Source organism: Streptomyces cyaneus, from assembly GCF_004028635.1.
Lineage (GTDB): Bacteria > Actinomycetota > Actinomycetes > Streptomycetales > Streptomycetaceae > Streptomyces > Streptomyces cyaneus.
The window spans coordinates 340,582-396,431 of the sequence record NZ_RQJW01000005.1 but is presented as its reverse complement, the minus strand read 5'-3'; the positions used below and the strand labels follow the sequence as shown (position 1 = coordinate 396,431).

At 70.7% G+C, this 55,850-nt stretch carries 50 protein-coding genes (1 of these 50 running past the window's edge); 28 read left to right on the top strand and 22 right to left on the bottom strand.

The window, feature by feature from the left end:
• Positions 1–54: 54 nt before the first annotated feature.
• Positions 55–1,653, bottom strand: coding sequence for an MFS transporter (locus EHO50_RS20375; RefSeq protein ID WP_128431777.1), 1,599 nt, complete (start codon positions 1,651–1,653; stop codon positions 55–57).
• Between the two features lie 67 nt (positions 1,654–1,720).
• Here EHO50_RS20375 and EHO50_RS20370 point away from each other — a divergent pair, with 67 nt between their 5' ends.
• On the top strand, positions 1,721–2,149 hold the full coding sequence (locus EHO50_RS20370) for a MerR family transcriptional regulator (RefSeq protein ID WP_128431774.1): 429 nt from the start codon (positions 1,721–1,723) through the stop codon (positions 2,147–2,149).
• 16 nt (positions 2,150–2,165) lie between these two features.
• On the opposite strand, the gene EHO50_RS20365 is transcribed toward EHO50_RS20370, so the two are convergent.
• From EHO50_RS20365 to EHO50_RS20350, 4 genes are all read right to left on the bottom strand, one after another.
• On the bottom strand, positions 2,166–3,365 hold the full coding sequence (locus tag EHO50_RS20365) for a flavin-containing monooxygenase (protein ID WP_128431771.1): 1,200 nt from the start codon (positions 3,363–3,365) through the stop codon (positions 2,166–2,168).
• A 327-nt stretch (positions 3,366–3,692) separates the two neighbouring features.
• Entirely contained in the window at positions 3,693–4,511 is an 819-nt protein-coding gene (locus EHO50_RS20360; protein WP_128431768.1) for an ABC transporter permease, read from the bottom strand.
• Positions 4,508–5,473 carry an ATP-binding cassette domain-containing protein gene (locus tag EHO50_RS20355; RefSeq protein ID WP_128431765.1) on the bottom strand — a complete coding sequence of 322 codons (966 nt, stop codon included), beginning with the start codon at positions 5,471–5,473 and terminating at the stop codon, positions 4,508–4,510. Before EHO50_RS20355 ends, EHO50_RS20360 begins: the two co-directional genes overlap by 4 nt.
• A 32-nt stretch (positions 5,474–5,505) precedes the next feature.
• The gene (locus EHO50_RS20350) at positions 5,506–6,174 is read right to left on the bottom strand and encodes a DUF4097 family beta strand repeat-containing protein (RefSeq protein WP_128431762.1); all 669 of its coding nucleotides are present in this window, start codon (positions 6,172–6,174) and stop codon (positions 5,506–5,508) included.
• Positions 6,175–6,399: 225 nt separating this feature from the next.
• Between EHO50_RS20350 and EHO50_RS20345 the strand changes: the two genes are divergently transcribed.
• The gene (locus EHO50_RS20345) at positions 6,400–7,152 is read left to right on the top strand and encodes a GbsR/MarR family transcriptional regulator (RefSeq protein ID WP_128431759.1); all 753 of its coding nucleotides are present in this window, start codon (positions 6,400–6,402) and stop codon (positions 7,150–7,152) included.
• 118 nt (positions 7,153–7,270) lie between these two features.
• Here EHO50_RS20345 and EHO50_RS20340 read toward each other — a convergent pair whose 3' ends face one another.
• A complete protein-coding gene (locus EHO50_RS20340) occupies positions 7,271–8,935 on the bottom strand; it encodes a subtype B tannase (RefSeq protein ID WP_128432514.1) in 1,665 nt (554 codons plus the stop codon).
• 184 nt (positions 8,936–9,119) lie between these two features.
• On the opposite strand from EHO50_RS20340, the gene EHO50_RS20335 reads away from it, so the two are divergent.
• The 4 genes from EHO50_RS20335 (at position 9,120) to EHO50_RS20320 (ending at position 11,737) form a co-directional block, all read left to right on the top strand.
• On the top strand, positions 9,120–9,566 hold the full coding sequence (locus EHO50_RS20335) for a DoxX family protein (RefSeq protein WP_128431756.1): 447 nt from the start codon (positions 9,120–9,122) through the stop codon (positions 9,564–9,566).
• Positions 9,566–10,039, top strand: a complete 474-nt coding sequence (locus tag EHO50_RS20330; protein WP_128431754.1) for a Zn-ribbon domain-containing OB-fold protein — start codon at positions 9,566–9,568, stop codon at positions 10,037–10,039. Before EHO50_RS20335 ends, EHO50_RS20330 begins: the two co-directional genes overlap by 1 nt.
• A gap of 23 nt (positions 10,040–10,062) precedes the next feature.
• The gene (locus EHO50_RS20325) at positions 10,063–10,743 is read left to right on the top strand and encodes a GNAT family N-acetyltransferase (protein WP_128431751.1); all 681 of its coding nucleotides are present in this window, start codon (positions 10,063–10,065) and stop codon (positions 10,741–10,743) included.
• A gap of 121 nt (positions 10,744–10,864) precedes the next feature.
• A complete protein-coding gene (locus tag EHO50_RS20320) occupies positions 10,865–11,737 on the top strand; it encodes a GNAT family N-acetyltransferase (RefSeq protein ID WP_128431748.1) in 873 nt (290 codons plus the stop codon).
• A gap of 48 nt (positions 11,738–11,785) precedes the next feature.
• On the opposite strand, the gene EHO50_RS20315 is transcribed toward EHO50_RS20320, so the two are convergent.
• The 3 genes from EHO50_RS20315 to EHO50_RS20305 are packed head-to-tail and all read right to left on the bottom strand — an operon-like array spanning position 11,786 to position 14,100.
• Positions 11,786–12,442: a pyridoxine/pyridoxamine 5'-phosphate oxidase gene (locus EHO50_RS20315; RefSeq protein ID WP_128431745.1), complete on the bottom strand. Its 657-nt coding sequence runs from the start codon at positions 12,440–12,442 to the stop codon at positions 11,786–11,788.
• A 27-nt stretch (positions 12,443–12,469) separates the two neighbouring features.
• The gene (locus EHO50_RS20310) at positions 12,470–12,895 is read right to left on the bottom strand and encodes a pyridoxamine 5'-phosphate oxidase family protein (RefSeq protein ID WP_128431743.1); all 426 of its coding nucleotides are present in this window, start codon (positions 12,893–12,895) and stop codon (positions 12,470–12,472) included.
• Between the two features lie 32 nt (positions 12,896–12,927).
• The gene (locus EHO50_RS20305) at positions 12,928–14,100 is read right to left on the bottom strand and encodes a thiolase C-terminal domain-containing protein (RefSeq protein ID WP_128431741.1); all 1,173 of its coding nucleotides are present in this window, start codon (positions 14,098–14,100) and stop codon (positions 12,928–12,930) included.
• A gap of 105 nt (positions 14,101–14,205) precedes the next feature.
• Here EHO50_RS20305 and EHO50_RS20300 point away from each other — a divergent pair, with 105 nt between their 5' ends.
• Positions 14,206–15,468 (top strand): acyl-CoA dehydrogenase family protein, encoded by a 1,263-nt coding sequence (locus tag EHO50_RS20300; protein ID WP_128431738.1) that lies wholly within the window; start codon positions 14,206–14,208, stop codon positions 15,466–15,468.
• A complete protein-coding gene (locus EHO50_RS20295; RefSeq protein ID WP_128431735.1) occupies positions 15,465–15,938 on the top strand; it encodes a nitroreductase family deazaflavin-dependent oxidoreductase in 474 nt (157 codons plus the stop codon). Before EHO50_RS20300 ends, EHO50_RS20295 begins: the two co-directional genes overlap by 4 nt.
• 19 nt (positions 15,939–15,957) lie before the next feature.
• On the opposite strand, the gene EHO50_RS20290 is transcribed toward EHO50_RS20295, so the two are convergent.
• A complete protein-coding gene (locus EHO50_RS20290; RefSeq protein ID WP_128431732.1) occupies positions 15,958–16,581 on the bottom strand; it encodes a LysE family translocator in 624 nt (207 codons plus the stop codon).
• 82 nt (positions 16,582–16,663) lie between these two features.
• Between EHO50_RS20290 and EHO50_RS20285 the strand changes: the two genes are divergently transcribed.
• Complete coding sequence (locus EHO50_RS20285) at positions 16,664–17,116, top strand: Lrp/AsnC family transcriptional regulator (protein WP_128431729.1); 453 nt, start codon at positions 16,664–16,666, stop codon at positions 17,114–17,116.
• A 66-nt stretch (positions 17,117–17,182) separates the two neighbouring features.
• On the opposite strand, the gene EHO50_RS20280 is transcribed toward EHO50_RS20285, so the two are convergent.
• On the bottom strand, positions 17,183–17,830 hold the full coding sequence (locus EHO50_RS20280) for a TetR family transcriptional regulator (protein WP_128431726.1): 648 nt from the start codon (positions 17,828–17,830) through the stop codon (positions 17,183–17,185).
• Positions 17,831–17,952: 122 nt separating this feature from the next.
• Between EHO50_RS20280 and kbpA the strand changes: the two genes are divergently transcribed.
• From kbpA to EHO50_RS20265, 3 genes are all read left to right on the top strand, one after another.
• Entirely contained in the window at positions 17,953–18,708 is a 756-nt protein-coding gene (kbpA, locus tag EHO50_RS20275) for an AfsK-binding protein KbpA (protein ID WP_128431723.1), read from the top strand.
• Between the two features lie 248 nt (positions 18,709–18,956).
• Entirely contained in the window at positions 18,957–21,332 is a 2,376-nt protein-coding gene (afsK, locus tag EHO50_RS20270) for a protein serine/threonine kinase AfsK (protein ID WP_128431721.1), read from the top strand.
• A gap of 281 nt (positions 21,333–21,613) precedes the next feature.
• Complete coding sequence (locus EHO50_RS20265) at positions 21,614–22,129, top strand: hypothetical protein (RefSeq protein ID WP_128431718.1); 516 nt, start codon at positions 21,614–21,616, stop codon at positions 22,127–22,129.
• Positions 22,130–22,144: 15 nt separating this feature from the next.
• Here the strand turns inward: EHO50_RS20265 and EHO50_RS20260 are convergent, their stop codons facing one another.
• The 3 genes from EHO50_RS20260 to EHO50_RS20250 are packed head-to-tail and all read right to left on the bottom strand — an operon-like array spanning position 22,145 to position 24,483.
• Entirely contained in the window at positions 22,145–22,915 is a 771-nt protein-coding gene (locus EHO50_RS20260) for an enoyl-CoA hydratase/isomerase family protein (RefSeq protein ID WP_128431715.1), read from the bottom strand.
• Complete coding sequence (locus EHO50_RS20255) at positions 22,912–23,328, bottom strand: Zn-ribbon domain-containing OB-fold protein (protein ID WP_128431712.1); 417 nt, start codon at positions 23,326–23,328, stop codon at positions 22,912–22,914. The genes EHO50_RS20260 and EHO50_RS20255 overlap by 4 nt, the downstream gene beginning before the upstream one ends.
• A 6-nt stretch (positions 23,329–23,334) precedes the next feature.
• Positions 23,335–24,483: a lipid-transfer protein gene (locus EHO50_RS20250; RefSeq protein ID WP_128431709.1), complete on the bottom strand. Its 1,149-nt coding sequence runs from the start codon at positions 24,481–24,483 to the stop codon at positions 23,335–23,337.
• Between the two features lie 95 nt (positions 24,484–24,578).
• Between EHO50_RS20250 and EHO50_RS20245 the strand changes: the two genes are divergently transcribed.
• Positions 24,579–26,129 carry a FadD3 family acyl-CoA ligase gene (locus tag EHO50_RS20245; RefSeq protein WP_128431707.1) on the top strand — a complete coding sequence of 517 codons (1,551 nt, stop codon included), beginning with the start codon at positions 24,579–24,581 and terminating at the stop codon, positions 26,127–26,129.
• 230 nt (positions 26,130–26,359) lie between these two features.
• Here the strand turns inward: EHO50_RS20245 and EHO50_RS44070 are convergent, their stop codons facing one another.
• Both EHO50_RS44070 and afsR read right to left on the bottom strand, forming a co-directional pair.
• Positions 26,360–26,536 (bottom strand): hypothetical protein, encoded by a 177-nt coding sequence (locus EHO50_RS44070; RefSeq protein WP_164904892.1) that lies wholly within the window; start codon positions 26,534–26,536, stop codon positions 26,360–26,362.
• A gap of 204 nt (positions 26,537–26,740) precedes the next feature.
• On the bottom strand, positions 26,741–29,716 hold the full coding sequence (gene afsR, locus EHO50_RS20240) for an SARP-family global regulator AfsR (RefSeq protein WP_128431704.1): 2,976 nt from the start codon (positions 29,714–29,716) through the stop codon (positions 26,741–26,743).
• 385 nt (positions 29,717–30,101) lie between these two features.
• Here afsR and EHO50_RS20230 point away from each other — a divergent pair, with 385 nt between their 5' ends.
• The 3 genes from EHO50_RS20230 (at position 30,102) to galE (ending at position 34,081) form a co-directional block, all read left to right on the top strand.
• On the top strand, positions 30,102–31,340 hold the full coding sequence (locus EHO50_RS20230) for an amidohydrolase family protein (protein ID WP_181449660.1): 1,239 nt from the start codon (positions 30,102–30,104) through the stop codon (positions 31,338–31,340).
• A 117-nt stretch (positions 31,341–31,457) separates the two neighbouring features.
• The gene (locus EHO50_RS20225) at positions 31,458–33,050 is read left to right on the top strand and encodes a glycosyltransferase family 2 protein (protein WP_128431698.1); all 1,593 of its coding nucleotides are present in this window, start codon (positions 31,458–31,460) and stop codon (positions 33,048–33,050) included.
• A gap of 62 nt (positions 33,051–33,112) precedes the next feature.
• Positions 33,113–34,081, top strand: coding sequence for a UDP-glucose 4-epimerase GalE (galE, locus tag EHO50_RS20220; RefSeq protein ID WP_128431695.1), 969 nt, complete (start codon positions 33,113–33,115; stop codon positions 34,079–34,081).
• Between the two features lie 41 nt (positions 34,082–34,122).
• Here galE and EHO50_RS20215 read toward each other — a convergent pair whose 3' ends face one another.
• Complete coding sequence (locus tag EHO50_RS20215; RefSeq protein WP_128431692.1) at positions 34,123–35,244, bottom strand: glycosyltransferase; 1,122 nt, start codon at positions 35,242–35,244, stop codon at positions 34,123–34,125.
• Positions 35,241–38,084, bottom strand: a complete 2,844-nt coding sequence (locus EHO50_RS20210) for a bifunctional glycosyltransferase/CDP-glycerol:glycerophosphate glycerophosphotransferase (RefSeq protein ID WP_246101259.1) — start codon at positions 38,082–38,084, stop codon at positions 35,241–35,243. The genes EHO50_RS20215 and EHO50_RS20210 overlap by 4 nt, the downstream gene beginning before the upstream one ends.
• Before the next feature lie 221 nt (positions 38,085–38,305).
• Between EHO50_RS20210 and EHO50_RS20205 the strand changes: the two genes are divergently transcribed.
• Both EHO50_RS20205 and EHO50_RS20200 read left to right on the top strand, forming a co-directional pair.
• Positions 38,306–39,250, top strand: coding sequence for a TIGR03619 family F420-dependent LLM class oxidoreductase (locus tag EHO50_RS20205; protein WP_128431686.1), 945 nt, complete (start codon positions 38,306–38,308; stop codon positions 39,248–39,250).
• Positions 39,251–39,366: 116 nt separating this feature from the next.
• Positions 39,367–39,999, top strand: coding sequence for a response regulator transcription factor (locus EHO50_RS20200; RefSeq protein ID WP_128431683.1), 633 nt, complete (start codon positions 39,367–39,369; stop codon positions 39,997–39,999).
• 31 nt (positions 40,000–40,030) lie between these two features.
• Here EHO50_RS20200 and EHO50_RS20195 read toward each other — a convergent pair whose 3' ends face one another.
• Together EHO50_RS20195 and EHO50_RS20190 are read right to left on the bottom strand one after the other, a co-directional pair.
• Complete coding sequence (locus EHO50_RS20195) at positions 40,031–40,822, bottom strand: hypothetical protein (protein WP_128431680.1); 792 nt, start codon at positions 40,820–40,822, stop codon at positions 40,031–40,033.
• 50 nt (positions 40,823–40,872) lie between these two features.
• Positions 40,873–41,616, bottom strand: coding sequence for a hypothetical protein (locus EHO50_RS20190; RefSeq protein WP_181449659.1), 744 nt, complete (start codon positions 41,614–41,616; stop codon positions 40,873–40,875).
• Positions 41,617–41,783: 167 nt separating this feature from the next.
• Here EHO50_RS20190 and EHO50_RS20185 point away from each other — a divergent pair, with 167 nt between their 5' ends.
• The 5 genes from EHO50_RS20185 (at position 41,784) to EHO50_RS20165 (ending at position 47,984) form a co-directional block, all read left to right on the top strand.
• Positions 41,784–42,554, top strand: a complete 771-nt coding sequence (locus tag EHO50_RS20185) for an SDR family NAD(P)-dependent oxidoreductase (RefSeq protein ID WP_128431677.1) — start codon at positions 41,784–41,786, stop codon at positions 42,552–42,554.
• A gap of 116 nt (positions 42,555–42,670) precedes the next feature.
• The gene (locus tag EHO50_RS20180; RefSeq protein WP_128431675.1) at positions 42,671–43,789 is read left to right on the top strand and encodes an LLM class flavin-dependent oxidoreductase; all 1,119 of its coding nucleotides are present in this window, start codon (positions 42,671–42,673) and stop codon (positions 43,787–43,789) included.
• A 114-nt stretch (positions 43,790–43,903) separates the two neighbouring features.
• The gene (locus EHO50_RS20175; protein ID WP_128431672.1) at positions 43,904–45,634 is read left to right on the top strand and encodes an N-acyl-D-amino-acid deacylase family protein; all 1,731 of its coding nucleotides are present in this window, start codon (positions 43,904–43,906) and stop codon (positions 45,632–45,634) included.
• A gap of 26 nt (positions 45,635–45,660) precedes the next feature.
• Positions 45,661–47,145: an aldehyde dehydrogenase family protein gene (locus EHO50_RS20170; protein WP_128432508.1), complete on the top strand. Its 1,485-nt coding sequence runs from the start codon at positions 45,661–45,663 to the stop codon at positions 47,143–47,145.
• A gap of 53 nt (positions 47,146–47,198) precedes the next feature.
• Positions 47,199–47,984, top strand: coding sequence for an alpha/beta fold hydrolase (locus EHO50_RS20165; protein ID WP_128431669.1), 786 nt, complete (start codon positions 47,199–47,201; stop codon positions 47,982–47,984).
• 71 nt (positions 47,985–48,055) lie between these two features.
• Here the strand turns inward: EHO50_RS20165 and EHO50_RS20160 are convergent, their stop codons facing one another.
• Positions 48,056–48,505, bottom strand: a complete 450-nt coding sequence (locus EHO50_RS20160; protein WP_128431666.1) for a nitroreductase/quinone reductase family protein — start codon at positions 48,503–48,505, stop codon at positions 48,056–48,058.
• Positions 48,506–48,627: 122 nt separating this feature from the next.
• Here EHO50_RS20160 and EHO50_RS20155 point away from each other — a divergent pair, with 122 nt between their 5' ends.
• Together EHO50_RS20155 and EHO50_RS20150 are read left to right on the top strand one after the other, a co-directional pair.
• Positions 48,628–49,476 carry an endonuclease/exonuclease/phosphatase family protein gene (locus EHO50_RS20155; RefSeq protein ID WP_128431663.1) on the top strand — a complete coding sequence of 283 codons (849 nt, stop codon included), beginning with the start codon at positions 48,628–48,630 and terminating at the stop codon, positions 49,474–49,476.
• A gap of 126 nt (positions 49,477–49,602) precedes the next feature.
• Positions 49,603–50,070 carry a hypothetical protein gene (locus EHO50_RS20150; protein ID WP_128431660.1) on the top strand — a complete coding sequence of 156 codons (468 nt, stop codon included), beginning with the start codon at positions 49,603–49,605 and terminating at the stop codon, positions 50,068–50,070.
• A 223-nt stretch (positions 50,071–50,293) separates the two neighbouring features.
• Here the strand turns inward: EHO50_RS20150 and EHO50_RS20145 are convergent, their stop codons facing one another.
• Entirely contained in the window at positions 50,294–51,826 is a 1,533-nt protein-coding gene (locus tag EHO50_RS20145) for a CehA/McbA family metallohydrolase (protein WP_128431657.1), read from the bottom strand.
• A gap of 200 nt (positions 51,827–52,026) precedes the next feature.
• On the opposite strand from EHO50_RS20145, the gene EHO50_RS20140 reads away from it, so the two are divergent.
• From EHO50_RS20140 to EHO50_RS20130, 3 genes are all read left to right on the top strand, one after another.
• A complete protein-coding gene (locus tag EHO50_RS20140; RefSeq protein WP_128431655.1) occupies positions 52,027–52,875 on the top strand; it encodes an LLM class F420-dependent oxidoreductase in 849 nt (282 codons plus the stop codon).
• A gap of 80 nt (positions 52,876–52,955) precedes the next feature.
• On the top strand, positions 52,956–55,565 hold the full coding sequence (locus tag EHO50_RS20135) for a bifunctional FO biosynthesis protein CofGH (RefSeq protein ID WP_128431652.1): 2,610 nt from the start codon (positions 52,956–52,958) through the stop codon (positions 55,563–55,565).
• Between the two features lie 78 nt (positions 55,566–55,643).
• Positions 55,644–55,850, top strand: the start of a protein-coding gene (locus EHO50_RS20130) for a hypothetical protein (protein ID WP_128431649.1). It continues 345 nt past the right edge of the window; the window shows 207 of its 552 coding nt (coding positions 1–207); the start codon lies at positions 55,644–55,646; its stop codon lies off the right edge, out of view.

The following is a 55,850-nucleotide window of genomic DNA, read 5'->3' as shown; positions in this document are numbered from 1 at the left end:
TCCTCGCCGAGCGCGGTCGCACCAAGCGGATTCGCAACAGCGCCAGGACCAGCCTCAAGAACCAGTGATTGCTGTGGTGGTTTCGATGTCTGCGGCCCCGCTCGGCTCTGTGGTGGCGTGGTCGGGGCGGGTTCGCGGCAGCAGCCGTACGGCCAGTAAGGCCAGGGCGGCGACGAGCAGGGCGCTGATGGCGCTGATGGTGTTCAGGCCGTGGGTGAAGGCGGCGCGTGCGGGATCGAGCAAGAGGTCGTGCAGCCGGCTGGGGAGGCCGTCCGCCATGGCCGTCGCGTCGGACAGGCTGTCGCGAGCGGACTCGGCCTTCCGCGCCGGGACCTCGCTGGGGAAGGTTCCGGTCATCCGATCGCGGTAGACGGCGGTGCCCACTGTGCCGAGGACCGCGACGCCCAGGGCGACGCCGAACTCCGTGCTCGTCTCGGACATCGCGGCGGCCGAGCCCGCCTTCTCGGGCGGGGCCGCCCCGACGATCAGGTCGGTGCCCAGCACGAACATGGGGCTGATGCCCAGGTAGACGATGACGAAGCCGGTCACGAGGACGGGCAGCCCCGAGACGCTGTCGACCTGGGTGAGTACCAGGTAGCCGACCGCCGAAATCGCCAGCGAGGCCCCGATGATGTGCGCGGCGGGCACCTTGCGGGCAAGCGCCGGAGTAAGGGCGGACGCCAGGATGAGCGCACCGGCGGCGGGCAGCAGCCATAGCCCCGCCTTGAGTGGCGAGAGTCCCTCGACCAGTTGTGTGTACTGGGTGATGAACAGGTAGACCCCGCCCAGGGCGGCGATGCTGAGCAGCTGGATTCCCAGGGCGGCGCTGAACGAACGGTTCCTGAACAGCGTGACGTCGACCAGGGGACTGGCCAGCCCGGACTGCCGGTGTACGAACAGCACTCCGAGTACCAGCCCCCCGGTCAGGGTGGCCACGGGCAGCACCGCGAGGCCGCCCTTGGCCAGCTCCTTGATGCCGTAGATGACCGGTAGGACGGCGGCGAGGGACAGCACGACGCTGGTCAGGTCCAGCCGACCGGCCTGGGTGTCGCGGTATTCGGGAAGCAGCACCGGGGCGGTCACCAGCAGAAGGACCATCACCGGCACACCCAGCAGGAAGACCGACCCCCACCAGAACGCCTGGAGCAGCAGCCCGCCCAGCACGGGCCCCAGCGCCACACCGGCCGAGAAACAGGTCACCCAGACAGCGATGGCCGTGCCGCGCTGCCGCGGGTCACGGAACATGTTGGTGATCAGCGCGAGGGTGGACGGCATCAGGGTCGCCCCGGCCATCCCCAGTAGCGCGCGAGCCGCGATCAGCATCTGGGGGCTGGTGGAGTACGCGGCGAGCACCGAAGCGACGCCGAACGCGGCCGCCCCGATCATCAGGAGCTTCCTGCGGCCGATCCGGTCGCCCAGCGTGCCCATGGTGACCAGGAAGCCGGCGATCATAAAGCCGTAGATGTCGGCGATCCAGAGCAGTTCGCTGCCGCCTGGTCGGAGGGCCACGCTCAGGTGCGGGACGGCCAGGTACAGCACGGTGGCGTCCATGGCGAGCAGCAGGGTGGGGAGCGCGAGCACGGCCAGCCCGAGCCATTCTCGGGGCCCGGCCGGCTGTCGGGGGAGGGGCATGTGGGGCGATTCCGTTGACATGCCGCGTAAGCTAAACCCTCACGACGATGTCAGAGTCAACTCGCTTTTCCGGGGAGCTTGTCATCACATGCGTATCGGGGCGTTGTCGCAGCGGACCGGAGTCAGCGAACGGGCACTGCGGTACTACGAGGAGCAGGGGCTGCTGAGTCCGCTGCGACGGCCGAGCGGGTACCGCGAGTACACCGACGAGCATGTCCACACGGTGCGGAGCATCCGCACGCTGCTCGCCGCCGGGCTGGGCACCGCGACCATCGCCGACGTACTTCCCTGCATGGTCGAGGAGGGCGGGCAACTCGCGGCCGCCTGCCCCGACCTGCTGGTGGACCTGGCCAGGGAGCGGGATCGGATCACCGCCGCCATGAACGAACTGCGCGCCGCACGCGAGATGTTGGACGCGATCATCGCCGCGCCCGTCCCTGCGGAGGCGGCCCGGGCGCTGGACTGCGAGGAGGCAGTCGGCACTGAGTTCGGCGCATCGCCGGTCCCGTCGCGCTGAGTCGCCGGCCCCTCGGTCACGGCAGACGCGAAACCCGTCCGTCGCCGCTGCGGGCAATGGACTTCGCGATCTTCTGCGCGTCGATCGCCATCTCCCGGAGGTTGCCGCTGATCGGGTTGGTGAAGCCGGTGAAGTACAGGCCGGGGGTGGTGGGCGGGGTGCGGGCGCCCTGAACGACCGGCTTGCCGCGGGCGTCGAGCACGCCGAGGTGGCCGACGAGGTCCTCCAGGGCGCGGACGTACCCGGTGGCCGCGATGACGGTGTCCGGCGAGAGGCGGCTGCCGTCGGTGAGGATGACTTTCCCCTCCTCGAAACCGTCGACGGCGGCCACGATCTCGACCCGGCCCTTGCGTACGGCGTTGATTAGGCCGACGTCGAGGACGGGAATCGACCCTTCCTTGACTCGACTGTAGAGGCCGGTGTCGGGGCGGGGCAGTCCGTGGTCCGACAGATCCGGCACGCTGAGCTTGGCCACGGGCCTCGCGAGCCGGTCGACGAGGCCGACCGGCAGTCGTCGTACGAGGATGCTCGTGAACTGGGCGGCCCACCCGGCGGTGGAGCGCCGCACGATGTGCGGAACCGTCCGCACCGCCAGCCGCACCCGCGCCGCCCCGCCCTCCACCAGGTCCACGGCGATCTCGGCACCGGTGTTGCCGACGCCGACGACCAGGACGTCGCGGCCGGCGTAGGGGGTGGGGTTGCGGTACTCGCCTGCGTGGAGGAACTCGCCGGTGTAGCCGGCTCGGCCGGGCCAGTCCGGGACGCGCGGGGTGTGGTTGTGGCCCGTGGCCACGACGACCGCGGCGCCGGTCAGTTCACGTCCGCCGGTGGCGTGCAGCAGCCAGCCGGAGCCGTCCGGCGAGGGCTCGACGCGGGAGACCTCGACGCCGGTGACGATCTCCAGGTCGTGGTGCTCGGCGTACTTCTCCAGGTAGCGCACCACGTCGTCCCGGGACACCCAGCGCCCGAAGCGGCGCGGCATCGGCAGCCCCGGCAGGCCCGACAGCCGTCGGGTGGTGTGCAGATGGAGCCGGTCGTAGTGGCGCCGCCAGGAGGCGCCGACCCGGTCCGACTTCTCCAGCACGACGGCACGCAGCCCCTGGGCGCGCAGCGCGTACGCGACGGAGAGCCCGCCGGGGCCGCCGCCTATGACGTAGACGGGGCGGTCCGTGGGGGGCGGGTCCGTGGGGGTCGGGGACGCTGTGGAGTCGGCCATGTTCGGGAGCGTAATCACGCAGCCGATTGATGGGTCTCGGTCAAGACCGGAATTGGTTGCGGATCGATCACGGCTGTAGGGGGAGTGGGTGGGGTCTGTGGCGTAGATCTCCTGGTTGTGGGCGTGGAGCCACTGGTGTGGGGGTGGATTTCTTGGCGTGGGGGCGGGGTGAGGGGGCATGGGACGGGCGGCGTACTCCGACGGGATGTCGGTGTACGCCGCCCTGGGGTGGATCTCGGGTGGATCTCGGGTGGGTGCTCAGGTGGGTGCTCGTGTGGGTGCTCGGGTGGGACCGGTTGCGGGAGGTGGCCCGCGTTGTCATCGCGGTTACTTCGGGTCGTCGTTGAACTTGGAGGTCGACCAGAAGTAGCCGAGCACCGCGAGGCCCAGGCACCAGGCGACGGCGAGCCATCCGTTGTGCCCGATCTCGGTGCCGAGGAGCAGGCCGCGCAGGGTCTCGATGGCGGGCGTGAACGGCTGGTACTCGGCGATCGGCTGGAACCAGCCCGGCATCGCGTCGACCGGGACGAAGGTGCTGGAGATGAGCGGCAGGAAGATCAGGGGCATGGCGTTGTTGCTCGCGGCCTCGGCGTTGGGGCTGATCAGGCCCATGCCGACGGCGATCCAGGTGAGCGCCATGGCGAAGAGCACGAGCAGGCCGAATGCCGCGAGCCACTCCAGGACGGTGGCGTCGGTGGAGCGGAAGCCGATGGCCACGCCGACGGCGCCGACGAGGACCACGCTGACGATCGACTGCAGCACGCTGCCGACGACATGCCCGACGAGCACCGAACCGCGGTGGATCGCCATCGTCCGGAAGCGGGCGATGATGCCCTCGCTCATGTCGTTGGAGACGGAGACCGCCGTCCCGATCGTGGTGCTGCCGATGGTCATCAGCAGCAGACCCGGCACGAGATAGGCGACGTACTCCGAGCGGTCGGCGCCACCGCCGCCGATGCCCGCGCTCATGGTGTCGCCGAAGATGTAGACGAAGAGCAGCAGCAGCATGATCGGCGTGAGCAGCAGGTTCAGGGTGAGGGACGGGTAGCGCCGGGCGTGCAGGAGGTTGCGGCGCAGCATCGTGGCGGAGTCGCGTACGGCGAGGGAGAGCCGGGACGGGCGGGCGGGAAGCTGGACAGTGCTCATCGGGCGGACTCCTTGGGCTGGTTGGGGATGTCGGCGCCGCCGCCGGTCAGGGCGAAGAAGACGTCGTCGAGGTCGGGGGTGTGCACGGTCAGCTCGTCCGCCTCGATGCCGGCCGAGTCCAGCCGGTCGAGGAGGGAGCGCAGCTCGCGTTGGCTGCCGCCGCTGGGGAGTTGGAGGGTGAGGGACTCGTCGTCCCGCGTGACCTCGCGCAGGGCGGAGGCGGCGGACTGGTAGGCGGCCGGGTCGGTGAAGCGGAGGCGGACGTGGCCGCCAGGGACGATCCGCTTCAGCTCCTCGGCGGTGCCCTCGGCGGCGATCCTGCCGTCGTTGAGCACGGCGATGCGGTCGGCGAGTTCGTCGGCCTCCTCCAGGTACTGCGTGGTGAGGAAGACGGTGACGCCGTCGGAGACCAGCTCCCTGATGATCTGCCACATGTTGTGCCGGGAGCGCGGGTCGAGTCCGGTGGTCGGCTCGTCGAGGAAGATGATCCGCGGGTTGCCGACCAGGGTCATGGCGATGTCGAGGCGGCGCTTCATGCCGCCGGAGTAGGTGGAGGCGGGCTTCTTCGCCGCCTCCACCAGGTCGAAGCGTTCCAGCAGTTCGGCGGTGACCTGCCGGCCCTCGCTCTTGGAGAGGTGGTGCAGGTCCGCCATGAGGAGCATGTTCTCCTCGCCGGTGATCAGACCGTCGACGGCGGAGAACTGCCCGGTGACACCGATCGTGGCGCGCACCGCCTGGGGGTCGGCGGCCAGGTTGTGGCCGCCGATGTGGATGTCGCCGGTGCCGGGGTCGGCGGAGATGAGGGTGGAGAGGATCTTGACGGCGGTGGTCTTGCCGGCGCCGTTCGGGCCGAGCAGGGAGAAGATCGTTCCTTCGGGGACGGTCAGGTCGACACCGTCGAGGACGGTCTTGTCGCCGTAGGACTTGCGCAGCCCGTTCGCCGCGATGGCCAAGTCGGTCATGAGGGGGTGCTCCTTTTGCAGGCTGCGGGTTTTTACAGGCTCCGGGCGGTGATGTCGCCGTGCGAGGTGGTCGCGCGGATGTTCAGGCCGGCGGCGGCGCCGTCGGTGTTCTTGAGCGTGTTGTTGATCCGGCCGTAGCCGGTGCCGGCGTCCAGGGAGGCGGACACTCCCTGGGCGGCGCCGATGGTCACGTCGCCCATCTGGGTGGTCAGCACGACCGTGCCGTCCACCGCCTCGGCGATGTGGATGGCGCCCTGCTGGGTGCTGATCTCCGCGGGGCCGCCCAGGCGGCCGACCGAGACATCACCGGTGGCGGTGAGGCGAACGCTCGCGGCCTCGTCGATCCTGACCGCGCCGTGCGCGCCCTCGAAGTCGACGTCGCCGAGGCGTCCGACGACGCGGAGTTCAGCAGCGGCCGCCTTCGCCTCGACGCGGGAGCCGGCCGGCAGCTGGACCGTGACCTCTACGGATCCGAATGAGCCGAGGATCCGGTTCTTCGCCGCCGGGGCCTCGATCCGCAGGACGCCGTCGCCGTAGGCGACCTCGATCTGCTCCGCCGCCTTCATGTCGCGGCTCTTGGAGGCGTCCGCGGGCAGGATCTCGACCGTGGTGTCGGCTCGGTCGGCCGCGATGAACCGGATGCGTCCGGCGGGGATGTCGAGGACGGCGGAGACGGGGGCGGGGGTGTCGAACTTCTGCATCGTGCTCTCCTGTGTTCGGTGTTGTTTCCGACGAAGGAAAAGCTACGTTGCGTTCATCGATGCGGCAACATAGTCGTTGCGCTTTATTGGCATCGATGCAGGTGAAGGCCTAGAAATCGTTGCAACGGCTCTAGATTTAACGCAACGTCAGCCGTCTATCCGTTGCAATGAATGGAGAGTGAACGCTATTCTGGAGGCGTCAAGGAAGCACGAAGGGAGACCGCGGTGCCGGGAGGCAGGCTCACTCAGCAGGAACGCCAGCAGATCGCGCTGGGGCTGGCCGACGGCCTCGCCTACGCGGAGATCGCCAGGCGACTGGACCGCCCGACCTCGACCATCACGCGCGAGGTGATGCGCAACGGCGGGCCCACCGCCTACCGCGCCGACCTGGCCCACCGCGCCACCGAACACCGCGCCCACCGCCGCAGGCAGTCCGCGCCCCGAGGGTCGCAGGCGCCCGAGCAGGCCCACGGGCGCGACGCCGAGGCCGTACGCGAGTACGAGGAGGCGTGGACCACCCTCCTCATGCAGCAGGGCCTGCCCAAGATGATGTCCCGGGTGCTGACCTGCCTCTACACCACCGACGCGGGCAGCCTCACCGCGTCCGAACTCGTCAAGCGCCTCCAGGTCAGCCCGGCGTCCATCTCCAAGTCGGTCACGTTCCTCGAAGGCCAGGGCCTCATCCGCCGGGAACGCGACGAAGGCCGCCGCGAGCGCTACGTCGTCGACGACGACGTCTGGTACCAGGGGATGATCGCCAGCGCACGCTCCACCGCCCAGCTCGCCGAGACCGCACGGCAGGGCGTCAGCGTCCTCGGCCCCGACACCCCGGCCGCCACCCGCCTCGAGAACATCGCCCGCTTCGTCGACTTCGTCGCCGAGAGCATGACCCGCGCCGCGGAGCAGGCCCGCGACGTCCTCTATACGAAACCCGGAACGACCTCGGGCGGCACTGCCGAGCCGAGTCCGGATCGCTGACAGGAAAGGCACGACGCCGAGCCCTGACATTGGTCGGGCCCGGCGTCGTGCGGGCGGTGGCCGGAGTTATGACGGGAAACCGGCACCGCGTCTTGAGGGACTACTCGGCCCCATGGGACTACTTGGTCCGCTTGCCCTTGTAGCCGCTGATCTTGGCGATCCACTTGATGAAGTCGCCCGGGTCCGAGTTGGCGCCGTGGCCCTCGTCCCAGTAGTAGAGGTGGCTGACCTCGTCGCCCAGGCCGTTCGCGGCGGCGGCGAGGTTGGCGGAGACCGTGTGCGAGGTGTCGGAGTCGTTGGTGCCGAGGCGGATCCACCAGTGCTTGGTGCGCTGCGGGTTGGCCTTCTCGACGAGGAAGTACATCGGGTTCATCAGCCGCAGCAGCTCGGGGATGTCGCTCGCCACGCGCTTGCTGCTCAGGCCGGTCGTGTCGTGCTTGGCGCTGTAGGCCGTGAAGTGGCGCGTCTGGGTGGTGCCCTTGCCGAACAGGTTGTTCTCGCCCGTCGACAGGTCGAAGGCGTCGAAGGCGGGGGTGGTCTTCTTGCGGGCGCCCACGTGGGTGAGGAAGTCGGCCCAGGAGAACGTCGCCTTGCCGCCGGCCCAGGTGATGAAGGTGTTCGAGGCCAGATACGACGCACGGTCCGCGTCCGACAGGGCCGCGAGGTACTTGGTCGCCGACGGCTCCACGTACTGCTTGACCAGGTACTCGTCGTAGTTGCGCGCGGTGAGCGCGCCGAAACCGCCCAGGCCCTTCAGCCTCAGGGACGCCTGGTACTCGGCGAACTGTGACTGCAGCTGCTTCGACACCGTCTGGTCGACCTTCGAGCCGGAACTCGTGGCGTTGGAGCCCCAGTTCCATTCGTAGGCGCCGTCGGCGTGCTCCAGATCGGTGATCGGGCACCAGGCGCCGGTGGCGTAGATGGCGTCGCTCGCCTCGGCCGCGCCGATCTCCTTGAGGTACCTGTCGTAGAGCGGGCTGTCGCCGGACGCGCCGAGCAGGGAGGACAGGGCGCCGCCGGCGCTGGTGCCGGAGGAGACGATGCGGTTGACGTCGCCGGGTATGCGGCCCCTGTTGAACCGCACGTACCGGACGGCGGCCTTGAGGTCGACGATCGCGGCGGGGGCGACGCCGTAGTACTCGCCGGCGGAGTTCTTGAGCGTACGGCCGCGGGCGCCGGGTTCGACGACGACGTAGCCGGCCGCGAGCGCCAGCTGCGGGAGGCTGACCATCTTGCCCTGGCCGTTCACCATGCCGTTGCCGCCGGAGGCGACCTCACCCGAGCCGGTGGATGCCGACCCACTGGACGCCGAGGCGCTGGGAGAGGCCGAGGCGTTCGGGGTGCCGCCGCCCGCGCCACCCCCCGGCATCCCGGTCATCCCGCCCCCGCCCACGCCGGTCGCGTCCGCAACGGACGACGGCATGTACCCGCCGACCGAGTTGGCGAAGAGGATCGGGGCGTCGGTGGCGTCCACGGCCGTTCCGTCGATCTTGACGGGGACGCTGACGTTCAGGCTCTGGTACGCCTCGTCGACCGGCTTGGTGACGTACGTGATCGCCTTGTAGAAGCGGTACTCCACCTCGTGGTCGGTGCCGTCGGCGTCGGTGATGGTCGTCGTCAGGGTCGAGTACGCCTCCTTGTCGAAGACCAGGGCGTCCGACGACGAGGACGACGGGGACGACGGGGACGACGACGATCCCGAGCCGCTCGTGCCGCTCGACGCCTGCGCGGTCAGGGCGATGCCCCCGACCGCCGCGACTCCGGCGGTCGCACCGATCCCCATGACGACGCTCCTGCGCTTGACTGCCCTGTGCTTCACGTCCAGCTCCCTCGGCTCCCTCGGCGTTATCGGCTTGCGTCTGCGAACCTAGCGGGAGTGCGGACAAGATTGCCAACAATTCTGTTGAACTCATCGCGGGTGCACAGGCGATTGTCAGGCTCCTCTTATCTGACGTACCGTCAGATCCATGGACGCGATCTGGCTCACAGGTGCGGAATGGCTGGCCGTGCTCCGCATAGGCCTCGGGCTGTGGTGGCTGGAGAGCTGGCGGCACAAGGACAAGAAGAGCTGGTTCGAGGGGTCCGGGATCGCATGGGCGGCGGACGTGGCGGGCAAGCACCGCTGGAACGCCGTACGCTCCGGCTTCGAGCTCGTCGTCACGCCACGGCCGCGGACCATGGCGTACGTCGTCCTGTACGCGGAACTGGCCCTCGGGCTCGGGCTGATCCTCGGGTTCCTGACCCCGATCGCCCTCGTCGGCGGGCTGCTGCTCAACGGCCTCTACTTCGCCCTGATGATCCACGACTGGGCCGAGCAGGGGCAGAACTCGATGATGGCGCTGATCTCGCTGGTCGCGCTGTTCGGGATGTCATGGCAGTCGTGGTCGTTGGACAGCGCGCTGGGGCTTTTCTGATGGGCGGCTCGCGCGCCGATGGTCCAGGCTCAGTCGGTTCGCCCTCCGGCAGCCCGCCCCCCGCCGGCCCTCACCCCGCCGGTCCGCGCCACGACCTCCCGGAAGCCGACGCCTTCACGCGCGCGTACTGGGACGCGGCGGCCGAAGGGCGGCTGTTGGTCCGCCGCTGCCGGGCCTGCGGACGTGCCCACCACTACCCCCGCGAGTTCTGCCCGCACTGCTGGAGCGAGGACGTGACGTGGGAGCCCTCGAGCGGTCGGGCCACCCTCTACACCTGGTCCGTCGTCCACCGCAACGACCTGCCGCCCTTCGGGGAGCGGACGCCGTATGTCGCCGCGGTCGTCGACCTCGCCGAGGGGCCGCGGATGATGACCGAGGTCGTGGAGTGCGCGGACGCCTCGCGGCTGCGGGCCGGCGCGGAGCTGGAGGTCGCATTCCGGGACGGGATGCCGGTGTTCCGGACTCGAGAGTGACCGACGCGGGCTTCAATGGCCCCATGCCCCATGCCGATATACGACCTTCCGAACACCCCTTCCCCCGCCACTCCTTCCCCGACCACTCCGTCCCCGCTCACCCCATCCCCGACCTGCACGGCCACGGCCTCCGCCTGCGTCCCTGGGACGCGGACTCCGACGTCGACCTCGACGCATGGTTCCGGGGGCGCACCGACCCGGAGTTCCGGCGCTGGAACACCCCGCTGAAGCTCACTACGGACCTCGACAGCGCCCGGGAATCGCTGCGCAATACGGCACGGAAAACGGCGGAGGGCACGGCGGCGACCTACTGCGTCACCGACGCGGCGACCGGCGCACCTCTCGGACAAGTCGGCGTCAACGTCATCGACCGGGTCATGAGCTGCGCCCGCGTCGGCTACTGGGTCCTGCCCGAGGCCCGCGGGCGCCGAGTCGCCACCCACGCCCTCGCCCTCACCGCCCGCTGGGCCCTCGCCGGGCCGGGCATGGGCCTGGGCCTGCACCGCCTCGAACTCGGCCACGCCGTCGGCCACGACGCCTCCTGTCATGTCGCCGAGCGGTGCGGTTTCCGGCACGAGGGGACCCTGCGGGATGCGATGTGGGAGGCGGGGCGGTACGACGCGTACCGGGACGTGCATCTGCACGCGCGGCTCGCGACCGATCCGGACGTCAGCCCTCAGGCCACGAGGCACGTCAACCCGTAGACCACGAATCGCGTGAACCCGGCGCCCCTCAACCCCCGCCTGGGAGTGGGGTCTTGTGTCGGCTTCGTGTCCACGGCGGAAAAGGGTGCACAAGCGCCGCCCGGGCGCGGGATCATGAGGTATGCGCCCGGACGACTGGTACTGCACCCAGGACCTCACCGGTTTCCTCTCCCACGCCGGTGGCTTCCTGCGCTCACGCCCCGATCTGCACACCGTCGCCCTGACGGTGACCGAGACGCTGCGCAGGAGCGGGTTGCGTGCCTACGGCGACGAGGCACCCGTCTTCGGCGTGCTGGAGCTGGGCGGGCAGGTGCGCGCCGCCTACTTCCGCACCCCGCCCTTCCGGCTGAACGTCACCCCCCTCAGCCCCGACGAGGCCGAGTCCCTCGCCGCCCACCTGGTCGCCCTCGGCCAGTCGGTCCCCGGCGTCATCGCCGCCCAGGAGACCGCCGAGGCCTTCGCCGCCGCGTGGCGTCGACAGGCGGGCGCCCGGGGCACCGTCAGCCAGCGCCAACGCCTGTACCGGCTCGGCAACTTGACCGCCCCGCACCCCCTCCCGGCGGGCCGGGCGCGAGTGGCCGGCAAGGAGGACCGGGAGCAACTGGTGCGCTGGTACGGCGAGTTCGTCGATGCCGTCGGCGACCACGCCGCCCGCGACGCCGCCGCCTGGGCCGACTCGCGGATCTCCTACGGCGGTGTCACCCTCTGGGAGGGCGAGGACGGCACCCCCCTGTCCATGGCCGGCGTGACCCCGGTGGTCGCCGGCCAGGTCCGGGTCGCCCCCGTCTACACCCCGGCCCACCTGCGCGGACGCGGCTACGCGGGCGCGGTCACCGCACAGGTCAGCCGGTCAGTGCTCGCCTCCGGAGTGCGTGAGGTGCTGCTCTTCACGGACCTGGCCAACCAGACCAGCAACAGCCTCTACCAGCGCATCGGGTACCGGGCGGTGGCCGACTTCACGGCGTACGACTTCCGGGGGAACCGCACCTACTGAGAGGCGTCAGGTCCTCAGGGTCGACGGGTTCGCAGGGGCGACAGGCCCTCAGGGCCAGAGCAGCTCAGTGGCCCAACCATCCTCCGTACGCCGGTAGTTGAGCCGAATGTGCCGTCGTCGGGCATCCCCCTGGAAGAACTCCACCGCCTGCGGGCGCAGGTGGTACAGCGTCCAGGTGGGCACCGGAGCGTCGGGCTCGCGCTGGGCCCGCTCCCAGGCCGCTTCCGACCTTCGTGCCAACTCCTCCAGTGAGCCCAGGACTTGGCTCTGGCGGCCGGTCAGGGCCGCCGCCAGGGCTCCGGTCGAGCGGGCGTGCAGGTCGGACTGGGACTCGGCGGACGGGGCGGCCGTCACCGGGCCCCTCAGTCGCACCTGGCGGCCCTGCGCGGGCCAGTAGAAGCCCAGGGCCGCGTGCGGGCGGGCGGCGAGCTGACGTCCCTTGCGGCTGTCGGCATGCGTCGCGAAGGACCAGCCGGACGCGTCGGCGCCGTGCAGCATCACCGTCCGTACGTCCGGCAGGCCCTCCTCGTCCGTCGTGGCGAGGGACATCGTGTGCGGCTCCACCTGCCCCGCCGCGACCGCCTCCGCGAACCAGGCCGTGAAGAGGGCGAGTGGTTCTGCGGGTGCCGTGGCCGGGTCGAAGGCGGGCAGGTCGACGTCCCACACCCGAAGCGACCTCAGCAGCTCATGAAGATCCGTTCCCATTCCCCGATTGTCGCGTGCGGCACGGGCTCACACCTGCCCGAGGTCGGACGACACCCAGCGTTCGGGCCGCATGTGGATGACGACCTGCTCGCCGTGGTCCTTCCAGGCGAAGTCGACATAGCCGTCGACCTTCTCGGCCGGGAGGTAGCGGGCGGAGATCTCACGGAGCTGTTCGAGGGTGGCGGGGGTCGTCCTGACGATCGGCCCCTCGACCGACGCGTACCGGATCGTGGGGTCGAGCCGGTCGACCATCAGCGAGAACCGGCCCGCCGCCTGGATCAGCTGGTTCTTACGGCTGTCCAGCCCGGTCATGATCCAGATGTCGCCGCCGGGCTCGTACTGGTACCAGATCGGCACGGTCAGCGGAGCACGCCCCGCGCCCGCGTCGACCGCCAGCGCGGCGATGTGGGGCTCGGCCAGGAACTGTTCACGCTCTTCACGGGTCAGGGCCATGCCTGTTTCCTCCGGATTTGCTCTCGACAGTCTCAATCCCTGCCCAGTACCAACGTCCCCGACGAGCAGAACCATCCCCCGGTCGCCGAAGCGACCCCCAGCCGAGGCAACTCCCCGTCCCGCCCCCGCACTTGCCGCTCCCCGCCCTCCCCCCGCAACTGCCGCACCGCCTCCACCAGAAGGAACAGCCCCCGCATCCCGGGATGTTGGGCCGACAGCCCGCCCCCGTCCGTGTTGACCGGCAGCTCCCCGCCCCGCACCAGCAGCCGCCCCTTCTCCACGAACGCCCCGCCCTCGCCCTTCCCGCAGAAGCCGAGGTCCTCCAAGGTGACGAGGGTCATGTAGGTGAAGGCGTCGTAGATCTCGGCGAAGTCGATCTCCGCCGGGCGCACCCCGGCCCGCTCGAAGGCGAGCCGCCCGCTCATCGCCGCCGGGCCCACCGTGAAGTCGGGCCACTCGGACATCGCGGCGTGCGAGACGTGCTCCCCGGTGCCGAGCACCCACACCGGGGCCGTACGGCAGTCCCGTACGAAGTCCTCGGCGGCCAGCAGTACCGCCGCGCCGCCGTCGGAGCGGATGCAGCAGTGGAGTTTCGTGAAGGGGTCCGCGATCATCGGGCCGCTCAGCACGTCGTCGACCGTGATCGGGGCGCGGAACATGGCCTCGGGGTTCAGGGCGGCGTTCGCCCTCGCCTGGACCGCCACCTCCGCCAGCTGCTCGATCGTCGTGCCGTGCTCGATCATGTGGCGGCGGGCGGCCATGGCGTACTTGGCGATGAGCGTGTGGCCGTAGGGGACCTCGAACTGCAGCGGGCCCCGGGCGCCGAAGGACAGATTCCCCGTCCGCCGCCCCGCCTTGATGTCCGCGCGGGCCGTGGAGCCGTAGACCAGGAGGACGGCGTTCGCGTGCCCCGCCGCTATCGCGTCCGCCGCGTGGGCCGCCATGACCTCCCAGGTCGAGCCGCCGACGGAGGTGGAGTCGACCCAGGTGGGGCGCAGGCCCAGGTACTCGGCCACCTCGACGGGGGCGAGGGTGCCGAGCCCGGCGGACGCGAAGCCGTCCACCACCTCCCGGCCGAGCCCCGCGTCGGCCAGGGCGCGGCGGGCCGCCTGGGCGTGCAGGGCGTACGGGGTCGCGTCGTCCACGCGGCCGCAGTCGGAGAGGGCCACGCCGACCACGGCGACTTTCCGGTTCCGGGCAGTCATGAGAGGCCTCCAACCCCTGTGTGTCCAAGCTCTGTGCATCTCGTTGCGGCCCTCCTAATATGACGGCCCGTCAGATCTGGAGGGAAGAGCCGGAGGAAAGAGCCCATGGACGCCAGCTTCACCCCCGAGCAGGACGAGATCCGCCGTACCCTCCGCGAGCTGCTCCACAGCCGCTGCGGCCCCCGCGAGCTGCGCGCCGCCCTCGACACCCCCGCCGGACACGACCCCGCCCTGTGGACCGCCCTCGCCGAGCAGCTCGGCCTGCCCGGACTGGCCCTCCCCGAGGCGTACGGCGGTGTCGGCTGCTCGGCGACCGAACTCGCCCTCGCCTGCGAGGAGGTCGGGCGGGCGCTGGCCCCCTCCCCCCTCCTCGCCACCGCCGTCCTCACCGCCCCGCTGATCACCGCCCTCGGCACCGAGGCCCAGCGCGCCGAACTCCTGCCCAGCCTCGCCTCCGGCACCCTCACCGCCGCCCTCGCCGTCCCCGGCACCGCACTCGCCGCCGCCCTCGCCCTCACCGGCACGGGCGACGGCGACTGGGCCGGCGGCGGACGTGCCGGGGGCGTGCAGGCGCGGCGGGTGGAGGGCGGCTGGCGGCTGTACGGACAGGTCGACCAGGTGCTGGACGGCCACAGTGCCGGGCTGCTGGTGGTCGCCGCGCACGCCGGGGGGTTCGCCCGGTCGCGGACGCTGCTGTTCCTGGTGGCGGGGGATGCCGCAGGAGTCGTACGGCAACGGCAGACCGCGCTGGATGCGACGCGACCGCGGGGGCGGGTGCAACTGCGGGATGTGGAGGCGGAGTTGCTGGGGGAGGAGGACAGTACGGATGTGCTGGGTGCCCTCGCCGATGCGGGGAACATGGTCGCCGCGGTCCTCGCCTGCGAGGCCGTGGGGGCCGCTGACCGGGCGTTGGAGGCGACCGTGGAGTACGTCAGGCAGAGGGAACAGTTCGGCCGACCGATCGGCTCTTTCCAGGCGGTGAAGCACAGGCTGGCAGATGTGTACGTGGCGGTGCAGGCAGCAAGATCGGCGGCCTATTACGCGGCCTGGGCCGCAACGCCCCCCAGGGGCGCGGGGAACTGCGCGACCAGCCACAACGAACCCGCAGACGCCCGACAACACATCGCGGCACCCCCAGAGGCGCGCCTCGCCCTCGCCCAAGCCCTCGAAGCGCTCCGCACGGCCTCCGCCGAAGGCATCCAGCTCCACGGCGGCATCGGTTTCACCTGGGAGCACGAGGCCCACCTGTACTTCAAACGGGCCGCCGGCGACGAGCTCCTCTTCGGCCCCGCCCACCGCCTACGGGCACACGCCGCCGACACGGCCCAGCTCTTCGAGACATCCGCGGAGCGGGAGGTGGCGGTGTGATCGGCGCACGGATAGTGCAGAAGGTGTCCTCGACACGCGGCTTCGCCAAGGTCGCCCCCCACGTCATCCCCGCCCTCGACCGTGCCGTGCACCGCCTCACGCGCGGAAAGGTGCTGCTCAGCGCCCAGATGCTGCCCGGCGTGATCCTGATCTCGACCGGTGCCCGCAGCGGCCTGCCGCGCCGTACGCCGCTGGCCTGCATGCCCGAGGAGGGCGGCCGCAGCTGGATCCTCGTCGGCTCCAACTTCGGCCGCGCCGGCCACCCCGCCTGGACCGCGAATCTCCTCGCCCACCCCGACGCCGAGGTCAGCTGGAAGGGCCGGGACATCCCCGTCACGGCCCGACTGCTGGAGGGGGAGGAGCGGGCGGCCGCCTGGAAGGCGGTGCTGGCCTTCTGGCCGCCGTACGCGACGTATCAGGCCCGGGTGGAGCGGGAGATCCGGCTCTTCAGGATCGTCCGCAGGTCATAGCGTCAGAATCTGCCGCAGGTCACAGCGTCGCCAGGCGCTGTACGAGGAGGAACGCGCCGATCCCCAGCATCGCCGCCCCGGACGTGCGGGTGACCGCGCGTGCCGCCGCCGGGCGGGCGCCGAGGACCGCGCGGGCCGCGAGGCCCACCGTCAGATAGACGGCGGCGCAGCACGCCATGTGGAGCAGTCCGAGTACGGCGGTCTGGGCCGGGACCGGCAGGTGGTCGCCCTTCGTCACCAGGAACTGCGGCAGTACGGACAGGTAGAGCAGCAGGCCCTTGGGGTTCAGGCCGCTGATCGTGGCGCCGCGCAGAAAGACCCGGGCCGGGCTCGTGGCCACGGTCTCCTCGGCCGCCCCCGGCGTGCCCGGCCGGCGCAGCACACTCCAGCCCAGCCACACCAGGTACGCGGCCCCTGCGGCCGTCAGCGCGGTCAGCAGCCTCGGCTCGCTCGCCACCAGCACCGCGAGGCCTGCCACCGCGAGCACCGTGTGCAGCGCGTACCCCGTGACCAGGCCCGTCACGGCCATCACCGGCGAGCGGTCGCGCAGCCCGGCGGAGATCGCGTACGCCCAGTCGGCGCCCGGTACGCAGACGAGCAGCAGGTCGATGGCGAGGAAGGAAAGGAGCAGTCCGGAGTCCATGGTGGCGACATTAGGCGGAAATGGCCCGAAAGTGTTGTCGAAGTTTGCTCGCTACCGGCGGTTATGAGGGAAGATCTGCCTCATGGACGACGTGGACAGAAAGATTCTTGCCGAGCTCCAGCAGGACGGGCGGCTGACCGTGACCGAGCTGGCCGCTCGGGTGCGGCTCAGCGTCTCGCCGTGCCACCGGCGGCTGCGGGAGCTGGAGCGGGTCGGAGCCATCAGCGGGTACCGGGCCGTCGTGGACCCGGCGGCCGTGGGACTGACCTTCGAGGCGCTGGTCTTCGTGTCCATGCGGCAGGAGGACCGGGACACGGTCGCGGGGTTCGAGCGGGCGATCGCGGACATCCCCCATGTCCTGGACGCGCAACGGCTGTTCGGTGAGCCCGACTACCTGCTGCGGGTGGCCACCGCCGACCTCGCCGCCTTCCAGCGGCTGTACGACGAGCGGCTGGCGACCCTGCCGGGGGTGCAGCGGCTGACCTCGACGCTGGTGATGAAGCACGTCGTACGGGATCGTCCGCTGCCCGCATAGCACGGCAGGCGGCGGCTCACGTCGGGTGAGCCGCCGCCTGCCAGACAGGACTTGAGCTGGACGTGACTACTTCGTCGGCTTCTTGCCGGTCACGCCCAGGTGTACCAACAGGGCGAGGTTCGGCTTGAGTTCAGCCTGTTTTACGCCCCACGTCTGGAAGCCCTTCTGGTGCGAGGCCACCGCCGCGAGCATCGCGACGATCGAGCCCGCGACCGCGGCCGGGTTGACGTCCTTGTCGACCTTGCCCTTGGCCTGCAGCTGAGTGACCGCTTCCGACAGGGAGTTGTTGACGGAGTTCAGGATCTTCATGCGGATCTTGTAGAAGCGTTTGTCGCCCTCGGACGCGCCGAGGTCGACGACGCGCAGGATCGCGTCGTTCTTCCGCCAGAACTCCAGGAATCCGTCGACGAGTTCCTGCGCCGTCTGCCAGCCGGCCTTGCCGACCCAGCTGCGGCCCTCGACGAGCTCGGTCAACCCGGCGCCCTCGGTGGCCATTTGCTCGGCGATCTCCAGGACGGCGCCCTCGACGTCCGGGAAGTACTGGTAGAAGGTCGCGGGTGAAGTGCCCGCCTTCCGGGCGACATCGATGACTTTGACGTCCCGGTAGGGGGAGGAGCTGAGCATCTCGCTGAGGCAGTCGAGCAGCTTCTGCCGGGTCGCCTGCCCACGCCGACCGGCCACGCGGCCGTCGACGGTACGCACTTGTCCTGTCATGTCGTCAGCTTACCGAGGCGTGATCGGGGCGCGATTCGGCCGACTGCAAATGGGGTGCAGGAGGATGCGGAGGCTGGTGTGCCTGGTCTGCGCGGTGCGTAAGACGCCGTTACTTTGGCCGCATGGCCGAAAACAGGGCATCCGCAGACGGAACGGGATACTCGGAGGGCGTTCCGTGCTGGGTGGACGCGCAGCTTCCCGACGTGGAGGCGGGCAAGCGGTTCTACGGTGAGCTCTTCGGGTGGGACTTCGAGGAGGCGTACGACTCCACCGTGCTCGCCCGGCTGGACGGCGAGCCCGTCGCCTCGCTCTCGCGCAAGACGGACGGGCGGTTCCCCACCGTGTGGACGGTGTTCTTCGCCACCCCGGACGCGACAGCGCTGGCGAGGCGGATCCGCGAGGCCGGGGGACAGGTGGTCACCGCGCCCGTGGAGGTGGGGGCGGGTCTCGGGACGGCCGCGCTGGTCACCGACCCGGAGGGCGCCGTCTTCGGGCTCTGGCAGGCCGGCGAACACACCGGGTTCGGGCGCCGGCACGAGGTCGGCAGCTTCGGGTGGGCCGAGCTGTACGCCCGGGACACCGAGGTCGCCAACGACTTCTACGGCGGGCTCTTCGCCGACGCCCTGTTCGGGCCGGACGCCAAGCCGGACTTCGGGCGGGCGGCCGTCGAAGAGGTCTTTCCGGCGATGATGCCGCCGCATTTCGTCGTCCACTTCCGGGTGGAGAACTGCGAGGCCGTCCTCGCCACGGTGACCGGGCTCGGCGGACGGGTGCAGGTGCCGCCCTTCGAGACGTCGTACGGGAAGGTCGCCGTGGTCACCGACAATCAGGGGGCGTCCTTCGCGCTGCTGGAGCGCCGCGGAGCGCCGGAAGTCTGACCGCACTCTTCTCTCGCCCTTCCCTCACTCTTACCTCCGGCGTCCCAACATGCGAACCGGCGCTTCCCGTCGGGCGTCGGGGTGTGGTTTTGTCCCAAGACACCCCGTTCCGCCCTTGGGTTCGCAACCACGCCCCAGGACAGGAAGAATCAGGGTGCGTGCCGCCAAGGCGGTGCGGTGGTGAGACGCTGCACGGGGTCGCGTAAACATGTCGGTGGCGCGGCTCGTACGGGGAGGTGGCAGGCAGAGTGGTGGATCAGCTGACGCAGCACGATCCGCGCAGGATCGGGCCGTTCGAGGTGCTCGGACGGCTGGGTGCCGGCGGCATGGGGCTGGTCTATCTCGCGCGCTCGGCTTCGGGCCGGCGCGTGGCGATCAAGACGGTCCGGACCGAGCTCGCCGAGGACCAGCTCTTCCGCGTCCGCTTCACGCGTGAGGTGGAGGCGGCCCGGGCGGTCTCCGGCTTCTACACGGCGGCCGTCGTCGACGCCGACCCGCGCGCGGCCGTTCCGTGGCTGGCCACCGCGTACGTTCCCGCGCCCTCCCTCGAAGAGATAGTGAACGAGTGCGGGCCGCTCCCGGCCCAGGCGGTGCGCTGGCTGGCGGCGGGGGTGGCGGAAGCCCTGCAGTCCATCCATGGCGCGGGTCTCGTCCACCGCGACCTCAAGCCGTCGAACGTGCTCGTGGTCGAGGACGGCCCCCGAGTCATCGACTTCGGTATCGCATCCGGCGTTTCGAACACGCGTTTGACGATGACGAACGTGGCGGTCGGTACGCCCGCCTACATGTCGCCCGAGCAGGCCAAGGACTCGCGGAGCGTGACCGGCGCGAGCGACGTCTTCTCGCTCGGCTCGATGCTGGTGTTCGCCGCCACCGGGCACCCGCCCTTCCATGGCGCCAACCCGGTCGAGACCGTCTTCATGCTGCTCCGTGAGGGCCCGGACCTCGAAGGCCTCCCGGACGAGCTGCGCCCGCTCATCGAGTCCTGTATGCAGATGGAGGCGACGGCCCGCCCCAACCCCGCCGACCTCCAGGCCCAGCTGGCCCCCCACCTCTTCGGCTCAGGCTCCGACGACAGCGGTACGGCGTCGGCGTGGCTGCCCGAGCGGGCGGTGAGCCTGATCGAGTCGCGGCGCGGCGGACGCCCGGCGGCGAAGCCGTCGACGTCCTCCGGTCGCAGCGGTGGCCGCGTCGCCCCCGCCCCGGTCCCCGTGCCGCCCCCGCCCCCGCACGACCCGGTGGTCCCGGTCCCGCAGCCCGCGCCGGTCCCGGTCGGCGCCCCCGACACCGGCCCCGTACGCCTTGCGGGCGCTGCCGTCCCGATCGGCCCCGGCCCCCGCGTCGCCGACGTCCGCGCCGCCGCCGTCAAGGCGCCCCCTCCAGAGGCCGGCCTCGTCGCCTCCTGGTCCCGCCCCACCCCCGGCGTCAACGGCACGGACCCTGCCGTGGGCCCCGCTGTACCGGCACCGCCGCCCGCGCCCCCGGAGGCGGCGGCCGGCTGGCGCCCCTGGCGTTTCCGCATGTCGAACGACGTCTGGGGCACCCCCTCCGTCGCCGAAGACCTCGTCTACGTCACCTCCTTCGAGGTCCACGCCCTCGACGTGGCCACCGGCCGCCGCCGCTTCAAGACGCGGGACGTGGCCTGGTCGATGGCGGTCGCGGACGGCCGTATCCACGCCTCCGACGGGCCCACCCTGTTCGCCCTGGAATGCCGCGAGGGCGCTGACCTGTGGCGCCTGCAGACGGACGCCTGGGTGTACTCCCTCAAGGCCGAGCGGGGCACGGTCGTCACCGGCACCCGCGGCGGCGGCGTGCAGGCCTGGGAGGCCTCGAACGGCCAGAAACTGTGGGAGATCACCGGGGCGCAGACCGACTTCGAGTCCCCGGAGGCGGGCCCGGCGCTGTACGACGGCACCGTGTACGTCTGGAAGGACGCCCGCCTGCGTGCCCTGGACGCCCGCACCGGCGACGAGCGCTGGTCGTACCCCATCGGCGACGCCGCCTCCTGCGGCGGGGTGCCGGTACGGGTGGCGCAGGCCCCGGACGGCTATGTGTACGTGTCGGCCGGCACGCGCGTGCTCGCGATCGACGCGGCGAGCGGTCACGTCCGCTGGCACTTCGAGGCCCCCGCGGTGTTCCTGTGCCCGCCGACCTTCGTGCCGGGCCCCGCGGTGACGGGCGGCGGCGTGTACCTGGCCGACTACCTCGGCACGGTCTACGCCCTGGACGCCACCGACGGCCGCGACCGCTGGCGCATCGCCACCGAGTCCCGCTCCTCCATCGAGCCGGTCCTGGTGGCCGGCGGGCACGTCCACGTCGGCAGCGGCAAGGGCCTGTACACGCTGGACGCGGTCACGGGGACGCCGAAGTGGCGCTTCCAGGCGGGCGGCGACATCGTGGGCGCACCGGCGGTGGCGGAGGGCCGTATCCACTTCGGCTCCACGGACCACCTGCTCTACACCCTGAAGGCCGACGACGGCCGCCTGAGATGGAAGCTCGCCACCGGCGGCGAGATCACCGGCTCGCCCGTGGTGAAGGACGGCGTCGTGTACGCGTGCAGCAAGGACCGCTGCGTGTACGCGTTGGACGCGGAGAAGGGCACAGGGACGGCCAGAACGGCCTAGGGCAAGCGCCTGGTGGCACCCGATGGCACCAGGTAGCGCCTGATAGTGCCTGGTAGCGCTGATGTCACCCGATGACGGCCGTCGTGCCGGATGCACGGAAGGGGCCGGACGGCGGCCGTCGCCGGGGTGAAGCGGTTTCGTGGCCTGCTGGGGGCTTTCTTCACCGCTCTCACACAAGACGCTACGCCCGGTGAGGGATCCCCGCCATGCGGCGCTGCTAGCGTGACGTGCTCACGATCAGTACGGCGGGGTTGCAGAACATTTTTCGGGGGTTGGACAACGTGAAGATTCGCCATGTGCGCGCGGTGGCGGTGGCCGTCTGCGTGGTGGTCGCCCTGACCGGAGCCCGGCGCTCCCACGGTGGCGGGTGCGACGACAGCTCGAGCTCCCACAGCTCGTCGAGCAGTTCGGGCGGCACGTCGGGCGGCAGCACCTACTACGACGACGATGACGACTACGACACGGGGTCGTCCTCGGGCGGCGGTGCGCAGGCGAGCGAGGGGCCGTCCGCGGAGAGCACCGGGGACGTGAAGATCGAGACGTGCGAGTACGACGCGGCAAGGGGGATCGTCGCGCGCGTTCGCGCCACCAACAGCAGCGCGACCACGACGTACTCCTACACGTTCGACGTCACCTTCAAGGACGCGACCGGCACGACGTTGGACACCGTCACCTCCGGGATCCTCGCGGTCGACGCCGGTGCCACCGAGACCGTCGACGCCGTCTCCCGGCAGAGCACCTCCAGCGGCGGCAGCTGCGAGCTGGGCGGCGCGATGCGCATGGCCGACCACTACTGATGCCGCGGCGCCAGGTCACCGGGTCCTGAACTCCCGGCGCCGCGCCCGAAACAGCTCCGCCTGCCGCTCACCTGGCAGGTTCCCGAGCGTGATCAGGTGCGGTGCCTGGGCGAAGGCGTGGGCGAGGGCGGTCTCCCTGGCCGCCCACAGGGCCCGCACGGTCCCCTGTACGCCCTGCGTCGGATATCCGGCGATCACGGCGGCACAGTCGAGCGCGGCCGCCAACGCCTCGCCGGGCTCGGTGAGTTCGGTGACCAGGCCGATCTCGTGGGCCCGTCGCGCCGACAGCCTCTCCGCGCTGCCCATGAGCGCCATCCGTGCGACCTCCCCGTGCGGCATGCGCAGTGCCATGAGCATCGACTCGTAGGCGCTGACCATGCCGTAGGTGGTGTGCGGGTCGAAGAAGGCGGCGGTCGGGTCGGCGACGATGAAGTCCGCCTCGCCGAGGAGGTAGAAGGCGCCCCCGCAGGCCATGCCCCGCACGGCGGCGACGACCGGCTTCCACAGGTCGTTGGACTTCGGCCCGACCCGGAGCAGCGGATCGTCCATCATGTACGGCGAGTCGGGCTGCGGCACGACGACATCCCGGTCCAGCCCCGTGCAGAAGGCCCGCTCCCCGGCACCGGTGAGTACGACGGCCCGTACGTCGTCGTCGAACCGCAACTCCCGCCAAGCCGCGACGAGTTGGTCCCGCGTCGCGAGGTCGATGGCGTTGTGGCGTTCGGGCCGGTCGAGGGTGACGACGGCGACGCCGGTGTCCTTGTCCCTCGTGATGGTGAGGCTCATGGGCGTTCCAGGACCCATTGGGGCAGGCCGGTGCCGCTGAAGACGGCGTGCACCTTGGCGCCGATGCGGATCCGGTCCGGAGGCAGGGAGTTGAGGGGAGCGTCCGGGCCCGTGACGAGGTTGCCGACCAGGCGGATGCGGGGGGCGTCGGTGAGTTCGACGACGACGACGTTGTACGGCGCCTGCTCGGCGTAGTCGGGCAGGAGGGGTGGGTGGGGGACGACGTACGACCAGATGCGGCCCTGACCGCAGGCCCTGATCCATTCGCTCGCGAAGGACTGGCAGTGCGGGCAGCAGGGGCGGGGCGGGAAGCGGGGTTCGCCGCAGTCGGCGCAGGTCTGGACGCGGAGCTCGCCCTGGGCGGCGTACTGCCAGAAGGGGGCGCCGTCGGGGTCGGTGACGGGGGAGAGCATCTGCGGTCAACTCCTCAGGAGCAGCGCGGAGGTGGGGACGCCTTCGCCGGCGGTGACGAGACAGGTGGCGGCGCCGGGAACCTGGGCGGTGCTGGTGCCGCGGAGCTGCTTGACGCCTTCGTTGATGAGGTTGAAGCCGTGGACGTAGGCCTCACTGAGCCCGCCGCCGCCGGTGTTGAGGGGCAGTCGTCCGCCGATCTCCAGGGCCCCCTGCTCGGTGAAGGCGCCGCCCTCGCCCCTCCCGCAGAACCCGTACCCCTCCAGCGAGAGCGGTATGAGGGCCGTGAAGGCGTCGTAGATCTGGGCGACGTCCACATCCTGTGCAGTGAAGTCGGCGTGCTTCCACAGATGCCGGGCGGCGGTCCAGGCGGGGCCGGTGAGCGGGTCGTCGTTCCAGTAGTTGACCATGCCGTGGTGCTGGGCGGGCAGGCCCTGGGCGGCGGAGTGGACGTAGACGGGGGTGTGCCGGCAGTCCCGGGCGCGCTCCCGGCTGACGATCACGCACGCGAGGGCCCCGTCCGTCTCCAGGCAGTTGTCGAAGAGGCACAGGGGCTCGCTGATCCACCGGGAGGTCATGTACATCTCGCGCGTCAGGGGCCGTTCGTACATCACCGCGGCGGGATTCTGGTTGGCCCTGTTCCGGCAGGCGAGGGCGACGTTGAACAGGTGGTCGCGGGTCGCGCCGTACTCGTGCATGTAGCGGCGGGTGAGCATGGCTATCTCGTCGGCGGGGCGCAGCAGGCCGTAGGGCCGGGTCCACTGGGCGGGGGTGGGCAGTTGGGCGGCGGTGTTCCGCCAGGGCCGGGGCCCGCTGCCGCGCTTGCGTGACCGCCAGGCGACGCCGACCGTCGCCTGTCCGGTGGCGATGGCGGAGGCGAGATGCGCGACGGTGGCACACGAACCCCCGCCCCCGTAGCCCACCTTGCTGAAGAAGGTCAGATCACCGAAGCCGACCGCCTTCGCGAGCTCGACCTCGTCCGTCTCCTCCATCGTGTACGAGGCGAGCGCGTCGACCTCACCGGGCGCGATCCCGGCGTCGTCTAGGGCGGCGAGGACGGCACGGCAGGCGAGGGTCTTCTCGTCCTCGGGGAGGTGTTTGGCGAAGGGCGTCTGTCCTATGCCGACGATCGCGGTCGCGTCCTTGAGTCCGGCCATGTGCACACCTCCGCGCTGCGGACGGGCTGCTGACAGGGCGTCAGGCTACAGCTAATCTGACGGGTAGTCAGCTAGTGAGTTCGGGGAGGCCCATCGTGGAGTGGCAGAGCATCCCGGAGCTGGTCCGTCGGGCGGCCGAGCGGTACGCGGACACCGAGGCGGTGGTGGAGGGCCGGACCCGGATCTCCTACGGCGAACTCGGCGCCCGCGTCGAACGGTCGGCGGCGGCCTGCCTGGCGAACGGCATCGCGCCGGGTGACCGGGTCGCCATCTGGGCCCCGAACACCCTGGACTGGATCGTCGCGGCGCTGGGCGCGGTGTCGGCGGGGGCGGTGCTGGTACCGGTGAACACGCGGTTCAAGGGCACGGAGACCGCGGACGTGCTGCGCCGCAGCGGGGCCCGACTGCTCTTCGTGACCGGCACCTTCCTGGGCACCTCGTACGTGGCGTCGCTGCGCAGGGCGGTCGCTCAGGGGCCGGGGCTGCCGAAGCTGGAGCAGGTGGTCGTGCTGTCGGACGACGCCCCGGCGGACTTCCGTACCTGGAAGGACTTCCTGGCGAGCGGGGACGGGGTGGGCGAGGCGGCGGTGCGGGCGCGCGCGGCGGCAGTGGAAGGCTCCTGGCCGTCGGACATCGTCTTCACCTCCGGTACGACGGGCCGTCCGAAGGGTGCGGTGATCAGTCACGCCCAGACGCTGCGGGCGTACGAGGTGTGGAGCGACCTGGCGGGACTGCGGCAGGGCGACCGCTACCTGATCGTGAACCCCTTCTTCCACACCTTCGGCTACAAGGCCGGGGTGATCGCCTGTCTGATGCGGGGCGCGACGATGATCCCCCAGCCGGTGTTCAACGTCGGCACGGCCCTGGCGAACATCGCGGCGGAACGGGTGTCGGTGCTGCCGGGCCCCCCGACCCTCCACCAGTCTCTCCTGGACCACCCGGCGAGGGCGTCGTACGACCTCTCCGCGCTGCGGCTGGTGGTGACCGGTGCGGCGGTGGTGCCGTTGCGGCTGGTGGAACGGCTGCGCGGGGAACTGGGCGTGGAGACGGTCCTTACGGCGTACGGCCTCTCGGAGGCCAGCGGCATCGTGACGATGTGCCGCCGCGGCGACGATCCGACGGTGATCGCGTCGACGTCCGGACGTGCGATACCGGGCACCGAGGTCCGGGTCGAGGCCCCGCCCGGCGAGCCCGGCGAGGTTCTGGTGCGGGGCTTCAACGTCATGCGGGGCTACTACGAGGACGCGGCGGCGACGGCCGAGGTGCTGGGGGAGGACGGGTGGCTGCGGACGGGCGATGTGGGCGTCCTGGACGAGGCGGGCAACCTGCGGATCACCGACCGCATCAAGGACATGTTCATCGTCGGCGGCTTCAACGCCTACCCGGCGGAGATCGAGCAACTGCTCGGCCTGCATCCCGAGGTGGCGGACGTGGCGGTGATCGGCGTACCCGATGCGCGGCTGGGGGAGGTCGGCAAGGCGTACGTGGTGCGGCGGGCGGGTGCGGTGCTGACCGGGGACGACCTGATCGCGTGGGCGCGGCGGGAGATGGCGAACTACAAGGTGCCGCAGGTGGTGGAGTTCTTGGGGGAGCTGCCGCGGAATGCGAGTGGGAAGGTGGTCAAGGGGGAGTTGCGGGGCAACTAGACCGGTGCGCCGACGCGTCGGGGGCCGTGCCGGGGGCGCTTGAGCTGAGTGGGGACAGCAGCCGGGGAGAGTGACCTGTGGGGGGCGGGAGGGGAACGGTGCGCAGAGGGTGTGGGGACGGGACGCGGCATCGCGTGCGGCTCAACGCGGGACGCGCCTCGTCAGGACACACGACGGCCGCGGCGGCTCCCCTCCGCGCCGCCGCGGCCGATCCCCGTGGGAAGGAGGCTTCAGCTGGTCGGCTCGCCGGTGGCGTGCGAGTTGTCCGTGGTGGCGTCGCCGGTGCCCTCGTCGGCGGCGAGGACGGTCTTCAGCGGCTCGCTGGTGGCGTGGCTGTTCAGCGTGGTCACCTTGGCGGCCTCGGTCTTCGTCGCCTCTGCCTCAGTGGTCTTCTTCTCGTTGCTCATGACTGGCTCCCCTGAATGTTCGTGGTGCGGTGAGTGGTGGGACCGGCCCGGCAACTCCCCCGCGGGCTGCCGGGCCGTTCACCTCCGGGCCGCAACACCTTAAGGTGCGGCCACCGGTCGCCCCGCCTGCCCCCCGACGCGACGGATCGACACGACGAGAGTGCCGTGGGGCGATAAACGAACGATGAACGCGTACGTGCCTTGTCAGGCGAGGGTAAGAGGCTGGAGAAGCACTCGTACTTCTTCGGCCTCGGGGGCCTTGAGCTCCTCGAAAATCTCAAGAGCTTCCTGCCAGCACACCTGAGCACGACCGGTCTGCCCGATGCCGCTCAAGGCCCGCCCGAGCACGGTGAGTACGTTTCCGCGTCGCCATTCGCCGCCGATTCCGCGGAGAACCGTCAGCGCCAGTTCCGCGTTCGCCGCGGCCTGCCCCGGGCGCCGGGCGGCCAGGTCGACCTCGGCGAGACGGAAGAGGGTCATACCCTCCCAGAGGCGTTGTCGGCTGTCCTGGAAGACTTCGAGCGCCTGCTCCAGCCGATCGGCGGCTTGATCCAGCTGACCGCTTTGGGTGAGTGCGAGGCCCAGCGCGTACCGGCCGTTGGCTCCCTTCAGCGCGTGCCCCATGTCGTCGTACATGGCGGTGCCCTGTTCGGCCAGGGACACCGCGCTCGCGGTGTGCCCTATGGCGAGATGGATCCGCGACAGATTGCACAGGGCACTGGCCTCGCCCGGGCGATCCTCACAGGAGCGGAAGCTCTCTATGGCGCGGGTCAGATGTGTCTCGCCGTCCTCGTACCTGCTCTGGTAGAGCGCGATGATGCCCAGCATGTTGGACGCCCAGCAACGGGGTAGCGGGTCCCCCGCGGCCTCTGCCAACTGCACCGCGTCGGCGGCCTCCTGATCCGCGAGCTCGAAGTGGCTGCCCGAAAGGTGATGGCCGTTGGCCAGGGTCACGAGGGCCCGGGCTTCAGCCCGTTGGTCTCCGGCGGCGTGCGCCGCGGCGCGCATGGACGCCGCCGTCGCCTCGTACTCCTTGGAGTTTGCGCCCGACTCGGTCAGGTCGATGGCAAGCCAGAGCAGGTCGACGGCGCGCCTCAACTGCTGGGGAGCCGTGGACTGACGCACACAGGCGAGCAGGCAGACGGCCTCCGAGTACAACCAGTCCTGCGCGTGACGCCGGTCCTCGAACGTCAGCCCCGGATACTCGGTCGCCGCCAGATGATCCACCAGCCGATCCCCCGGCCGCTCGATCGCATAACCCCCCGCCGCCGTCGCCAGATAAAAGTCCAGCAACCGCGACAACGCCGCATCCCGCTCACTCGGCGGCCACTCGTCCCGCTCCGCGCACGCACGCGCGTAGAGCCGCACCAGATCGTGGTACCGGTACCGGCCGGGCGCCGCCGATTCCAGCAGCGAGGTGTCGACGAGGGACTCCAGCAGGTCCTCCGTCTCCTCCACCGGGAGGTCGAGGACCGCCGCGGCCGCCGCCAGCGAGATGTCCGGACCGTCCGCGAGGCCCAGCAGCCGGAACGCCCGGGCCTGGGCCGCGTCCAGTGCGCCGTATCCCAGCTCGAAGGTCGCCTTCACGGCGAGGTCCCCGGCCTGGAGCTCGTCCAGCCGGCGTCGCTCGTCCGCGAGCTTGGCGGCGAGTACGGACACTGTCCACGTACGGCGTGCCGCGAGCCGTGACGCGGCGATGCGGATCGCCAGCGGCAGGAACCCGCACGCCGCGACCACGTCGAGTGCCGCCTCCCGCTCGGACGCGACGCGCTCCTCGCCCACGATCTTCGTGAAGAGGGACAGCGCCTCCTCCGGGGACATCACATCCAGGTCGATCAGATGGGCACCCGCCAGGTCCACCATCCGCACCCGGGACGTCACCAGCGCCGCGCAGCCCTCCATGCCCGGCAGCAGCGGGCGGACCTGGGCCGCGTCCCGGGCGTTGTCCAGCAGGACCAGGACCCGGCGGCCGTCCAGCACGGACCGGTACAGCGCCGCCCGCTCCTCCAGCGAGTCCGGGATCGCCGAGTCCGCCGTGCCCAGGGCGCGCAGGAACGAGCCCAGGACCGTCTCCGGCTCCGCAGCCCGCGCGCCCGCGCCCTGCAGGTCGACGTAGAGCTGCCCGTCAGGGAAGGCCGACCGCGCCTGGTGGGCCACGTGCACCGCCAGCGTCGTCTTGCCCACCCCGCCGATGCCGGCCAGCGCCGACACCGCCATCACCCGGCCGTCGGTCCCCGAGGCCGATGCCAGCACTTCGCTCAGCTCCCGCACGAAGGCCGATCGCCCCGTGAAGTCGGATACGGACGCCGGGAGTTGAGCCGGGCGCACCGGGAGCACCGGCGGCTCGGTCACCGGTGCCGACGGTTCCGCGAGGCCGGGGTCGGCCTGGAGGATGCGCTGCTGGAGCTCCTTCAGGCCGGGGCGCGGGTCCACGCCCAGTTCGTCCGCCAGCAGGCGCCGCGTGTCCGCGTACACCGCCAGCGCCTCCGCCTGACGGCCGCTGCGGTACAGCGCTAGCATCAGCAGCTCCCGCAGCCGCTCACGCAGCGGGTGTGCCGCCGTCAGCGCCGTCAGCTCCGACACCGCCTCCGCGTGGCAGCCCTGTTCCAGGTCCATGTCGAGGCGGGACTCCAGGAGTTGGAGCCGCCACTCCTCCAGGCGGACCCGCTGAGCCTCCGCGTACGGCCCGGGGACCCCCGCCAGCACCTCCCCGTCCCACAGCGCCAGCGCCCGCCCCAGCAGCTTGCGCGCATGGCACAGATCCCCGGCGTTCCTGGCCTTCTCCCCCTCCGTCGCCAGGTCCTGCGCCACCGCCAGGTCCAGCGCGCCCTCGGCCAGGCCCCGCACCGCGTAGCCGCCCGACTCGCTCACCAGGACCCCGGGGTCCAGCACCTTGCGCAAGCGCGAGGCGTACGTCCGCAGCGCCGCCAGCGCCTGCGAGGGCGGCTCCTCGCCCCACAGGGCGTCGATCAGCTCCGCCGCGGTCGCCGTACGGCCCTCGCGCAGCACCAGGGCCGCGAGCAGGGCGCGTTGCTGGGGGGAACCGGTGGGGAGCTGCTCCTCGCCGCGCCAGGCGCGCACCGGACCGAGCACACTGAAGCGCAGCGCCGCCGCCGGCTCCGCCGCATCTGTCGAGGAGCCGGGACGCCTCTGCTCCGGCACTCGCGGTACCCCGTCCATCGCAGTCCCCCTAGGCCCTCTCGTTTGGATCATCCCGGCGTCGCGGGCCCTGGCACGCACATCTGCGGCGTTGTCGTCGGTCGCCGACGCTCCGCGTCGACTCCCTCCTCCGCCTTGCAGCTGCACGCGCCATGCCCCGCTCGGGTCGGCCGAGAGGAACCGCACCTCGCAGCCGAGCTGATCCAAACGACAGGGCCTAGGACCCGTTTACATCCCCGCCAGTTTGCCTTGTTCATGGCAGTTGCGTCAGCTGTGGAGAGGGTGATCACAGCCAGGCGCGCGGGATATCACAAGGTCCTCACGTGGTCTCCGCACGGCGGTGCCCGCTCCCGCATGACCGACGGCATAGCTGACGGACCGTCAGATCGGCGCTACCGTGACGGACATGGACACCGAGACCGCGTTTCCGCTGATCATCTCCGTCGACGACCACACGGTCGAGCCGCCCACCGTCTGGCAGGACCGGCTTCCGAAGAAGTACCTCGACACCGGGCCGCGCATAGTCCGCGCGCCACTGAAGGAAATGACCTTCCTCGGCGGCCGGTTCAAGCCCGTGATGGGCCGGCCGGGCGACGACGGGCCCATCGGCGACTGGTGGGTGTACGAGGACCTGCACCGCCCGATCACCCGCCTCGACACCGCCGTCGGCTACAGCAGGGACGAGATCAAGCTGGAAGTCATCACCTACGAGCAGATGCGCGCGGGGTCCTACGACGTCCCCGCCCGCCTCGCCGACATGGACGTCAACCACGTCCAGTCCGCCCTCTGCTTCCCGACCTTCCCCCGCTTCTGCGGCCAGACCTTCACCGAGGCCGCGGACCACGAGCTGGGCCTGCTGTGCGTCCAGGCCTACAACGACTGGATGGTGGAGGAGTGGTGCGGGCCGGATGCGCGAGGCCGGCTCATACCGCTCACCCTCATCCCCCTGTGGGACGCCGAGCTGGCGGCCGCCGAAGTCCGCCGTAACGCGGCACGCGGCGTGCGCGCCGTCGCCTTCTCCGAGATACCCCCGCACCTCGGGCTCCCGTCCGTCCACACCGAGGACTGGGACCCCTTCCTCGCCGCCTGCGACGAGACGGGCACGGTCGTCGCCATGCACATCGGTTCGTCGAGCCGTATGCCCTCCACCTCGGCCGACGCGCCGCCCGCCGTCGGCTCCACCATCACCTTCGCCAACTGCTGCTTCTCGATGGTCGACTGGCTGATGAGCGGCAAGTTCGAGCGCTTCCCGAACCTCAAGGTCATGTACGCCGAGGGCCAGATCGGCTGGATCCCGTACATCCTGGAGCGTGCCGACGTCGTGTGGGAGGAGAACCGGGGGTGGGGCGGGGTCGCCGACAAGGTGCACCGGCCGCCGTCCGAGCTGTTCGCCGACCACGTCTACGGCTGCTTCTTCGACGACGCCTTCGGGCTCAGGAACCTGGACGCGATCGGGGTCGGGAACGTCCTGTACGAGACCGACTACCCGCACTCCGACTCCACCTGGCCGAAGTCCCGCGAGGTCGGCGAGGCGCAGATGGGGCACCTGGACGCGGACGTCGTGGAGCGGATCGTGCGGGGCAATGCCATCGAGCTGCTGGGGCTGACGCCGCAGGGGCTGTGGGCGCCGGGAGGCGGCCGCTGATCGTAAACAACCGGTGTAGATCGGAACCCCGACCGCGTACAAGCCATCTTCCCCTCCGAGGTGCGAAGCGCCTCGTACATGACCATTACGTACATATTCTCTTCGGTCGGGGCAAGCATGGCTCTTCAGGACGCGCAGGTCACCGTCGTCGTCATCGGGTACGACGACGCCGCCCATGTGGCGGACGCGGTGCGTTCGGCGCTCGCGCAGGGGCCGGCCGTCGGCGAGGTGATCGCGGTCGACGACTGCTCGACGGACGGCAGCGCGGAGCTGCTGGAGCGGCTGGCCGCCGGGGAACCGCGTCTGAAGGTGATCCGGCGCCCGACCAACAGCGGCGGCTGCGGCACCCCGCGCAACGACGGGCTGAACGCCGCGACCTCGCCCTATGTGATGTTCCTGGACAGCGACGACGTGCTGCCGCTGGGTGCCGTCGACGCGCTGCTGGGCGCGGCCGTGCGGTACGACGCGCCGGTCGCGGCCGGGCTGGCTCTGCGCAAGGAGCTGCCGTCCGGGCGCGAGACCCCTTGGCGGCACGAGCTGTACACGCGGCGCACTCTGGTCGCCCACCCCGCCCGGCGGATGCGCCTGGTGCACGACACGCTCTGCGTCAACAAGCTCTACCGCACCGACTTCCTGCGCGGGCACGGCATCCGCTTCCCCGAGGGGCGCTTCCCCTACGAGGACTTCGTGTTCCTCGCACGCGTGCTGGCCGCCGGCCCGAGGATCGCGCTCGTCCCGGAGCCGGTGTACATCTGGCAGGTGCGCCGGTCGGCGGCCCGGCTGTCCATCTCCCTCGACCGCTCGAACATCGCCAACTGGCGCGACCGGATCCACGCCGACCAACTGTCGTACGACATCCTGCTGGGCGCCGGGGAGAAGGGTCTGGCGCGGGCCACGCGGGCGCGCTTCCTCGACCGCTCGCTGCGGATGTACGCGCGCGAGCTGGACCTGCGCAGCGCGGAGTACCGGCGTGAGTGGTGGACCCTCACGCGCGCCTATCTGAGCTCCTTCGACGAGAGCGACCTCACTTCGGCGCCCGGGCCCGGGCGGATCGTCGCCCGGGTGGTCCTCGCCACCGAGGAGCCGCACGACCTGGGCCGGCTCAAGGAGATCGCGGCCCGCCCGGCACGGCTGAACCCGCCGTACGCGCGCGCGGACGACGGCTCCCCGATCTGGTCGGCGGACCTGCCCCAGGTGGAGCTGGACCACCTCCTGGTCCGCCCGGCGCGCCTGCTGCCGGTCGCCGTCGACGCCGAACTGCGGCCACGCGCGCGTAGGACGGTTCTCCGGCTGCGCCTGCACGAGCTGTACGGGCGGATGGCGCAGGCGGGTCCGGAAGCCGTGGAGGCGGAATTCACCGAGCGCGACGACGGGCGGGTGGGGTTCGCCGGTACGGCGTCCCTCACGGCCCACCCGGACTCCGACACCTGGTCGGCCGAGTTCCCGCTGGACCTGGCGGCGTGGGGCGGCGGCACCTGGGACCTCAGGCTGCGGCTGCGCTTCAAGGACGGCACGTACCGGGTCATCACCGGCCACGCCGTCGCCGGCGCCGGGCTGCTGAGCCGGCGAGCCCTGCCGAGCCTGCGGCACGCCGTGCTGCTGGTGCAGCCGTACGCGACCCACTCGGGGGCGCTCGCGGTACGGCTCGCGCCCGGCTTGAGCGGAGTGACCGACGTTCTGCGGCGCCGCCTCAAGCGTGTCTTTCGCTGATATGTGACTCATTCCTACCGAACGCATTCCTGCAAAGCATTCCTGTGAAGGGACGTCTGTACATGACCTGGCTGATCACCGGTGGCGCCGGCTACATCGGGGCGCACGTCGTGCGCGCGATGCTCGACGCGGGCGAACGAGCGGTCGTCTACGACGACTTGTCCACGGGGATCGCCGAGCGGGTGCCCGACGGCGTGCCGCTGGTCGTCGGTTCCACGCTGGACGGTGAGCGGCTCGAGCGGGTCATCCGGGACCAGGGCATCACCGGCGTCGTCCACCTCGCGGCGAAGAAGCAGGTCGGTGAGTCCGTCGAACGGCCGCTGCACTACTACCGGGAGAACGTCGAGGGCCTGCGCACCCTGCTGTCCGCCGTCACCGACGCCGGGGTGGCGTCGTTCGTCTTCTCCTCCTCGGCGGCCGTGTACGGCATGCCGGACGTCGACCTCGTCACCGAGGACACCCCGTGCGCGCCGATGAGCCCGTACGGCGAGACGAAGCTGGTAGGGGAGTGGCTGGTACGGGCCACGGGCCGGGCCACCGGTCTGTCGACGGCCTCGCTCCGCTACTTCAACGTGGCCGGCGCGGCGACCCCTGAGCTGGCCGACACCGGCGTCTTCAACCTCGTACCCATGGTTTTCGAGAAGCTCACCGAGGGAGCCCCGCCGCGGATCTTCGGCGCCGACTACCCGACCCCCGACGGGACCTGCGTCCGCGACTACATCCACGTCGTCGACCTGGCCGAGGCCCATGTGGCCACCGCGCGGCGGCTGCGCGAGGCACCGGGCATCGACCTCACCCTCAACATCGGGCGCGGGGAGGGCGTCTCGGTGTGCGAGATGATCGACCGGATCAACGCGCTCACCGGCCACGCCCTGCCCCCGGTGGTCGTGGACCGGCGGCCGGGCGACCCCGCCAGGGTCGTCGCCTCGGCCGACCGCGCCGCGACCGAGCTGGGCTGGAAGGCTCGGTACGGGGCGGAGGACATGATCTCGTCGGCGTGGGCGGGCTGGACCCTGAGCCACCCCGCCTGAAGCAGCCTTTCTGACCCCTACCGCTCCGGCTTCCTGTACCCCTACCGCTCCAGGAACCCGAACAGCGCTTCCCACCGCCCCGCGATCTCGTCCGCCCCGTACCTGCGGATGTTCTCCCGCGCCGCGTCTCCCATCCGGTCCCGCAGCGCCGAGTCCGACATCAACAGGTCCAGCTTGCGGGCGAGTTCGCCGGTGTTGCCGGGCCTGGCGAGGAGGCCGTCCTCGCCGTCGTGGATGATCTCGTGGACGCCGGGGGCACAGTCGAAGGCGGCGCAGGGGACGCCCATGGCCATGGCCTCCATCAGGGCGAGCGGAAAGCCCTCCCCTCTGGAGGACAGCGCGAACACCGAGCCGCCCCGCAACGCGCCCGGCACATCGCCAGTGCGCCCCATCCAGGCCACCGAGTCGTCGAGGCCCAGGGCGGTGCACTGCTTCCTGAGGATCTCCTCGTCCTCCCCGGAGCCGTAGACCTTCAGCACCCAGCCGGGGTGGCTCGGGGCCACCTCGGACCAGGTGTCGAGGAGCATGTCGACGCCTTTCTCGTCGCTGAGCCGGCCGATGCTGATGACGGCCCTCTCGGTGCGCGGCGAGGGCACGTCCGGCAGCCAGGGAACGGCGTTCGGCAGATACGAGGCGTTGTTGAGGCCGGCGCCTATCCACAGGTCGGCGTCCTCGCGGGTGAGGACGAGCATGCGGTCGACGTCCGCGTAGTGCTTGAGGACCCGGCGGAAGCGTGAGGAGCGTTTCGAGGTCTCGAAGGACTCGTGGCTCATCCCGATGACGGTCAGGCCGCTGGTGTCGGCGAGGTTCACCCACTCCATCGCCCACACCTGGGTCACGATGACGACCCCGCCGGGGCGCGCGGCCCGGAACAGGTTCGTCAGCACGGTGGCCTTCTCCCGCATGCTCGCGTCCCGTGCCCGGCCGGGGGCCGGCGGCTGGCCGCCGTACAACCGGGTGGTGGGGTAGGGGAGTTCGCCGAGGTCGTGCGGGTCGTCGGGGGTGGTGATGCCGATGACGTGGACGCGGTGGCCGCGCTCGGTGAAGAGCCGGGCCATCTGGTGGGACCAGCTGGTCACTCCGCCCAGCTCGTCCACGCTGTTGGAGACGAGGAAGACGTCCCGCCCGCCTCGCCCGTCCCGCCCCGTCGTGTCGTCCTTCACTGTGCCTTCTTCTTCCACTCGCTGAAGAACTCGTCGGCGATGCGCTGCGCCGCCGTGCCCTCGTCGTACTCGCCGAAGTCGGCCACGAACCGCTCCCGTGCCGCCGCGTACTTGACCGTCTGCTCCTCCAGCGACGACGCCGCCAGCACGGCGTGCAGTTCGTCCTCCGTGCGGACGACCGGGCCCGGTGCCCGTTCCAGCAGGTCGAAGTAGGTGCCGCGGCCCTGGTGCACGTACTCCTCGTAGTCGTGGGGGAAGAACAGCATCGGGCGGTCCAGCAGGGCGTAGTCGAACATCACCGACGAGTAGTCCGTGATCAGGGCGTCGGCGAGCGCGAGGAGAGGGGTCACGTCGTGGTGGTCCGAGACGTCGATGACGCGGCCCCGTACGGACGGCGGGAGCACTACGTGGTTGAGGTAGTGCGCGCGGACGAGGAGGACGTACTGGTCGCCGAACTCCTCCGCGAAGCGGTCCACGTCGAAGGGCAGCGCGAACCGGCGCTGTCCGTGGTGGCGGAAGGTGGGGGCGTACAGCAGCACCTTCTTGTCCGACGGGATGCCCAACTCGACGGCCAGCGGCGGCCGTTCGGTCGCCTCGCGGGCCCGCACGAGCTCGTCGTTGCGCGGGTAGCCCACCCGTAGCAGCGTCTTCTCCCGCAGCCGGAAGGCCTTGGCGAGGGTGCGGACGTCGTGCTCCGAGCGGATCAGGAAGTGGTCGAAACGGTCCAGGGTGCGCTGTTGCTCCGCCTGCTCGGGGCGGGACTTCAGCTTCCAGCCGGCCTCGTCGAAGCCCATCCGCTTGAGCGCGGAGCCGTGCCAGGTCTGTATGTACGTCGTCCCGGGGCGCTTGGTCAGCTTCAGTGGGTAGCTCTGGTTGTCGATCCAGTACTCGGCGCGGGCCAGCGCCCTGAGGTAGGGCAGCGACCAGCGGCGTACCAGGGTGGCGTCGGCGGGGAAGCCCTTCGGACTGCCCGTGTACGACCACACCGCCTCGAAGTCGAGCCCCTGGCGGCGCATCTCCTCGTAGATCGCCCGGGGGCTGTCGCTGTACTGCCGGCCCAGATGGCTCTCGAAGACGACCAGCCGCTTCTGCACCGGCATCCGCAGGAAGACGTCGTGATAGAGGCGGAGCTTGGTCTCCCCGGAGGTGGCCTTCGCGCGCAGTGCCTTCGCCTTGCGGAAGCCGGTCTTGGCGAGGCGGCCGGGAGTGCCCTGGAGGCCGCGGACGACGAGGTCGTTCGCCTTCTTGCCGGGGACGAGACGGAAGGCGAGGTGGCCGCGGCTGGAGACCTCCGGCTCGATACGGTCGGCGACCAGCCGGGTGAGGCGCGGGCGCACCGGGATCTCGCCGGTCGTCAGGCCGGGCCTGGTGGCGGTGAGGCGGGTCGTGGTGCGCTCGCCGTCGACGTCCAGGTGGAGCCGTACGTCCCAGACGGCGTCCACGATGCCGAGCGGGCGCAGCCCCTTCGCCAGGTCCGCCGAGGCCTCCCAGGACACGTACGGGCCCTCGTGCCGGACCGTCGCCACCGGAAAGCGGAAGGTCTGCAGGCGCAGCCCCTTGCGGCGGGCGTAGAACTCCAGCTCGGCGGTGAGCCGGGCACCGGCCGGGACGACCCCCAGGGGGTTGGTGACGCGCCCAGCGAGCCGGACGACACCGGCCCTGCCCTTCTCCCGCTCCTGCCGGTACTCGGTCAGCTCGTTGCGCGGGAACAGCTTCGAGACCGGCCGGGTGTGGTAGCCGAGCTCGGTGACGTCCAGGATCCGGCGTGCGAAGGGGTCCTCGTCGATGTGCTCGGCACACCAGTAGACCCGCCCGTCGCGCTCGGCGAGCGGGGCGGAGACCTTGTCGCGGTTGGTGAGCGTGTCCACGGCGGGCAGCAGGTTGTCCCAGTCGCTCATCCGCAGCAGGTAGGCGCAGACCGCGTGGATCGGCTCGACCTCGTCGTAGGCGGCCGGGTCGATGGACTCCAGGTAGGTGCGGGCGAGGGCGGCGAACTCCTGGCGGTAGGCGGCGTCCCGGAAGGGCAGGTCGCGCAGGTGCAGCACCAGGTCGTGCTTGAGGAACTTGACGTCCTTGCGGAACTTCAGCTCCGCCATGTCCTTCTCGGCGAGCAGCCGGTCGACCCGGCGGTGCATCTCCATGCGGTGCGCGAAGTTGGCGATCTCGGCCCGCCGGTTGCTGATCGACTTGGCGTCGGCCTTCTCGACGACGTTCCAGTCGTAGACCCGGTTCGGTATGAGCGTGATGCGGCGGGCCGCCGTGTACGCCTGGGCGGAGAAGAGCAGGTCCTCGTAGTGGATGCCGACGGGGAACTCCAGGCCGGCGTCGACCAGGAACTGGCGGCGGTAGCACTTGTTCGTCGACAGGGTGTCGAAGACCAGCAGGTCAGGCAGCTCGGCGATGGAGTCGAGGGTGCGGGTGCGGGCGTACAGCCACGGGTACCACTTGACCTCCTTGCGGTGCCGCGAGTCGACGTGGACGCGTACGCACATGCCGGAGACGAGGTCGGCGCCGGTGGTCTCGGCCGCCTCCAGGAAGTTGCGGCAGGCGTCGCGCTCCAGGACGTCGTCGCTGTCGAGGAAGAGGACGTACTCACCGCGGGTCTGCTGGATGCCGTGGTTGCGGGGCGCGCCGCAGCCGCCGCTGTTCTCGGGCAGCCGGTAGGCCCGCACCCGGCCCGGGTGCTCGGCGGCGAGCCGGCGGGCCACCTCGTACGAGCCGTCCGTGCTGTGGTCGTCGACGATCACGACCTCGACGCTCCGCAGTGACTGCTCCAGCACCGAGCGTACGGCCGTGGGCAGCCTGGCCTCGTCGTTGTAGACGATCACGACGACGGACATGGCGGGTCGCTGATCCCCGTCCACATTCACCCCATTCATCACTTCTTCCGCCCTCTGGGGCGATCACGCGCTAGAGGGTCACTTGGGTAGATGTCCAGGGGGGCGGGCGGGTTGCTTCGGTGGAACATCCGTCACCGCCCCGGTCTTGTCTGACGGTCCGTCAGCTACGACGATGTAGTCCGCGTCACTCCCCGTGCCGGACCGCCAGTGAAGGGGGCGCCATGCCCGCGCTGCCGTCGGAAGGGCGACGACTCGCCTACGGCATCCAACTTCCCGTCCAGTCCCAGAGCACGATCTACGCCGAACCCTGGGAGGCCGCCGCCGGCCCCGACGACCTGCTCGCCATCGCGCGAGCCGCCGACCGCGCCGGCTTCGCCTACCTCGCGAGCTGCGACCACGTCGCCATCCCGCGCCGCCTCGCGTCCGCGATGAGCACCGTCTGGTACGACCCCGTCGCCACCCTGGCCTTCCTCGCGGCAGCCACCGAGCGCATACGGCTGCTCAGCCATGTGGCCGTCGTGGGCCTGCGGCATCCCCTCGTGACCGCCAAGCAGTACGCGACCCTCGATCATCTGTCGAGCGGCCGCCTGATCCTCGGGGTGGGGGCCGGGCATGTGCAGGAGGAGTTCGAGGCGCTCGGCGTCGACTTCGAGCGGCGCGGATCCGTGCTGGACGAGTCGATCGACGCGCTGCGAGCCGCCCTCGGGCCCGAGGAGTTCCCCGAGTATCACGGCAAGCTCTACGACTTCGAGGGGCTCGGCCAGCGGCCACGTCCCGCCCAGGAACACGTCCCGGTGTGGGTCGGCGGATCGTCCCCGGCCGCCGTACGCCGGGCCGCCCTGAAGGGGGACGGGTGGCTGCCCCAGGGGGATCCGCGGGACCGGCTGCCCGCGCAGATCGCCCGGATACGGCGGCTGCGCCAGGAGGCCGGCATCCAGGGCCCGTTCGCCGTCGGTGCCATCGCCGAGCCGCTGTACGTCGGCGAGCCCCGGTGGGAGGTCGGCCGCAGGACCGTCACCGGCCCGCCCGAAGCACTCGCCGAGTCTCTGCGCGCCTACCGCGCCATGGGCGTGCAGCAGATCCAGGTGCGGTTCCGGTGCCGGAGCCGGACCGAACTCACCGACCAGATGGAGGCGTTCGGGGCCGAGGTGGGACCGCTGCTGTAGCCGGACCGACACAGCGCGCTCCTTGAAAGCTGAACATGTCCACGTCGACCGCCGTATGTATGGACGTACTGACGTAGATCTACGGCCGTACGCCTTCGGCGGAAGGACACCCTCACGTGCGCGCTTCCCGGAAACTCACCGTCGCCCTCGCCTGCCCCGAGGGCGCCTGGCCGCACCCCGACTGGCCGGCCCCCGACGACCCGTACGTCGAGCGGGTCGTGCCATGGGCCGCGCCCTTCGCGCCGGGGGAGGACGCGGACGTCGTGATCCTGTGCTGCGAGGACCCCTCGGCGGCCCTCCGGCAGCCGTGGGCCGCCGATGTCCCGGTGATCGTCATCAGCCCGCGCCGGGACATCGAGACGATCGTCGAGGTGTTCCGCGGCGGGGCGGGCTATCTGGTCGAGGGGGACTACTGCACCTGCATGCTCTCCTCGGCGGTGGTGGGTGCCACCGTCGGGCACACCTACCTCTCCCCGGCGGCCTGCGCCGCCCTCCGTGAAGGAGCGCGGCGGCTGCCCAGTGGCGGGGAGGCCATGGAGCGGCTGCGAGCGCTGCTCTCGCCGCGCGAACGGCAGATCATGGAGCTGCTGTCGACCGGGCTGGGCGCGCAGGAGATCGGGCTGCGACTACGGCTGAGCGAGAAGACCGTCCGCAACAACCTCAGCAACATCTACGCCAAGCTCGACGCGCGCGGCAGCACGGACGCGGTCCTGCGGTGGCTGGGAGCCGCGCCCGTGCTTCGCATCTGAGAACCGGAAATCGTGGATCACGGTGCCGGGATTACGGTGCCGGAACCTCCGACAGCGGGATCTCGACGTCGGTGACGTTCTCGCCGCCCGCACCGAACCCGGGTTCCGACCTGAGGGCGCGGGTCGAATTCTGAATGCCGGAGGCTTCCGGAGTTCCGCACTTCACATTGCGCAGCCAGAGGCGGCCGTCGGGGGTGCCGTTCTTCAGGATCTGCGGATAGAAGACGTGCACGCTCGTGGCGCCCTCACTCGGCGAGAAGAACACCTTCTGGCCGTCCTGCGGCTCTTTGTACGTGGCCCGCAGGAAGCCGCTCACATCGGTGCGCTTGGCCGACCACATGAAGAAGCCGACGCTGTCCGCCTGCACGGTGTCCGTCCTGCTGAACGCCAGCGTCGTCGTCTTGTCGTCACGCGTGATGTTGATTTCCGACGTGCTGAACTTCACGCCGATCTCGAAGAAGGAGTTGCCGAGCTTCGTGTCGGCGGCGGCGGTGAATCCGTCCTCCAGCTGGATGGTCCGGGTCACCGACGCGCTCACGTTGAAGGTCTTCGAGGCCGTGCCCGTCGAGCCGCAGTTGTCACTCACCGGGGAAACACGTTGGTTGGGCCCGAGGTTGTCCCTCTTGAACTGGACGTCGACGAACTCGCAGTTCTCCAGCTTGTCCGAGTCCGCCGAGCAGTCGGCGCTCACCTCGGAGGGAGTGGCGGCACCCGCCGAGTTCATCAGCGGTACGGCCACCGCGACGGCCACCAGCGGGGACAGGGCGAGGGTGATGCGCTTCTTCTTGCTCCGGTGGCTTCTGGCGCGGCCGGCGCGTGTCATGGGGGTTCTCCTATGGAATGTGGGGGGTCAGGGGGGTGTGGTGGTCCGGGTCAGCAGTCGGTCAGTACGGCCTTGGAGGTGCCGTCCACGACACCGGGAGCACCTGCCGCGCCCGGCAGGATGACGGGGCCCTCGACGACGTCCGGTGCCACGAAGTTCTGCTCGGGGGTGGGGTTGGTGACGGTCGTCGCCTCACGGGCGTCGATCCGCACCCGCCATTCGCCGGTCATGCGCTGCAGCTTCGGCGTGAACTCCATGTGCAGCACCTTGCCGACCGGCACTTCCCGCTGCTCCGTGTCACCCGCCGTCGCCGACTTCACGGTCATGTCGAGGGTGCCCTTGTGCTTGAGCCAGGATCCGGTCAGCGCTCCGAAGAGCCCTCCGCCGCCGCCCTGTTGGGTCACGGTGTACTTGCCCTGCCCCTGGGCCGCCGTCGCCGACCAGGTGATCGACACCTTCGCCGCCTCGGTGGCGTTCGGCTCGCAGTTCGGGAAGTCGATGGAGGCCTTTTCGGTCGGCCCGTCGAAGGTCTCGAACTTCGTCTCGACGAAATCGCAGTTGTCGGAGGCGAAACTCGGCCCGGCGATCGGGTGGCCGCCGAAATCGGAAATCGACTGCTGCTTGCCGTTGAGCACCTTGGCCCGCTGGCACATCGTCATGATCTGCTCGGGCGTCTTCTCGTCGGCGGCGTTCGCCGACGGCAGCAAGACGGCGGCCAGGGCCCCGCCGGTCACGACGGCTGATCCGACCGCCACGATCCGGATCTTCCTGTTCTTCAGTCTCCGCTTGGACATGGGAGGGATTTTGGATTCCCTCGACGGACGCCGACAGGGTCAAACATCCCTACCTGTGAGTCACGTGAGATTCGCCTCAGCAACGCCCAGGACTTGCATCTGACGCTTCGTCAGGTATGGCGCTACGATGCGGAGTCCACCGTGTCCACCGCCTGAAGGGGGCCGTAATGGGCAAGCTCGACGGACGGGTCGTCATCGTCACCGGGGCGGCGCGCGGACAGGGGGAGCAGGAGGCGCGGCTGTTCGCCGCGGAGGGCGCGCGCGTGATGGTCGCCGACGTGCTGGACGAGCAGGGCGAGGCCCTCGCCGAGGAGATCGGCGCGCGGTACGTCCACCTCGACGTCGGCCGGGAGGGCGACTGGCAGGCCGCCGTAGCCGCCACGCGTGAGGCGTACGGTCAGGTCGACGGGCTCGTCAACAACGCCGGCATCCTGCGTTTCAACTCCCTCGTCGACACGCCCCTCGCCGAGTTCATGCAGGTCGTACAGGTCAACCAGGTCGGCTGCTTCCTCGGCATCAAGACCGTGGCGCCGGAGATGGCCGACGGCGGCACGATCGTCAACACCGCCTCCTACACGGCCGTGACGGGCATGGCCGCCGTGGGGACGTACGCCGCCACCAAGCACGCCATCCTCGGCCTCACCCGCGTCGCCGCCCTGGAGCTGGCGCCCCGAGGCATACGGGTCAACGCCATGTGTCCCGGCGCCATCGACACCGCGATGTCCAACCCCTCGCTGCTGGATCCGGGAGCGGATCCCGAGGAGACCTCACGCGCGCTCGACGGGCTCTACCGCAAGCTCGTGCCGCTCGGCCGGATCGGGCGGCCGCAGGAGGTGGCGCGGCTCGCACTGTTCCTGACCTCGGACGACTCCTCGTACATCACCGGACAGCCGTTCGTGATCGACGGGGGATGGCTGGCGGGCGTCTCCGTCATCTGACTGTCCATCAGCCCTTGACCATCCATGCGCCCGGTGCCACAGTCGGCGGCAGATCGCCGATCTGACGAACCGTCAGAAACGAAGCGTCAGAAACGAACTGGGGACGGTGAACCTCCTTGGAATTCGGGCTCTTTGTACAGGGATACGTGGGCAAGCGCGCCGAGACCGACCCGCTCGCCGAGCACAAGGCACTGATGGAGGAGACCGAGTACGTCATCCAGGCGGACCGGTCCGGGTTCAAGTACGCGTGGGCGTCCGAGCACCACTTCCTGGAGGAGTACTCGCACCTCTCCGCGAACGACGTCTTCCTCGGGTACCTCGCGCACGCGACGGAGCGGATCCATCTCGGGTCGGGGATCTTCAACCCCCTTGCCCAGGTCAACCACCCCGTGAAGGTCGCCGAGAAGGTGGCCATGCTCGACCATCTCACCGAGAACCGCTTCGAGTTCGGCAGCGGGCGGGGAGCCGGGTCGCACGAGATCCTCGGGTTCCTGCCGGGGATCACCGACATGAACTACACCAAGGGGATCTGGGAGGAGACCGTCGCCGAGTTCCCCAAGATGTGGCTGCAGGACGAGTACGAGGGGTTCCAGGGCAAGCACTGGCAGCTCCCGCCGCGGAAGGTGCTGCCGAAGCCGTACGGGAAGTCCCACCCCGCGATGTGGTACGCGGCCGGGTCGCCGCCGTCGTACGCCATGGCCGCGAAGAAGGGGCTCGGGGTGCTCGGGTTCAGCGTGCAGAAGGTCGCCGACATGGAGTGGGTGCTGGAGCAGTACAAGACGGCGGTGGTGAACGCCGAGCCCATCGGTGACTTCGTCAACGACAACGTGATGGTGACGACGACGGCGATCTGTGCGCCTACGCATGCCGAGGCGATCGAGATCGCGGTGCGGGGTGGGTTGCACTATCTGCCCTCGCTGGTGTTCCGGTACCACGACACGTTTCCTCGTCCCGAGGGGTTTCCGGTGTGGCCGGAGACGTTGCCGGAGTACACGCCGGAGTTCGTGGAGCTGCTGATCGAGGAGGAGCTGCTGATCTGCGGTGATCCGGACGAGGTGTTCCGGCAGTGCAAGCGGTGGGAGCAGGCCGGGGCCGATCAGTTGAGTTTTGGGTTGCCGGTGGGGGTGCCGAAGGAGGAGACGCTTCAGACCATCCGGCTGATCGGGGAGCACGTGATTCCGAAGATCGACACGGATCCTGTGCATCGGACGTCCCGTTTCCGGCAGTCCGCCTGATCGCCGTAGGGCTGCTGCCCGTCAGGCGGCTGCGGGTTCGTTGTGGCTGGTCGCGCAGTTCCCCGCGCCCCTGAAGGGGCGCAGCCCGCACCCGAAATTCGAGGAGGAACCGTCATGCTCGATCACGTCATCAAAGGCGCGACCGTCGTCGACGGCACGGGCGCGCCCGCCTACACCGCCGACGTGGGGATACGCGACGGTCGTATCGCCGTCATCGGCGTCGTCACCGAAGAGGCACGCACCACCGAGGACGCGACCGGGCTCGTCCTCGCCCCCGGATTCGTCGACCCCCACACTCACTACGACGCGCAGCTCTTCTGGGATCCGTACGCCACCCCCTCCCTCAACCACGGGGTGACCACCGTCGCCGCCGGGAACTGTGGGTTCACGCTCGCGCCGCTCAATCCCGCTCGTCCGGACGACGCCGACTACACGCGGCGCATGATGTCCAAGGTCGAGGGGATGTCGCTGGTCGCGCTGGAGGAGGGGGCGCCCTGGAGCTGGCGGACGTTCGGGGAGTATCTGGATGCGCTTGAGGGGCGGATCGCCGTCAACGCCGGGTTCATGGTGGGGCATTGTGCGCTGCGGCGGTATGTCATGGGGCCGGAGGCGATCGGCGGGCAGCCGAGTGCGGAGCAGTTGGACGAGATCGTGCGGCTGTTGCATGACGCGATGGACGCCGGTGCCTGGGGGTTTTCCACCACGCAGTCGTCAAGCCACTCGGACGGGGACGGCAATCCGGTGGCCTCTCGGCATGCCGGGCCGGAGGAGTTGCTGGCGTTGTCGCGGGCGGTCGGGGAGCACGAGGGGACGCAGATCGAGGCGATCGTCGCGGGGTGTCTGGATCAGTTCAGTGATGCCGAGATCGAGCTGTTCGTGGAGATGAGCGCCGTTGCGGGGCGGCCGCTCAACTGGAATGTGCTGACCATCGACTCGGCCGTTCCCGAGCGGGTGCCGAGGCAGCTCCTCGCGAGTGAGCAGGCCCGGAAGGCGGGCGGACGGGTGGTGGCCCTCACCATGCCGATCCTCACGCCGATGAACATGTCGCTGGGCACCTTCTGTGCGCTGAACCTGATCCCGGGATGGGGGCCGGTCCTGGGGCTGCCCGTCCCGGAGCGGATCGAGCGACTGCGCGACCCGTCGGTCCAGACCGAGCTGCTCAGGCACGCCACCTCCAAGGAGGCCGGTGTCTTCCGGCGGCTGACGAACTTCGGGCGGTACGTCATCGGCGACACGTACAGCGAGGCGAACCGGGGGCTGAGCGGACGGGTCGTGGAGGACATCGCTCAAGAGCGCGGCCTGGAACCCTTCGCGTGCCTGGTGGAGATCTGTGCCGCCGATGATCTGCGGACCGTCCTGTGGCCGATGCCGACCGACAACGACCCGGCGTCCTGGGCCCTGCGCGCCGAGACCTGGCAGCACGAGGACGTGCTGCTCGGCGGCTCCGATGCCGGGGCGCATCTGGACCGGATGTGCGGGGCGCCGTACACGACCCGGTTCCTCGGGGACTGTCTGCGCGGGCGGAAGCTGGTCGGGCTCGAGCAGGCGGTGAAGATGCTGACCGATGATCCGGCGCGGTTGTTCGGGCTGCGTGAGCGGGGCCGGGTGGCGGAGGGCTTCCATGCGGACCTGGTGCTCTTCGACCCGGAGCGGATCGACGCCGGTACGGCCACTCTGGTGCACGACCTGCCGGGTGACAGTCCGCGGCTGGACGCCAAGGCGATCGGTGTGCGGGCCGTGTGGGTCAACGGGGTCGAGGCGATCCGGGACGACATGGTGACCGGGGCGGTGCCGGGGCGCGTGCTGCGCTCGGGGCAAGACACCAGGACGGTGGCCACCAGGTGAGCTTCGAAGGTTCTGACCGGCAGCGGTTGGTCGATCGACAGCGGCTGTTCGTCGGCGGGGTGTGGGTCGAGCCGGACGAGGGCTATTACGCCGTGATCGACCCGGCATCCGAGGAGACCGTCGGGTGGGCTCCGGAGGCCTCGCGGGATCAGGTGCACGCGGCCTGTGCCGCGGCCCGCGAGGCCTTCGGGCCGTGGTCGCGTACGGCGCCGGAGGAGCGGGCGGCCGTGCTGGCGCGGGCGGCGGACATCATCCGCGGCCACCTCGTGCCGTACGCCGAACTGGCCCAGGCCGAGACCGGCGCGACCACGGGGACGGCGCGGGGCATGCAGGTGGGCGTCGGGGTGGCCCGGTTCCGGCGGTACGCGCGCGTGGAGCCCGCCGAGTGGGCGATCCCGCCGCAGGTCAACGAGGCCGGGCATGGGGGTGCCTCCCACGCCTTTAAGGCAGTGGGGGAGGGGAAGGCCGGTGTGATGGGTGCGCTGGCCGTCCGCCAGCCCGTCGGGGTCGTCACCTGCATCACCTCGTACAACAACCCGTGGGCCAACCCGGCCGGCAAGATCGCCCCCGCGCTGGCCATGGGCAACACGGTCGTCGTGAAACCGGCGCCGCAGGATCCGCTGTCCGTCTACCGGATGGCGGAGGCGCTTGAGGCGGCCGGGGTGCCGGCGGGTGTCGTGAACGTCGTCTCCGGCCGGGCGGTCGCGGTCGGTGAGGCGGCCGTCTCGTCCCCGGACGTCGACATGGTGAGCTTCACCGGCTCCACGGCGGTCGGGCAGCGCATCGCCGAGGTGTGCGGGCGGGACATGAAACGCCAGCTGATGGAGTTGGGAGGGAAGGGCGCGGCGGTCGTCTTCGACGACGCGGACCTCGGGTCGGCGGTGGCCGGGATCGGCACCACCTTCTCCTTCTACAGCGGGCAGATCTGCACGGCGCCGACGCGGGTGCTGGCCCAGCGGGGCGTGTACGACCGGCTGGTCGAGCAACTGGCGGTGTATGCGGGCCGGTTGAAGGTCGGCGATCCGCGTGAGACGTCCACGATCGTCGGGCCGGTGATCTCGGCGGAGCACCGGGACCGGGTGGAGGCGTACGTGGAGACGGGCCGTAAGGAAGGCGCGGTGGTGGTGGCGGGCGGTGAACGGCCGCCGTACGAGCGGGGTTTCTACGTCTCTCCCACCCTCCTCGCGGACTGCACGAACGACATGCGCGTCGCCCGCGAGGAGATCTTCGGGCCGGTCGTCTCCGTGATCCCCTTCGAGGAGGAGGAAGAGGGCATCGCCCTCGCCAACGACACGGACTACGGCCTGATCGACTACGTCTGGTCCGGCGACGTGGCCCGCGCCTTCCGGGTCGCGCGGCGGCTGCGGGCCGGCGGGGTCGGGATCAACACCGTGGGCCGCAACATGGAGGCGCCCTTCGGTGGCTTCAAGAAGAGTGGGGTGGGCCGGGACGTCGGGTCGTACGCCCTGCACGCATACAGCGAGGTTCAGTCGATCGTGTGGCCGGGCTGACCTCGGCCGAGCGTCTGCCGTGTGTGGCGGACGGGGTGCGGCACAGTCGCCGCATGGAAACCATCGTGAAGGTCGACGGCGGCGAGGTCTGGGCGGACGACACGGGCGGGGACGGGGTGCCCGTGGTGCTGCTGCACCCCGGGGTCGCGGACTCCCGGGCGTGGGACCGAGTCGCCCCGGCCCTCGCCGAGCGTCACCGGGTGATCCGGTACGACTCCCGCGGCTTCGGCCGGTCCGCGAGCCCCACCACCGAGTACTCCCTGGTCGCCGACCTGCGCGCGGTCCTGGACCACTTCGGCGTGCAGCGCGCGGTCCTGGTCGGCTCCAGCATGGGCGGCGCCACCGCGATCGGCCTCGCGCTGGACGAGCCCTCGCGCGTCGCCGCCCTCGCCCTGCTGGTCCCCGGGGTGACCGGGTATCCCGAGCTGGAGTCACCGGAACTGACCGCCCGGCTCGGTGAGTTGGCGTCGGCCGGGGACATGGACGGGCTGATCGCGCTCTCCCTGACGGTCTGGGGAGCGGCGGGCACACCGCCCGACACCGAGGCCGTCGACCTGCTGCGCACGGCGATCCCGGCCTGGCCCGCCATGTACCGTCACCGGACGGAGGACCCGCCCGCCTTCCCGCGCCTGTCCGAACTGTCCGTCCCCTGCACGCTGTTGCTGGGCGAGCGGGACCTGCCTCGCGTGGTCCGCTGCAACGAGGCGATGGCCGCCGCCATCCCCGGCTGCCGACTCGTCCGCCTCCCGGACTGCGACCACTTCCCGACTCTGCGGGCACCGGGGACCGTCGTGGACCTGGTGGCAGAGCTGTGCGCCGGCATCACGGAAGCCGTGTGAGCCGGTAGGCCTCCCGCCGGGACCGGGCTGCGCGTTCCTCCCAGTGGTCGGCCCAGATCCGGTCGGCGTGGTCAGAAACTGGGCGGCGTCGAACTCGTAGCCGGAGAACCACCAGATGAGCCGGACGGCGCCCCGTCCAGATCCACCCGCACCGTCAGCTGCCCGACCCCGATCACCCGCACCGCGGCGCTGTTGAGCCGGGGCAGGGCGCGCAGTCGGGCGGTGGTGTCGTCGTCCGGGAGGAGGTGGGCCGTACCCGTGTGCCACCGGCCGCGGATGCGTACCCGCACTCGCGGATCGGCCTTGATGTTGCGCACGTACTGGGACCGCTCCCCGAACTCCGACACGAGCCAGAAGGAGTCCTCGACCCGGCGTCCGCCGACCGGAGTGCGGCGGGGCAGGCCGGAGGTGCGGCCGGTGGTTTCCAGGAGGGTCTGGAGCGGCAGTCGCCGCATCACGGTGTTGAGCACCCGCTGGAAGGCGGCGACGGTGCGGTACTTGGTCTCTGCGGGGCGGGACATGGTGTGTGGGTCTCCTGTCTCCTGTGTCTCATGGCGGTGCCGATGCTCTTCAATGTCTCGCACAGGGGGATCGAATGACCGGCCGAACCTCGAACGGTTCCTCGATGAGAGACGGTGGCCCCATGCGGGTCGTGACCTGGAATCTGTGGTGGCGCTTCGGGCCCTGGGAGGTCCGGCAGAAGGCGATCCTCGCCGCGCTGCGCGAACTGCGCCCCGACGTCGTCGGCCTGCAGGAAGTGTGGGCCGCCGGTGGCGAGAACCAGGCCGAGTGGCTGGCAGGCGAACTCGGCATGCACTGGGCCTGGGCCCCCTCGCCCGCCCCCGAGCGCTGGCGCCGGCGGATCGGCGACCCCACGGTCGACATCGGCAACGCCGTACTGAGCCGCTGGCCGGTCACCGACCGGCGCACCCTGCGCCTGCCCGCCCCCTCCGACGTCGACGACGGCCGCCTCGCCCTGTTCACCCGCCTGACCACCCCCTCCTACGACATCCCCTTCTTCACCACCCACCTCACCTCCGCCCTGCACGCCTCGGCCGTACGCTGCCACCAGGTCACCGCGCTGGCCGAGTTCGTAGCCGAGAACCGGGGTGAACCCCCCTTCCCGACGATCGTCACCGGTGACTTCAACGCCTGGCCCGACTCCGACGAGATCCGCCTCTTCGGCGGCTACCGGACCGCGCCGGTCGTACCCGGCCAGGTCTTCTTCGACGCCTGGCAGTACGCCGACCCGGCCGCCCCCTCCGCCACCTGGGACCGCGAGAACCCGTACGTCGCGGCGGGCCGGGAGCCGAGCGTGCGCATCGACTACATACACGTGGCGCCGCCCGGGGCGGGTGGACTGGGGCATGTGCGGGGTGTGCGGCGGGCCGGGGACGGGGCGGTCGACGGGGTATGGCCCTCGGACCACGCTGCCGTGGTCGCGGACCTGGAGGGGCAGGCCGACGCCCTGACCGGGTCAGGTGTGCGGTGACTTCAGCGCGGTGAGGAGGGCGTCGAAGGTGATGGGGCTGGTGGCTGTGATTGCCCATCCGCTCCTGGCACGGGGTCCTACGATCTCAGCGATGGCCAGTCGTACGTCACGTCGAAGGGGGCTCACGTGGCTGAGCTTGTCCGGCAGCAACACGTCGATGCGCACGTGGGCAACCACGGTTTCGGCTTTCAGGAGTCCGACGACGGCGATCTGCCGGTCCCGTTCCCGGATGACTTCGAGCAGGGAGGCTTCCTCCACGCGTTCCCAGGACGGCTCGACATCTACAGTGCCGGCCACACCCACACCGCTTCGGTCGCCGTGGAGGTGTGGGACGGGCAGCCTCCCGCCCAAGACCCGGCGCAATGGGATGAGCAGGCAGAAGCCGCTTTCGAATCGATCAGCGGCGAGGTGGCTGTGTGGTCAATGGACCTGGGCCGCGCTGACGACGTGATCACGCTTGCCGACTCGGGCGGTTCGTGGCGGGTACGGGTGAGCTGTACTGGCCGGGATGAGGCCGCGGCCCTGTCGGAGGGGGAGGGCACGGGGCACGGTGTGGAGAAGTACCTCGTGCAGTTCTGGCCAGCCAACCTCTGAACAGGACATCAGGGGGCGGTCCACAGGCGGACGGCCCCCGCTTGGTCCACCGGTCAGGACACGATCTTCACGATGAAGCCGTCATCCATGCCGTCGATGATGCGGTTGTTGCTGTAGAAGCTGCGCAGGATGTTGCCGGCTGCGCCATTGTCCGCCTTCGCGATCGGCTTCACCGGTTGGTTCCCGGCCGACCCATGTGCAGCCGCGCCGCCCAGTCCTGAGTCTACGAACGCCCCAGGAAAACCGGGTTCGTGAACGCCGCCAACGCCCCCGGCAACGGTCCCACCGCCGTCTCGTGCCGCAACTCCGCTCGCACATAGGCCGCGTACGACGGCGTCGTGCGCCACTCCACGACACCCGACCCCGACACCGGCAGCGGCGGGCTCGTGAACAGCACGCCCTGGTCGGTCACGAAGCGGACCGTGCAGCGTGGGGCGCCGGTCGCCTCCAGGCGTACGGTCACCGGCGAGTTCCGGCCGACCTTCAACCGCTCGCCGATGCCGGCGTGTTCGCCCTTCGGGCCGAAGGCGCCGAAGGTCAGTGAGACGTTCTTCGACTCGGCGACGTACGACCGCCCCGCCTTGATCCCTTCCTGGATCGCCTCCCGCGTCAGGTCGTCCGCCAGGACCACCGTCTGCGGGCTGCCGACCGGGTCGGGGTCACGGTGGGCGTCGCTGTTGCCCATCGCCGGGATCCAGTCACGGCCCTCCCGCACCGACGCCACCAGCATGCTGTCCCAGTCCGCCAGAGCCACTTCGTCGTCCGGCGTGTAGGGCCCGTTCCACACCTCGACCGCGTCCGCCTCGCCGAAGCCGAACTTCCAGTTGCAGCCGACGCAGGTGGCGTGCGGGTGGGCGGGGACGACGAGGCCGCCGGACTTGCGGATCTGGCGGGCGAAACGGCCGAAGCGGTTGTCCCGGGCGCGGTAGCGCCAGTCGACGAAGGTGCCGGGGTCGGTGCCGAGCGCCACCACGTGGCCGTTGCGGGTCGTGACCTCCTCGCCCAGCATGATCAGGAGGTCGTCGCCCGCCTCGGACGCCCAGTGCGCGTGCGCCGAGTGCGTGTTGTGCTCCGAGCTGTTGATGAAGTCCAGGCCCGCGGCACGGGCGAGCGCCGCGATCTCCGCGGGCGTACGGCGGCCGTCGGAGTACCAGGAGTGCAGGTGGCAGTCCCCCCGGTACCAGGCCCGCCCCCGGCCCTTCGCCCGGTCCGGCGGGTACGTCGGCTCGACGACCGCGCCGGGCTCGCCGTAGGTGAGCGTGATGGTGAGCTCGTACGGCAGCCCCTGCGGCGCCACCGTGTAGGGGCCGAGGGCGATGGACCAGGTGCCCTCCCGGACCGGGCCCGGCAGGTAACCCGGCGTCGCATCGTCCGCCCGGATGAAGAACTCCGTGCGCGCCCCGCCCGACCAGCCCCGGAAGCCGCGGCCGCCGAGCTCCGTGCCGCGCCAGTCGAAGATGCCGATGTCGAGGGCGTTGCCGGGGGTGCCGGCCGGGACGGACGGTTTCTCGTAGGTGTAGGAGACCTTGATCTCCCGTACCCCGGACGGCACTTCGACCGGCACGTACACGAAGTCGGGGGACCCGGGCGGCAGGGTGCCCCGCACGGTTCGGGTCTCCGCGTCCTGGGTGTCGTCGGCGCCTGAAGCGAAGGTCACGCTTCCCAACGTAAGCGCGGTGGCGGCGCCCGTCACGAACAGTGCGCGTCTTGCCAAGCCGGCGTGGCGGGCGTGGCCCGCGTGATCGTCCTCGCACATGCTGCTGCTCCCCAGGTCGTCGTGAGTGACAGGGCGTGGGTGGTGCAGTGGTGGTGCGTGCAACTCTCGTATTCAGCCGTGAACTCCCGTGCAAGGGAAGGGAATCGGCAGCCAATCGGCAGCTGACCGGCAGCAGGCGTGAAGGCTGTGCCGACCGGTCGGTATCGACATCCGGGCAGTCGCGCGGTACAGATGCCCTCATGCGCATCTCCGTCACGATCTTCCTCACCGACGAGACCATCACCCCGATCCGGCTCGCCCGTGAGCTGGAGCAGCGCGGGTTCGCCGGGCTGTACCTGCCCGAGCACACCCACATCCCCGTCGAGCGGACCACCCCGTACCCGGCCGGCGGCGACCTGCCGCCCGAGTACGGCCGTACCCTCGACCCCTTCGTCGCCCTCGGGCAGGCCGCGGCCGTCACCGAACGGCTCGGCCTCGGCACCGGCATCACCCTGGTCGCCCAGCACGACCCGATCGACCTCGCCAAACAGATCGCGACCGTGGACCACCTCTCCGGCGGGCGGTTCACCCTCGGCCTCGGCTTCGGCTGGAACGTGGAGGAAGCCGCCGATCACGGCGTCGAGTGGGCCACGCGCCGCGAACTCGTCCGGGACCGGATGGCTCTGATGCGGGCGCTGTGGGCGGACGAACCCGTAGCGTATGAGGGGGAGTTCGGTGCGGTACGTGCCAGTTTCGCCTACCCCAAACCCGTACAGAAGCCGCGCGCGCCGAAGGTCGTCGGGCCTCGCACCCTCATCGGCGGAGCCGCCGGGCCGAAGCTGTTCGCGCACATCAGCGAGTACGCCGACGGGTGGCTGCCGATCGGTGGGCGCGGATTGTCCGAAACTCTTCCCCGGCTGCGGGCTGTCTGGGCCGACGCCGGGCGCGACCCGAACGCCCTCCAGGTCGTGCCGTACGCCGTCTATCCCAGCCCCGGCAAGCTTGCGCACTATGCGGAGCTGGGGATCGAGGAGGTCGTGGTGCAGTTGCCCCCGGCGGGGGAGGGGGAGGTTTTGCGGGTGTTGGACGAGTTTGCCCAGTACGTGTGAGTTGGTCCAGCGCCCCTTTGGAACGCGTGAATTCGGGCCGCGTTTATTTGTACTGATCACCTCGCTCGTATGCTCGAAGGATGACGACTTCCGCGACCTCCGGAACCGGCTCGACACCTGGCTCGACACCTGGCCCGACCGAGAACTCCATGCGTCGCGCCCTCAAACGCGCCCGTGACGGCGTCGCCCTCGACGTCTCCGAGGCGGCCGTACTGCTCCAGGCCCGCGGCGAGGCGCTCGACGACCTCGTCGCGTCCGCCGGCCGGGTACGGGACGCGGGCCTGGAGGCGGCAGGCCGGCCCGGCGTCATCACGTACTCGAAGAGCGTCTTCATCCCCCTGACCCGGCTGTGCCGGGACAAGTGCCACTACTGCACCTTCGTCACCGTCCCCGGCAAGCTGCGCCGCGCCGGGCACGGGATGTTCATGTCGCCGGACGAGGTCCTCGACATCGCCCGCAAGGGCGCGGCCCTCGGCTGCAAGGAAGCCCTCATCACCCTCGGCGACAAGCCCGAGGACCGCTGGCCGGAGGCCCGCGAGTGGCTCGACGCGCACGGGTACGACGACACCATCGCCTACGTCCGCGCCATCTCCATCCGCATCCTGGAGGAGACGGGACTCCTCCCGCACCTCAACCCGGGCGTCATGACGTGGACCGACTTCCAGCGCCTGAAGCCCGTCGCCCCGTCGATGGGCATGATGCTGGAGACGACCGCCACCCGCCTGTGGTCCGAGCCCGGCGGCCCGCACCACGGCTCCCCGGACAAGGAGCCCGCCGTACGGCTGCGGGTACTGGAGGACGCGGGGCGTTCCTCCGTCCCCTTCACCTCCGGGATCCTGATCGGCATCGGTGAGACGTACGAGGAGAGGGCCGAGTCCCTCTTCGCGCTCCGGAAGATCTCCCGGGCCTACCACGGCATCCAGGAACTGATCATCCAGAACTTCCGCGCCAAGCCGGACACCGCGATGCGCGGCATGCCGGACGCGGAACTGGACGAGCTGGTCGCCACGGTGGCCGTCGCCCGGCACATCATGGGCCCCGCCGCCTGCCTCCAGGCCCCGCCCAACCTGGTCGACTCCGAGTACGAGCGGCTGATCCGGGCCGGCATCGACGACTGGGGCGGGGTCTCCCCGCTGACCATCGACCACGTCAACCCCGAGCGCCCCTGGCCGCAGATCGAGGAGCTGGCCGAGCGGTCGGCCGCCGTCGGCTTCGAGATGCGCGAACGGCTGTGCGTCTACCCCGAGTTCGTCCAGCGCGGCGAGCCCTGGATGGACCCGCGGCTGCTCCCGCACGTACGGGCGCTCGCCGACCCCGAGACGGGACTGGCACGTCCGGACGCGGTGGTCGAGGGGCACCCGTGGCAGGAGCCCGAGGAGGCCTTCGTCGCCTCCGGGCGTACGGATCTGCACTCCACCATCGACACCGAGGGCCGTACGTCCGACCGGCGCGACGACTTCGACGAGGTGTACGGCGACTGGGGCGCCCTGCGCGAGGCCGCCGCGCCCGGCATGGCACCGGAACGCATCGACACGGACGTCCGCCAGGCGCTGCGGGTCGCCGCCGACGACCCGACCCGGCTCACCGACGAGGACGCCCTGGCGCTGCTGCACGCGGACGGCCCGGCGCTCGACGCGCTCACCCGTATCGCCGACGACGTCCGCAAGTCGGCGGTCGGCGACGACGTGACGTACATCGTCACGCGGAACATCAACTTCACCAACGTCTGCTACACCGGCTGCCGCTTCTGTGCCTTCGCGCAGAGGCGGACGGACGCCGACGCCTACACCCTGTCCCTGGACCAGGTCGCCGACCGCGCCCAACAGGCCTGGGACGTGGGGGCGGTGGAGGTCTGCATGCAGGGCGGCATCCACCCGGACCTGCCGGGCACGGCGTACTTCGACATCGCACGAGCCGTGAAATCCCGCGTCCCCGGCATGCATGTGCACGCCTTCTCGCCGATGGAGGTCGTGAACGGCGCCACCCGCACCGGCATGTCCATCCGCGAGTGGCTCACGGCGGCGAAGGAGGCGGGCCTGGACTCCATCCCCGGTACCGCCGCCGAGATCCTCGACGACGAGGTCCGCTGGGTCCTGACCAAGGGCAAGCTCCCGACGGCGACGTGGATCGAGGTGGTGACGACCGCGCACGAGCTCGGCATCCGGTCGTCGTCGACGATGATGTACGGCCATGTCGACCAGCCCCGCCACTGGCTCGGCCACCTGCGCACGCTGTCCGGGATCCAGCAACGGACGGGCGGTTTCACGGAGTTCGTGACGCTGCCGTTCATCCACACCAACGCGCCGGTGTACCTGGCGGGCATCGCGCGGCCTGGCCCGACGATCCGCGACAACAGGGCGGTGACGGCGATGGCACGTCTCCTCCTGCACCCGCACATCCCCAACATCCAGACCAGCTGGGTCAAACTGGGCACGGAGGGCGCGGCGGAGATGCTCCGCTCCGGCGCCAATGACCTCGGCGGCACCCTGATGGAGGAGACGATCTCGCGGATGGCGGGTTCGTCGTACGGCTCGTACAAGTCGGTACGCGACCTGGTGGCCGTCGCCGAGGTGGCCGGCCGTCCGGCGAAGCCCCGGACGACGCTGTACGGCGAGGTGCCACAGGAGCGGCAGCGGGCGGCGGAGGCCTCGGACGGGCATCTGCCGGAGCTGTTGCCGGTGCTGGACTGAGAAGGACCCCGCCGCGGGGGTCGGTACGATGATCCGACCCCCGCCGGAGGGGTTCCGTAGCTGAGGAGATGCGTGCCCGTGCCTGCTCCCAAGGTCTGGGTGACCGGTCTGACGGTGGGCGCGATAGCCGCCGTCACCGTTCTCGCCGTGCAGGCCGACAAGGGGCCGCACCCGACAGCGACGGCGGCCCGCCCGAGCGCGTCTGCGTCGGCGGGGGCGAGCCCCGCCCCGTCGAAGTCCACCGCACCCGCCGCCGTGCCGGAGGGCTCGGGCACGGGACGCCGG

What these genes read in the sequence shown, in the direction of transcription:
- EHO50_RS20370 (WP_128431774.1), top strand. Translation starts at nt 1,721, where the DNA reads ATGCGTATCGGGGCGTTGTCGCAGCGGACCGGAGTCAGCGAACGGGCA.
- EHO50_RS20305 (WP_128431741.1), bottom strand. Translation starts at nt 14,100, where the DNA reads ATGACTGCCCGGAACCGGAAAGTCGCCGTGGTCGGCGTGGCCCTCTCC.
- EHO50_RS20255 (WP_128431712.1), bottom strand. Translation starts at nt 23,328, where the DNA reads ATGCTCTCCCCCGTCACCGACCCCGACGGCGCCCCCTTCTGGCAGTAC.
- EHO50_RS20355 (WP_128431765.1), bottom strand. Translation starts at nt 5,473, where the DNA reads ATGACCGACTTGGCCATCGCGGCGAACGGGCTGCGCAAGTCCTACGGC.
- EHO50_RS20155 (WP_128431663.1), top strand. Translation starts at nt 48,628, where the DNA reads ATGCGGGTCGTGACCTGGAATCTGTGGTGGCGCTTCGGGCCCTGGGAG.
- EHO50_RS20310 (WP_128431743.1), bottom strand. Translation starts at nt 12,895, where the DNA reads ATGGCCCTGACCCGTGAAGAGCGTGAACAGTTCCTGGCCGAGCCCCAC.
- EHO50_RS20330 (WP_128431754.1), top strand. Translation starts at nt 9,566, where the DNA reads ATGGGCGGCTCGCGCGCCGATGGTCCAGGCTCAGTCGGTTCGCCCTCC.
- EHO50_RS20375 (WP_128431777.1), bottom strand. Translation starts at nt 1,653, where the DNA reads ATGTCAACGGAATCGCCCCACATGCCCCTCCCCCGACAGCCGGCCGGG.
- EHO50_RS20205 (WP_128431686.1), top strand. Translation starts at nt 38,306, where the DNA reads ATGCCCGCGCTGCCGTCGGAAGGGCGACGACTCGCCTACGGCATCCAA.
- afsR (WP_128431704.1), bottom strand. Translation starts at nt 29,716, where the DNA reads ATGGACGGGGTACCGCGAGTGCCGGAGCAGAGGCGTCCCGGCTCCTCG.
- EHO50_RS20335 (WP_128431756.1), top strand. Translation starts at nt 9,120, where the DNA reads ATGGACGCGATCTGGCTCACAGGTGCGGAATGGCTGGCCGTGCTCCGC.
- EHO50_RS20360 (WP_128431768.1), bottom strand. Translation starts at nt 4,511, where the DNA reads ATGAGCACTGTCCAGCTTCCCGCCCGCCCGTCCCGGCTCTCCCTCGCC.
- EHO50_RS20290 (WP_128431732.1), bottom strand. Translation starts at nt 16,581, where the DNA reads ATGGACTCCGGACTGCTCCTTTCCTTCCTCGCCATCGACCTGCTGCTC.
- EHO50_RS20190 (WP_181449659.1), bottom strand. Translation starts at nt 41,616, where the DNA reads ATGTCCAAGCGGAGACTGAAGAACAGGAAGATCCGGATCGTGGCGGTC.
- EHO50_RS20175 (WP_128431672.1), top strand. Translation starts at nt 43,904, where the DNA reads ATGCTCGATCACGTCATCAAAGGCGCGACCGTCGTCGACGGCACGGGC.
- EHO50_RS20185 (WP_128431677.1), top strand. Translation starts at nt 41,784, where the DNA reads ATGGGCAAGCTCGACGGACGGGTCGTCATCGTCACCGGGGCGGCGCGC.
- EHO50_RS20140 (WP_128431655.1), top strand. Translation starts at nt 52,027, where the DNA reads ATGCGCATCTCCGTCACGATCTTCCTCACCGACGAGACCATCACCCCG.
- EHO50_RS20135 (WP_128431652.1), top strand. Translation starts at nt 52,956, where the DNA reads ATGACGACTTCCGCGACCTCCGGAACCGGCTCGACACCTGGCTCGACA.
- EHO50_RS20315 (WP_128431745.1), bottom strand. Translation starts at nt 12,442, where the DNA reads ATGGGAACGGATCTTCATGAGCTGCTGAGGTCGCTTCGGGTGTGGGAC.
- EHO50_RS20320 (WP_128431748.1), top strand. Translation starts at nt 10,865, where the DNA reads ATGCGCCCGGACGACTGGTACTGCACCCAGGACCTCACCGGTTTCCTC.
- EHO50_RS20325 (WP_128431751.1), top strand. Translation starts at nt 10,063, where the DNA reads ATGCCCCATGCCGATATACGACCTTCCGAACACCCCTTCCCCCGCCAC.
- EHO50_RS20260 (WP_128431715.1), bottom strand. Translation starts at nt 22,915, where the DNA reads ATGAGCCTCACCATCACGAGGGACAAGGACACCGGCGTCGCCGTCGTC.
- EHO50_RS44070 (WP_164904892.1), bottom strand. Translation starts at nt 26,536, where the DNA reads ATGAGCAACGAGAAGAAGACCACTGAGGCAGAGGCGACGAAGACCGAG.
- EHO50_RS20365 (WP_128431771.1), bottom strand. Translation starts at nt 3,365, where the DNA reads ATGGCCGACTCCACAGCGTCCCCGACCCCCACGGACCCGCCCCCCACG.
- EHO50_RS20160 (WP_128431666.1), bottom strand. Translation starts at nt 48,505, where the DNA reads ATGTCCCGCCCCGCAGAGACCAAGTACCGCACCGTCGCCGCCTTCCAG.
- EHO50_RS20210 (WP_246101259.1), bottom strand. Translation starts at nt 38,084, where the DNA reads ATGTCCGTCGTCGTGATCGTCTACAACGACGAGGCCAGGCTGCCCACG.
- EHO50_RS20340 (WP_128432514.1), bottom strand. Translation starts at nt 8,935, where the DNA reads ATGGGGATCGGTGCGACCGCCGGAGTCGCGGCGGTCGGGGGCATCGCC.
- EHO50_RS20195 (WP_128431680.1), bottom strand. Translation starts at nt 40,822, where the DNA reads ATGACACGCGCCGGCCGCGCCAGAAGCCACCGGAGCAAGAAGAAGCGC.
- EHO50_RS20350 (WP_128431762.1), bottom strand. Translation starts at nt 6,174, where the DNA reads ATGCAGAAGTTCGACACCCCCGCCCCCGTCTCCGCCGTCCTCGACATC.
- EHO50_RS20165 (WP_128431669.1), top strand. Translation starts at nt 47,199, where the DNA reads ATGGAAACCATCGTGAAGGTCGACGGCGGCGAGGTCTGGGCGGACGAC.
- EHO50_RS20230 (WP_181449660.1), top strand. Translation starts at nt 30,102, where the DNA reads ATGGACACCGAGACCGCGTTTCCGCTGATCATCTCCGTCGACGACCAC.
- EHO50_RS20280 (WP_128431726.1), bottom strand. Translation starts at nt 17,830, where the DNA reads ATGACAGGACAAGTGCGTACCGTCGACGGCCGCGTGGCCGGTCGGCGT.
- EHO50_RS20145 (WP_128431657.1), bottom strand. Translation starts at nt 51,826, where the DNA reads ATGTGCGAGGACGATCACGCGGGCCACGCCCGCCACGCCGGCTTGGCA.
- kbpA (WP_128431723.1), top strand. Translation starts at nt 17,953, where the DNA reads ATGGCCGAAAACAGGGCATCCGCAGACGGAACGGGATACTCGGAGGGC.
- EHO50_RS20285 (WP_128431729.1), top strand. Translation starts at nt 16,664, where the DNA reads ATGGACGACGTGGACAGAAAGATTCTTGCCGAGCTCCAGCAGGACGGG.
- EHO50_RS20225 (WP_128431698.1), top strand. Translation starts at nt 31,458, where the DNA reads ATGGCTCTTCAGGACGCGCAGGTCACCGTCGTCGTCATCGGGTACGAC.
- EHO50_RS20250 (WP_128431709.1), bottom strand. Translation starts at nt 24,483, where the DNA reads ATGGCCGGACTCAAGGACGCGACCGCGATCGTCGGCATAGGACAGACG.
- galE (WP_128431695.1), top strand. Translation starts at nt 33,113, where the DNA reads ATGACCTGGCTGATCACCGGTGGCGCCGGCTACATCGGGGCGCACGTC.
- EHO50_RS20300 (WP_128431738.1), top strand. Translation starts at nt 14,206, where the DNA reads ATGGACGCCAGCTTCACCCCCGAGCAGGACGAGATCCGCCGTACCCTC.